Genomic DNA, 57671 nt, shown 5'->3' on the forward strand with positions numbered 1-57671 from the left:
ACAGATGCTGAAACCGGCTACGACCAAGTTCTTGATTATAAAGGACGAGTTGCTTGGTTCCCCAAAAATCAACTCAGCAAAACACCCAGTGTAAAAGCACGTATTCCCTTACTTGAAAAGGAAAATCAAGCATTACGTGAAAAATTGACCAGCATTGATAGTAACTGGAATAATCAAACCAGTGAAATGCAAAGCAAAGTGGCAGCCAGTGATCAAACTATTGCTAATCTAATCGCAGAAAACGAAAAACTGAAAAATGAGTTAATCCGCTCAGAAAAAAAATTAGAGATTGCACAAATAAATCTTGATAATAATCGCCGCGAGCTCATTTTACAGTGGTTTATGTATGGCGGTGGCGTTGCCGGTGCAGGTTTAATTTTTGGTTTATTATTACCTCATCTCATCCCACGACGTAAAAAACGTAATGAACGCTGGATGAATTAAAAAAATACCATGCAGATTTATCTTGTTGGTGGCGCGGTAAGAGATCAGCTACTAGGGTTGCCTGTTTCTGATCGTGACTGGGTAGTGGTCGGAGCTACCCCAGATGATTTAATCAAATTAGGTTTCCAGCAAGTAGGTAAGGATTTTCCCGTTTTTCTCCATCCAAAAACACGTGAAGAGTATGCCCTGGCTCGTACAGAACGCAAAACGGGTGTTGGCTATACCGGTTTTTCTTGCTATGCCGCACCTGATGTCACGATAGAAGAGGATCTGTTACGTCGAGATTTGACCATCAATGCGATTGCGCAAACTGAAGATGGGCAACTGATTGATCCATACCATGGTGAACGGGATATAAAAAATCGCCTATTACGCCACGTTTCCGCTGCTTTTGCCGAAGATCCTCTGCGAATACTCAGAGTGGCACGTTTTGCTGCTCGGCTAGCTAACCAAAAATTTACTATTGCCAATGAAACACAATCGTTGATGAAAAAAATGGTTTTTAATCATGAGCTTAGTACAATTAGCGCAGAAAGAGTGTGGGGAGAAACGGAAAAAGCACTACAATCATTATCGCCTGAAATCTATTTTCGTGTCTTATATGATTGTAGCGCGCTAGCTATTCTTTTTCCTGCAATTAATCAATTATTTGGCACACCGGCAGCGGCAAAATCACATCCCGAAATAGATACCGGAATACATACGCTTTTAACCTTAAAGGTAGCGGCCTCATTAACTGACAATGTCGAAACTCGCTTCGCTGCTCTCTGCCATGACTTTGGTAAAGCGCTGACCCCATCTGAACAATGTCACACTCATGACGATTATGTTAGCAAAGGTATTTCGCTAATTGAGGCTATGTGCAATCGACTACGTATTCCTAATAGAATGAAAGAATTAGCTAAATTAGTGGCTCGTTTTCATCAACAAATCCACCAAATTCATCAGTTAACACCAGAAACTGTTATTAATCTATTTAATCAATTAGATAGTTGGCGCAAGCCGGAGCGTATCAATCAATTAGTCATCGCCTGTGAAGCAGATGCCCGCGGCAGGATAGGGCGAGAGCATATCACTTATCCACAAGCTAAATTTGTTATTGAAGCGTTTAAGACTGTACAACAAGTATCAAGCAAAGATCTTATTGTGCAGGGTATAACGGGGATCGCGATCAGGGATGAGCTTAACCGAAAACGTATCCAAACATTAACTTACTGGTGGCAGCAACAAACCATTCTACCGATTTAAGCTAACCTAAACAGATTTTGTCCGCTCTATAATCACACCAACCTGCTTAGCCTGCGCCACCGCACCTGGCTTACAAACTTTAACGCGGACCCAACAACTATTGAACTGATTTAAAATAATATCAGCAATCTCCTGCGCAACCCGTTCTATCAATGCAAATTTTTGTGTTTCTATATGTTTAATTACCAATTGGCTAACCTGCGCATAATCTAAACAACTTTCCACTTGATCACTTTTGGCTGCGCGCTGATTATCCCATCCCATCTCAATATCGAGCAACAATTTCTGTTGGATCGTTTGTTCCCAATCATAAGCACCAATGGTTGTGAATACTGATAACTGTTCAATAAATATAATGTCCATTTAACCTTCTCTCATTTTTTAATTGCGATAAATAATCGCTTTCCAGATACTTCTCTATTATCATTGACAAAAATGGCCCAATGATCACACATTTTAGTAAAATTTGCGGCAATAATAGGAGATTAACGACTATCATGCTGACAGATTTTGCCAAAAAAACCAAAAAGTTGAAAAATAATTCACTATAACTAAAAAATAAATTTAGCAAAGATATTCCTTAGTTTTACTAACAACTATACTGTATATTTCATTAATGATCTGATATCCCTATGATCTTTAAAACACGGTCTGCAAATAATACTTCGATAAAATACATGTATTATTAATGCGTTAAGTTAAAAAGGTCTTGATTATTTGGAGTAATGATATGAGTGCAATCGCACTTGGCATGATTATCTTCGCTTATCTCTGTGGTTCAATCTCCAGCGCCGTCTTGATCTGCCGATTGATAGGTATTCCTGATCCCAGAGGCCATGGTTCCGAGAATCCTGGAGCAACCAACGTGTTACGCATTGGTGGAAAAGCGGCTGCTTTAGCTGTGCTCATTTGCGACATCCTAAAAGGGATGATCCCAGTATGGCTAGCCTATTATTTAAATATTCCTCCTTTTTACCTTGGAATTATTGCCATTGCCGCCTGTTTGGGCCATATTTACCCCATTTTCTTTGGTTTTAAAGGTGGAAAAGGCGTTGCTACTGCTTTTGGCTCAATTGTTGCCATTGGCTGGGGGTTATCTGGCGTTGTCGCAGGTACCTGGCTACTGACTGTACTACTCAGTGGATATTCATCATTAGGAGCTATTGTAACTGCTCTATTAGCTCCCTTGTATGTTTGGTGGTTTAAACCGGAATTCACCTTCCCGGTTGCGATGCTTTCATGTCTCATACTCTTTAGCCATCATGATAACATTCAGCGTCTGTGTAGAGGCCAAGAAAGCCTTATATGGCAAAAAATGAAGAAAAAAAGCGAAAAAACAAATAAAGAACTGATTCAAGCCACTAAAAAGCAAGAAAAAAATGATTAACTACTGATTACTGTGTTAATTTTTAGACTTTAAGTTGATTTATGCACAGTTGTTGTTGCTAACGGTGATAAATCTGCTAGTGGCCAACGTGCTTTCACGGTGATATCCAGGCTATTACTTACGCCATTTTTTAAACGGATCATGCCGGCCAGTGCTATCATTGCGCCATTATCAGTACAAAATTCTGGTCGAGCATAAAAAACCTGGCCGCCAATTTTTGTTATCGATTCTGCCATTTTTAGCCGTAAGGTACGATTTGCACTTACACCACCTGCCATAACCAAACGCTTAGAACCCGTTTGTTCTAAAGCACGTTTACATTTGATCACTAATGTATCCACAACAGCATCTTCAAATGCCCGAGCAATATCAGCAGCGGTTTGTTGATCCATACTATTATTACGAATGGTATTGGCAGCAAAAGTTTTTAACCCTGAGAAACTAAAATCCAGTCCCGGACGGTCTGTCATCGGACGAGGAAATACAAAACGGCCAGCCTGTCCTTGCCCTGCCATCAATGAGAGTGCTGGCCCGCCCGGATAATCCAAACCTAATAATTTTGCTGTCTTATCAAAAGCTTCACCCGCAGCATCATCAATTGATTCGCCTAATAACTGATATTGACCAATCGCTATTACATTAATTAACTGAGTATGCCCACCAGAGACCAATAATGCTACAAAAGGGAATTCAGGACTATTTTCTTCCAGCATTGGCGCCAGTAGATGCCCTTCCATGTGATGAATAGGAATAGCCGGCACTTGCCCAGCAAATGCTAATGAACGCCCGATTGTTGCTCCCACCAATAAAGCACCGATCAAACCAGGACCCGCGGTATAAGCAACCGCATCAATATCACCAGCAGTTGAATCCGCTTGTTGTAGTGCCGCTTTAATTAAAGGAATTGTTTTACGAATATGATCGCGAGAAGCTAATTCAGGCACCACTCCGCCATAATCGGCATGTAATTTTACCTGGCTATATAATTGATTGGCTAATAAACCTAATTGATCATCATAAATCGCGATACCCGTTTCATCGCAAGATGTTTCTATACCTAAAACACGCATATATTACTCACCACCTTAGCTAATAACGCAAGTTTATCACTATTTATGTAAAAAAGGTGCAACTTCTCAGCAAATAAATAACTGTCTATCTGGATTAAATCAGTTATAATTAATATAAATAATTTGTAGGGCTTATTCATTATCATCTAGACTATTCCAACTATTTTGTTATTAAAAATAAATAATTGGGTGATTTTGTGCGTTTCGTTTTTATACAGCACTTTACAAAGCCCTACACATTGAAGTAAAATTCCGCACCATTTTAAAGACAGCTGGCTATGATATTGCTAGCAAAAACCGATTTTTTTGAGGTGAAAGGCACATGCCAGTAATTAAAGTACGTGAAAACGAGACATTTGACGTAGCACTACGTCGTTTTAAGCGTTCTTGCGAAAAAGCAGGAATATTAGCTGAAGTGCGCCGTCGTGAGTTCTATGAGAAACCAACGACTGTACGTAAACGTGAAAAAGCATCAGCAGTAAAGCGCCACGCTAAAAAATTGGCTCGCGAGAACGCACGTCGTACTCGTTTGTACTAATTGCTACGGTTCAACAATCGTAACAATTCGACAGCAGTGATTAAGTGATTACAAGAAGGCCGTGCTTTCTAACAGGAAGCACGGCTTGTTATCTTTCATCAATGAAGAGTTTATGGCTGGACGAATCCCGCGTACATTTATCAATGATTTATTGGCCAGAACCGATATCGTTGATCTTATTGATACTAAAGTGCCGCTAAAAAAGCAAGGCAAAAACCATCACGCGTGTTGTCCATTTCATAATGAAAAAACGCCCTCATTTACAGTTAATGGCGATAAACAATTTTATCACTGTTTTGGCTGTGGCGCTCATGGTAATGCCATTGATTTTTTGATGAACTATGACAAGCTTGATTTTGTCGAAACGATTGAAGAACTGGCTACCATGCACGGACTGGAAATTCCTTATGAAAACGGCAACAGTTCAAACCAAATAGAGCGGCATCAGCGACAAAATCTTTATCAATTAATGGATGAAATTAATCAATTTTATCAATATTTATTGAATAAATTAGACTCGCAGAGTGCAAAACAATATTTAATACAGCGCGGCTTAAGTGATGAAGTTATTTATCGCTTTTCTATCGGTTTTGTCCCAAGCGGCTGGGACAACCTACTCAAGCATTTCGCTAAACACGCTGATAGCCATAAACAGCTAGATGCTGCTGGTATGTTAGTTACCAATAATAATGGCCGCACTTACGATCGCTTTCGTGAACGTATAATGTTTCCAATCCGGGATCGTAGAGGACGTGTCGTGGCATTTGGTGGCCGTGTTTTAGATGACACATTACCAAAATATCTCAATTCACCAGAAACTGAGATTTTTCATAAAAGCCGTCAATTATACGGCTTATATGAAGCAACACAAAATAATCTGGCACTTTCTAAACTATTAGTTGTCGAAGGTTATATGGATGTTGTCGCTCTGGCGCAATTTGGTATTAATTATGCCGTAGCGTCATTAGGTACTTCAACCACGGCAGAGCATATCCAGTTACTTTTTCGGACAACAGATACGGTTATTTGTTGTTATGATGGGGATAAAGCTGGTCGCGAAGCCGCATGGCGAACGCTTGAAACGGCACTTCCCTATTTGAGTGATGGCCGCCAACTACAATTTATGTTTTTACCTAATGGCGAGGATCCTGATTCACTAATACGCAAAGAAGGTAAAACAAATTTTGAACAACGGATGGATACATCCCACTCTTTGTCTACATTTTTGTTTGATACATTGGTTGCACAAGTTGATTTAAGCAGTCATGAAGGTAAAGCAAAATTCAATCGTCTTGCTATCCCTTTAATTAAAAAAGTGCCTGGTGATACTTTACAGTTATATTTGGCACAAGAATTAGGTAATTTTATTGGTATTCCTGATACTTCGCGTATTTTTTCCATGATCGAAAAAGGATCGGCGGAAAAAACAAATTATCAGACACCAAAAATTAAACCGACAACAATGCGAATATTGATCGCATTATTGGTACAAAATCCAAATTTTGTCAGCCTAATTCCTACTCTTGATGGAATTAAGCACTCACAATTACCAGGATTAGCGCTGTTTTTAGAGTTAGTTGAACTTTGTCAATCTCATCCTGGCATAAATACTGGTCAATTATTGGAATGCTATCGTAATAATAAATTTGTTAAACAACTTGAAAAACTGGCAACTTGGAATGATATAGAGATAGAAGAGATAGCGGAAAAAATGTTCAAGGATGCGTTGGAGCATTTATTTATTACCGCGCTTGATGAAAGGTTCGCATTTCTGATGGCAAAAGAGCGAACAGAAGGCTTAACAAGTGAAGAACGTGAAGAAGTTCGTTTAATTACTGTTGCAAGAATCAAGCAGTAATCTTGAAAAAGTAAAAAACATCCGGCTTAAGTGCCGTATAACGTAGGGCAAGCGCCTGTAAGTTGCCATGATGTAAAGGGCATGGCACATAAAATACTTAAATTCCCTTTAATTTTATTGTTGGCTGACTTGTTTTCGCCGACCAACAACAACCTAAATTATGAAGTGTAGATACCGTATTATGGAGCAAAACCCGCAGTCACAGCTGAAGCTACTAGTTACCAAAGGTAAAGAGCAAGGCTACCTGACCTATGCTGAGGTCAACGACCATCTGCCGGAAGATATCGTCGATTCAGATCAGATAGAAGATATCATCCAAATGATTAATGATATGGGCATTCAAGTGATGGAAGAAGCGCCTGATGCCGACGATCTTATTCTGGCAGAAACCGCCACTGATACTGACGATGATGCTGTTGAGGCTGCTGCCCAGGTATTATCCAGTGTTGAAAGTGAAATAGGCCGCACAACAGATCCTGTGCGGATGTATATGCGTGAAATGGGCACCGTAGAACTACTGACCCGTGAAGGTGAAATTGATATCGCTAAACGCATCGAAGATGGCATTAATCAGGTTCAGTTTTCTGTTGCTGAATATCCTGAGGCTATCGCTTATCTATTAGACCAATACGAACTTGTTGAAAAAGGTGAAATCCGCCTATCTGATATTATTACCGGCTTCGTTGATCCAAACGCCGAAGAGGATTTAGCACCGACAGCAACACATATCGGTTCAGTGTTACCGGCAGAAGCCTTAAATGATGACGAAGATGAAGATAAAGACGAAGACGACGATAGTGACGACAGTGATGAAAACAATGTCGATCCAGAACTCGCTCGACAGAAATTTTCAGAAATTCGTGAGCAATATGAACGTACTTCCATTGAAATCCAAAAAAGTGGCCGTAACCATGCTAATTCAGTAGCAGAAATAGAGCTGTTGTCTGAGATTTTCAAACAGTTCCGTTTAGTACCAAAACAGTTTGATTATTTAGTGAACAATATGCGTGATATGATGGAACGTGTTCGTTCTCAAGAACGTCTCATCATGAAACTCTGTATTGAACAATGCAAGATGCCGAAGAAAAACTTCATTACCCTATTCTCAGGTAATGAAACCAATGGTAATTGGTTAGCTGCGGCAAAAGCAATGAATAAACCCTGGTCTGAAAAATTAGTTGAAGTCGAAGAAGATATACAACGCTCGTTGCAAAAACTACAACAAATTGAAGAAGAGACTGGTTTAACCATTGAACAGGTTAAAGATATTAACCGCCGAATGTCTATTGGTGAAGCAAAAGCGCGTCGAGCGAAAAAAGAGATGGTTGAAGCTAACTTACGGTTAGTTATCTCTATTGCTAAAAAATATACCAATCGTGGCCTTCAATTCCTTGATCTGATCCAGGAAGGTAACATTGGTCTAATGAAAGCGGTTGATAAATTTGAATACCGTCGTGGCTATAAGTTTTCAACTTATGCAACCTGGTGGATCCGACAGGCGATCACCCGTTCAATTGCTGATCAGGCGCGCACAATCCGTATTCCAGTGCACATGATCGAAACGATCAACAAATTGAACCGCATTTCTCGCCACATGTTACAGGAAATGGGTCGTGAACCCTCGCCTGAAGAATTGGCAGAACGCATGTTAATGCCTGAGGATAAAATCCGTAAAGTACTAAAAATTGCTAAAGAACCTATCTCGATGGAAACACCTATTGGCGATGATGAAGATTCACATCTTGGTGATTTCATTGAAGATACTACTCTAGAGTTACCGTTAGACTCTGCTACCTCGGAAAGTCTAAGATCAGCTACCCACGAAGTTCTAGCTGGCTTAACGACCCGTGAAGCAAAAGTTCTGCGCATGCGCTTTGGTATTGATATGAATACGGATCACACGCTAGAGGAAGTGGGTAAACAGTTTGATGTTACTCGCGAGCGAATCCGACAAATAGAAGCAAAAGCATTACGTAAACTGCGCCATCCAAGTCGTTCAGAAGTGTTACGTAGTTTCCTGGATGAATAACGCTTATTTATCTTTAGCGTAATAAAAAGCACCTCTAGATAGGTGCTTTTTTATTGATAGTTATGTTAACTCAGCAGATCATGAATAAAAGTTTTAGCTACTGTAATTAGATAACATGTTAAAAACGCTAACAAAATGTTGCCTAAACACCCTCGATTCAATTTCCAATCTGATATTTAGTTATCCATCAATATTAATTATTGCCAGTTATAGAGCAGAAATGGTTGTTGTAATTGCACTGATGTCGTCGATAATTGTCGCCACCGCTAGCTGCTGGCCGTTATTGATAAATCAGTTGCCTACAAAGACAAGCAAAATCTGTGGCTTTAGAATAGCAAAAACCACTCATAGAAGAGTGGTATCAATTGGCTGCTATTATAGCTAAAATTTGGTGGCCCCTGCTGGATTTGAACCAGCGACCAAGCGATTATGAGTCGCCTGCTCTAACCACTGAGCCAAGGGGCCTAAGTGGGGTTCATTATACTTGCTGTTTTAGTGCTGGTCTAGTCTTTATAAATCATATGCTTGTTTTATAAACAAAATCAGTGAAATTAATGATTTTGCTGTGTGTAATTTATTTATTAACTATTTCAGTTTAAGTTCATGGCCAATAACTGAACAAAAATAACTTATTGATAAATTTGCATTCAAAAGTTAACAGACAAGTTATGGATGAAATATAAACTAACTCATTATTGATGGGCTTTGTTGAATAAATCAGAATTAGCCGACAGGATGGCTCCCTCTGCTACAGCTGTTATCCGATCCTGACGCTGTGTGGCATACCCAACAACGTCATACGGTTCAGCGCTTTGACCATCGCCATTACTTCACCTACCTGAGCCTCATAGTCACGCAGCCTCAGATGGCCACCCAGCAAAGTTTTTATGCGGAACATCGCTGTTTCTGCCACTGAACGCCGGTGATAACCCACTTTCTTTTTCCACATATCATTACTCCTGCTCAGACGCTGATTCGCCACCGCATGGTTACGTTCATGGTACTTGTCCTGCCAGTATTTCGCTCTGCTTCGCGGCGGGATAAGGGGCCTGATTTTCTTTCTTAGCAACGCGTCGTGGCAGTAACAGGCGTCATAAGCACCGTCTGCTGACACTTCCCTGATTTTCCGGTGGGTTTGGTTAATCAGGCCCGGCAGTGCCTGCGCATCTGTCGTTCCGCTGAGCGATAAGTTGGCACAGATAATCTCATGAGTCACACTGTCTGCTGCCAGATGAAGCTTGCGCCACACTCTTCGTCTGTCAGCCCCATGCTGCCTGACTTTCCTTTCACCTTCGCCAAAGACCTTCAGACCGGTACTGTCGATGACCAGATGCGAGATTTCACCACGCGTTGGCGTTTTTATGCTGATGTTGACGCTCTTTGCTCGTCTGCTGACCAGCGAGTAGTCCGGACAGCACAGCGGCAAAGACATGAGTTTAAAAATCGAATCAACGAAGCCCTGTAATGCCAGGAGCGACAGGTTAAACACACGCTTCATCATCAGGACAGTGGTAACAGCCATATCGCTGTAGTAAAGCGGCCGGCCACGACCTTCAGGCGAAGAACTGTCAGTCCATCCAGCGATGGCCGACTCATCAAGCCAGACCGTCAGGGAACCGCGTTGTCTGAGTGCCTTGTTGTACGCGGGCCAGTTGGTAATTTTAAACTTTTGCTTTGCCATGGGGACCTGATGTTGAAACGAATTTAGCGATCAGCTCCGCCAATCACCTAAAAGTTCGATTTATTCAACAAAGCCTTTATTTATATAATAACATTTAATGTTTTTTAGCATATTATTAATTAGGTGTTATTCACTTCATGAGTTGTTATTAATGTGATGATTAATTAATAAAATATGGATATTATTTTTTTTGCTGACTAGTTAAGTCGTTTTTGCTTAGCTAAACCAATTTTTTAATTCATTGAGTAAAAAAAGAAGCCATCATTGACCCGCATACGGTTATTTTGTATAGTTTTTAACTATAGTGGTTTATAGAAAACAATAAGTTATATAAGAAAATTGTTGTTTTAAGATAATAAAAATGCCAGTTTGTGCTAGTTTTTTGTAAAAATGTAAAGTTGAGTGTTTTTTTCATATCTGCACAACAAAGGGCTTGACAAGTAGTTAAAAAACATTATTTATATTACTAATTTAATGTTAATCATTGTTAATTAATAAAGGAAAGCAATTTTTATGATGCGAATAGCCTTGTTTTTACTTACAAACTTGGCAGTAATGTTTGTATTTGGAATTATTTTGAGTTTGACCGGCATCCAGGGACAAAGCGTTCCATGGCTAATGATTATGGCTGGTCTTTTTGGTTTTGGTGGCTCATTTATCTCATTATTGATGTCAAAATGGATGGCATTACGTTCTGTTGGTGGGCAGGTGATTGAAAGTCCGACAACAGAAACGGAACATTGGTTGTTAAATACCGTCAAGCGTCAGGCTGATCAAGCTGGCATAAAAATGCCAGAAGTTGCTATTTATCATGCACCCGATATTAACGCTTTTGCCACCGGGGCTCGTCGTGATGCGTCATTGGTTGCTGTTAGTACAGGTTTGTTAGAAAGTATGGGACCTGATGAAGCCGAAGCGGTTATCGCCCATGAGATCAGCCATATAGCAAATGGTGATATGGTAACAATGACTTTATTACAAGGAGTAGTGAATACTTTTGTCATTTTTATTTCACGCATCATTGCTCAGCTGGCGTCTGGATTTTTATCAAATAGTAATAATGACAATGAAAGTAGCCAGGGTAATCCAATGATTTACTTTGCGGTATCAATGGTGTTAGAAATTTTATTTGGTATTTTGGCCAGTATTATTACTATGTGGTTCTCGCGTTATCGTGAATTCCGTGCAGATGCAGGTTCGGCGCATTTAGTGGGTAGAGAAAAAATGATTGCTGCATTACAGCGTTTGAAAACAAGTTATGAACCTCAGGAAGCTGGCAGTATGATGGCTTTTTGCATCAACGGACGTTCTAAATCTTTTAGTGAGTTGTTTTTATCCCATCCTCCTCTTGATAAGCGCATTGAAGCTTTACGTATGGGCACTTATCTTAATCGGTAAAACAATAATCAATCCCACCTGATGATGTGGGATTTTTTATTAACTTCGATAGGCTGTTTTGATTTGTTTGATTATTCGTTGAAAAACTTCTGCTTGTTTAGGATCTTGCATAGCAAGAATTTCTTTTTCCATATTGAGTATAGCTCTTCCCGCATCGGCTTGATTTAGCGCTTTTAATATATAGGTTATAAAAGTATTCAAGCAACTAATTTCAGTAGCAATGGTTTCCGTATCCGGTCTACTCGAGCAATCATTTGTCATTTTTTTGCCTCAATGAATTAAAAAATAAAGCAATAATTAATTTGGCGTATTTTACACAGTTGTGTAATTTTACATACCTCTTTATACAACTTTTTTAATTTAAATAATGTATTTAATATTATATTAACTATTTGATTTTAGTTTCTATAATATCTTGTGATTGCAATTATGTCGGACCTTTAAATGGCGAAGAATGGTAATCGAAAACAGGGTTGCTGTTAGGTGCAGCGATTGTTGCCATTTAGGTAAAAATATTTAATTTATCCATGTAAAGATATTCACAATTATTTTATCACTTTTATCTTATACTTTAAAAGTTGGAATAAAAATTTTCAGATGGATGTGGTATGTATAAAGTTATTTTAGTAGCTGTTGATATTGCTCAAGAAGAACTAACGAGTAAAGGGCTTTGTTGAATAAATCGAACTTTTAGGTGATTGGCGGAGCTGATCGCTAAATTCGTTTCAACATCAGGTCCCCATGGCAAAGCAAAAGTTTAAAATTACCAACTGGCCCGCGTACAACAAGGCACTCAGACAACGCGGTTCCCTGACGGTCTGGCTTGATGAGTCGGCCATCGCTGGATGGACTGACAGTTCTTCGCCTGAAGGTCGTGGCCGGCCGCTTTACTACAGCGATATGGCTGTTACCACTGTCCTGATGATGAAGCGTGTGTTTAACCTGTCGCTCCGGGCATTACAGGGCTTCGTTGATTCGATTTTTAAACTCATGTCTTTGCCGCTGTGCTGTCCGGACTACTCGCTGGTCAGCAGACGAGCAAAGAGCGTCAACATCAGCATAAAAACGCCAACGCGTGGTGAAATCTCGCATCTGGTCATCGACAGTACCGGTCTGAAGGTCTTTGGCGAAGGTGAATGGAAAGTCAGGCAGCATGGGGCTGACAGACGAAGAGTGTGGCGCAAGCTTCATCTGGCAGCAGACAGTGTGAATCATGAGATTATCTGTGCCGACTTATCGCTCAGCGGAACGACAGATGCGCAGGCACTGCCGGGCCTGATTAACCAAACCCACCGGAAAATCAGGGAAGTGTCAGCAGACGGTGCTTATTACGCCTGTTACTGCCACGATGCGTTGCTAAGAAAGAAAATCAGGCCCCTTATCCCGCCGCGAAGCGGAGCGAAATACTGGCCGGACAAGTACCATGAACGTAACCATGCGGTGGCGAATCAGCGTCTGAGCAGGAGTAATGATATGTGGAAAAAGAAAGTGGGTTATCACCGGCGTTCAGTGGCAGAAACAGCGATGTTCCGCATAAAAACTTTGCTGGGTGGCCATCTGAGGCTGCGTGACTATGAGGCTCAGGTAGGTGAAGCAATGGCGATGGTCAAAGCGCTGAACCGTATGACGTTGTTGGGTATGCCACACAGCGTCAGGATCGGATAACAGCTGTAGCAGAGGGAGCCATCCTGGCGGCTAATTCTGATTTATTCAACAAAGCCCGAGTAAAGCTATACGACAGGCTGTAAAGTTTGCTAAAGTTTCAAGAGCTAAACTAAATTTTATTCATGTATTGCCTATCTCATCTGCAATCATAAATGCTTATGCTTTGGGATATATGGAAATAAAAGATCGTGCCACCCTAAAAGCAGAGGATGATATGCAAAACCTACTTGAACCGATCGATCTACCCGCTGATCGCCTGGTGGCTATACTATTGCTTTTGGTTCTCCGCGTGATGAAATTGTCAGTCGAGCGGAAGAAATTAACGCTGATATCATCATTCTTGGTTCAAGAAGTCCCAATATCACAACTCATCTGTTAGGTTCGACAGCAGCGGGTGTTGTACGTTATGCAAAAACCTATGTACTGGTGGGGAGATAACAATCAATCATCAAAATTACAAGTTAATTATTTATTATTTTAACAGCTAATTTGATCAATTTTATGGCTTTAGTGTGAAGTATTTTATATTAATGATAAAGGAAACTAAGATTTAGTGCTTATCGTTTGAAGGAGTAAATATGTATAAAATAATTCTCGTTCCAATTGATATCTCAGAAAAAGAACTAATAAAAAAAGCACTCAAACATGCGCTTTATATTGCTAGATTATCTGATGCTAAATTGCATTTCTTGCATGTTGCCCCTGATATGTCTCGTTATTCAATGAGTTATAGTTATCATTATGATTTATTAGCTAATTTTGCCAAGAAAACGATCGAAAGTTCAGAAAAACAATTAAAACAAATAGTTAAGCATATTGACTACCATAAAGAAAAAATTTCTTACTCGGTGGAGATGGGGTCACCTAGAGATAAAGTTTTATCAGAAGCAGAAAAAATAGGTGCTGATTTGATAGTAGTTGGCTCCCGTCGACCAAATATTGCCACGCATTTGCTAGGTTCGAATGCTTCGGCTATTGTTTCTAATGCCACGATTTCGATATTGATAGTTCGGTAGCTAATATTATTATAATGCAAAAAATTAGTTAATTTACCTGCTTTTTAGTTAAGTTAATTATAGTAAATGAAAAAAATCGTAGTGATTATTCGTTGTTGTAAATTAGATTATTTGTGAAGAGTATTGCTAATTTTGATCTAAAAAGAGCGCTATTAATTATGTTGTCTGCTATTGAGCAATAACTTAATTGTTATTATTACTATTAATAAAATTATGCAGGTTTATAGGCTACAACATGGAATATATTGAATCTAATTATCATACTGCAACAAAAAGGCAGAGAAAAATGACTCGCCTTTGTATTCAATGCGCTCAGCTCCTTTTTCAACATGGCGCTGAAAGTATGTTAGTGGAACAATTATCAACCCGATTAGGTATTGCCTTAGGCGTGGATCAAGTTGATAGCGCAATATCTTCTAATGCGATTGTTTTAACAACTGTAATTAACGGTCTCTGTATGACGTCCACTCGTAAAAATATTGATCATGGTATAAATATGCATGTGGTAACTAAGGTTCAGCATACGGTGATATTGGCTGAATATAAATTGTTAGATTGCGATAAGGTTCAGCAGCGTCTGGCTGAAATAAAACCACTACGTTATCCTCGTTGGTTACTAGTGCTTATGATCGGATTATCCTGTGGCTGTTTTTGTAAGCTGAATGGGGGTGGCTGGGATGGCTGCTTTGTCACTTTTATTGCCAGCGGTTGTGCAATGTACATTCGACAAATTCTTACAGCCCAATATATGAATCCATTGATTAATTTTTGTATTACCGCCTTTGTGGCTACTACAGTATCTGGTTTTGTATTAAATATTCCTTATTTTTCCAATGCATCGACGATTTCAATGGCAGCCAGTGTTTTACTGTTAGTTCCTGGATTTCCATTAATTAATTCTGTGGCAGATATGTTTAAAGGTCATATTAATACTGGATTAGCGCGTTGGGCAATGGCGAGTTTGCTGACATTAGCGACTTGTATCGGTATAACCATGGCTATGGCGGTTTGGGGATTAAGAAATTGGGCATAATATTTTTACTCACCTTAATTGAAAAAATGTTATTAGCTGCCATACCTGCAGCCGGTTTTGCTATGGTCTTTAATGTGCCAGTACGGGCGTTAAAATATTGTGCTTTGCTGGGAGCTATAGGTTATGGTTTTCGTATGATACTGATGGAAATGAGCTTTAGTATTGAATGGACAAGTTTTTGCGCGGCAATTTTAATTGGCATTATTGGTATTCAATGGTCACGCTGGTGGTTGGCACATCCCAAAGTGTTTACTGTTGCTGCGATTATTCCTATGTTTCCAGGTATAAGTGCTTATATAGCGATGATATCGTTAGTAAAAATTGCTCATTTGGGCTATAACGCTGAGTTACTTGAGACATTAGTAACACATTTCTTTAAAACCTTATTTATTGTCGGTGCTTTATCGGTTGGTTTATCTATTCCTGGACTATGGTTATATCGTAAGCGTCCACGAGTTTAATCTGGTATTGAATTTAAGGTAATATCAAATTGTTGCTCACCTGATATTATAATTTGAATATTAAGTTCTTCTTGGCTTTGTTGAATAAATCGAACTTTTAGGTGATTGGCGGAGCTGATCGCTAAATTCGTTTCAACATCAGGTCCGCATGGCAAAGCAAAAGTTTAAAATTACCAACTGGCCCGCGTACAACAAGGCACTCAGACAACGCGGTTCCCTGACGGTCTGGCTTGATGAGTCGGCCATCGCTGGATGGACTGACAGTTCTTCGCCTGAAGGTCGTGGCCGGCCGCTTTACTACAGCGATATGGCTGTTACCACTGTCCTGATGATGAAGCGTGTGTTTAACCTGTCGCTCCGGGCATTACAGGGCTTCGTTGATTCGATTTTTAAACTCATGTCTTTGCCGCTGTGCTGTCCGGACTACTCGCTGGTCAGCAGACGAGCAAAGAGCGTCAACATCAGCATAAAAACGCCAACGCGTGGTGAAATCTCGCATCTGGTCATCGACAGTACCGGTCTGAAGGTCTTTGGCGAAGGTGAAAGGAAAGTCAGGCAGCATGGGGCTGACAGACGAAGAGTGTGGCGCAAGCTTCATCTGGCAGCAGACAGTGTGACTCATGAGATTATCTGTGCCGACTTATCGCTCAGCGGAACGACAGATGCGCAGTCACTGCCGGGCCTGATTAACCAAACCCACCGGAAAATCAGGGCTTATCCCGCCGCGAAGCGGAGCGAAATACTGGCCGGACAAGTACCATGAACGTAACCATGCGGTGGCGAATCAGCGTCTGAGCAGGAGTAATGATATGTGGAAAAAGAAAGTGGGTTATCAACGGCGTTCAGTGGCAGAAACAGCGATGTTCCGCATAAAAACTTTGCTGGGTGGCCATCTGAGGCTGCGTGACTATGAGGCTCAGGTAGGTGAAGCAATGGCGATGGTCAAAGCGCTGAACCGTATGACGTTGTTGGGTATGCCACACAGCGTCAGGATCGGATAACAGCTGTAGCAGAGGGAGCCATCCTGTCGGCTAATTCTGATTTATTCAACAAAGCCGTTCTTCTTCTGAATATTTAGTAATAATGACCTTAACATCATTTTCTTGAGCATGTTTTTTTGTCACATCAATTAATTCTTCTTTTAAATGTTTTATTAATGTATTCATTTTATTTCCTAAATGAAAATTAAATTTTATTTTTAAATAACCTATTTTAAATAGTTAGTTATATTTTTATACAAAAAAAAGATAAGGTTTTTATAGATATTCATCATATAAAATAAGAAAATAAAATTAAATTTTTTCATACAGTTGTCGATAATAATGAAAACATTATATGACTAAAATAGTCGATTTATCTATTAATTTTAACCAGGATGTTAATTTTGAAATTAATACATTTTTTAACGGTAATAATTACCGTGATGGTAGTTTTTTGTGCGCCATTTAATTTATTAGCAACACCGATTAGTTTTGATGAAGCAAAAAAAATTGCCCGTAATGAAATTTATTTTGATCAAACTAGCGGAAATCAAGGAACGCTCTATTGTGGATGTCAATGGCAATGGATGGGTAAAAGTGGTGGTAGGGTAGATTTAACTAGCTGTGGTTATCAAGTAAGAAAACAAATAAATAGAGCACAGCGAATAGAGTGGGAACATATTGTGCCGGCATGGGTATTTGGTCATCAGCGCCAATGTTGGCAAAAAGGGGGACGAAAGAATTGCGTCAAGACAGATCCTGTTTTTCGCGCCATCGAAGCCGATCTGTATAACATTGCGCCTTCTATTGGTGAAGTAAATGGTGATAGAAGCAATTTTAATTATGGTCAACTAGCCTCGTCAGTTTTATCGCCTTATGTCCAATGCCAAAGCCGGGTGGATTTTAAAAATCGTATTTTTGAGCCTAGAAATGAAGTAAAAGGCCAGGTTGCTCGTGTAATGTTCTATATGTATGACCGATATAATCTTACTATGTCAAAGCAACAACAACAGCTATTAATGGCCTGGGATCGACAATTTCCGGTTAATCGTTGGGAAAAGTTGCAAAATGAGCGAATTGGCAAAATTACCGGGCACTATAACCCGTTTGTAACCGGTGAATTAACCTGGCAATTAGGTCATAGAAATCAGGCGGCCGGTTTGTCAGTTGCAACTGCTGAAATAGAAAAAAAAGCAATTAAAACAAGAAGTAATATTTCTGCTATGGCGCGCAATTATCTTACCGCCGCGATTAAAGGTAATCAAATTAGCCAAATATACCACTTTTCTCATTGTCAGGGATATAAGGTTTTATCAGCCAAAAATAGTATTGTTTTTGAAAATGAGCAGGCCGCTATTGCTGCGGGTTATCGATTAGCCAAAAATTGCCCGCGACAATAAAAAAACACCTATTATCAAACAAATAGCATATTATCAAGTTGTTCACATTAACTGCGGTTATTAATAAATTATCAGGTGACTTAAAGTAATTGTTTGCGTAATAAAGTTGACAGGCAAGCAATAATCGACAATATTTTTTGTATCAGAGATGTTAAAATATTTTTATAGTCAATTAATGGATATAAAATAATATTAAGCTCTTGAGGATGTTTTATAGTCGTAGTTCTGTGTTTGATGATGTTCAGCATAGGGGATATAGATGATAAAATGTTTAAAGTATACTCTTCATTCATTAACCGGTTATAAGTTATCCATTACATGCAAGATGGTGAAATTTGTAACCGGGTTTTTCATGCAAATCATAAAATTGGAGACAATCGTCTGTTTTAAATAGCTTTTTTGTGTAGATATTCAAATATTATTACCATCGACATATAGACTATCAAAAGGTAAAACTATGAGTAGACAGAAAGCTGCAACAAGAGCACGCCGAGAATTAAGAAGATCTTTAAGAAAAGAGAGTCGCTCGTCTCTTTTAAAAGAGATCAACAATGTGGAATCTTTTGCTGATTTTACAGTATTGAAACCATTGGTATGGCATGTGAAACTCGTGATCGTTCCCCCATTATTCCTCGCAGTGAAGCACAAAGAAAATATATTGAAGCTATTAAGTGGCAAAAATTGATTTTGGCAAATGGTGAAGCAGGATGCGGTAAAACATTTATTAGTTCTGCAATGGCTGCTGATGATCTCATTAATAAAGAAATCAATAAAATTATTGTAACTCGTCCGGTTTTGCAAGCAGAGGAGGATTTAGGTTTCTTACCGGGTGATATGGCAGAGAAATTCGCACCTTTCTTTCGGCCGGTATATGATATTTTAGCCAAAAGATTGAGACACTCTTTTCTACAATACTGTCTACGGCCAGAAATAGGCAAAGTAGAAATTGCACCTTTTGCTTACATGCCTGGCTGAAACAATTGTTAGTAAACCCAAGTGCAAAAGGCCGGCAATAGTTGACGAGTTTTTTGTAATAGTTCTATTTATTCAATAAAGTCACTCAATTTCTGCGAGTTTGATGTATAAAACTTACGGTAAGAAATGACAAACAAACTGGCAGAACAGCGATTGTCGATCGTTATTATCATTGACAAGAATATTTTATTTAATCTATGACATCATTTTATGACGCTAAAATGCGAGCGAGGGAAAAGGAATGCAACCCACACGATTTCGTAATGTTATTGTTTTTGGTGACAGCTTGTCTGACACAGGTATTATGGCCAGTTCCTTTATTGGCAAGCTAGCGAGCGCATTCCGTGCCATGACGGTGAATCCGACAGGTCGTTACAGTGATTGCCGTAACTGGACAGATGCAGCGACAGGTGGAGGATCACTTGTAATGGCTAATGATATCACTTCGAAAAAGTTAACTAGCAAGCATCAATCATTTTCTCAAGAATCCGGGTGGGGACACGGTTCTGACCTGTGGTTTAGATATGCCAATTACGCCGTTGGTGGTGCTACGGGGGGAATACCCTACGGTACTGTACACAAATGTTCACTTACGACTATGAAAAATGAGGTGAAGGCTTTCGAGAAAGATTTCTCATTACAAGGTATAAATAATGAAAACTTTCTTTTTATTGTTTGGTTTGGCGCTAACGACCTTTACACGGCAGGTTTTCCTGCCACCGAGATGCACAAAGTGGCAATTAAAATTGCTCATAAGCGTAGAGAAGAATTAGTTAAAATTGTTGGTTCAAGTAATGCACACTTTATTTATATAAATATGGGACTTCCATTATCGGCTGCGAGTTATCAGGCGATGGTTAGTTCTGCCAAAGCGAAATATCAAACGTCTATCAACGAGAAGAAAGCTAAACGTATTTATGATGAAGTTAGGAGACAAATTAATAACTTTGCAAGTGGGGCAATGTTATTTAACCACACACTAAGAGAGATTACTGAAACCAGAATCGATGTCAAACCTGTATGAAAAGTTACATTTATCAGAAGGGTTGCAAGAAGTTGGAACCAGCAATCAATTTATCGATAGCTGTAATTACGATATTATTATGGGTCATAACAGTAGAGTGTCTACTTCAGATAAAGCTAATCCGACAGATCGTGTCTATCGCGTGGTATGTCAAAAAATTTGTGAGTCACTGTGGGAAAGAGGTTACACTTTTGGCACGCTTCCGGTAACCAAGGGTTCTGATCAGACTTACTTTTGTACTCGGCTTTGATTGAGCTAGCATCAAAAAATTAAGCCATAACCAATAGAAAAGCCCACGCAATTTGCGTGGGCTTTTAGTGTTTTTGCGGTCTTTATAGATTGTGTTGAGATGTCATAAAGCCGGCCAGAATGGATCAAACATTAAACAAAAAGTTCATTACATCGCCATCTTGCACAATATAATCTTTCCCCTCGGCGCGCATTTTGCCGGCTTCTTTGGCGCCTTGCTCGCCGTTATAGTGAATAAAATCGGCAAATGAAATTGTCTGGGCGCGGATAAAACCTTTTTCAAAATCGGTATGAATTTTACCGGCAGCTTGTGGTGCGGTGGCACCAACAGGGATGGTCCAGGCTCGAACTTCTTTGACCCCGGCAGTGAAGTAAGTTTGTAAATTAAGTAACTTATAACCGGCTCGGATCACACGATTTAGTCCCGGTTCTTCAATACCTAACTCAGCCATAAATTCGTCGCGTTCATCTTCATCCAGTTCGGCTATATCGGCTTCAACGGCCGCACATACTGGCACCACCACCGAGCCCTCTTTTTCAGCAATGGCCAGCACTGCATCTAGGGGGCGATTGTTGTTAAAACCATCTTCACTCACATTAGCAATATACATAGTTGGTTTGAGGGTTAAAAAGCTGAGATAGCGGATGGCGGCTTTTTCTTCTTTACTTAACGCTAGAGTTCGTAGCATCTCGGCGTTTTCAAGATGCGGTAAACATTTTGTCAAAATGTCTAATTCAATTTTTGCTTCTTTGTCGCCACCTTTAGCTTTTTTCTGAATGCGATGAATAGCGCGCTCACAGGTATCTAAGTCAGCTAATGCCAATTCAGTATTAATTGTATCAATATCTGCTAGTGGATCAACCTGGCCGGCAACATGGATGATGTTATCATTGTCGAAACAGCGAACAACATGGCCGATCGCTTCAGTTTCACGGATGTTAGTTAAAAATTGATTGCCTAAACCTTCGTCTTTAGATGCGCCTTTTACCAGTCCGGCAATGTCGACAAACTCCATTGTTGTCGGTAGTACTAGCTGTGGTTTGACAATTTGCGCCAATTGATCAAGACGAGGATCGGGCATCGGTACTACACCGGTATTAGGCTCAATAGTACAAAAAGGAAAGTTTGCTGCCTCGATGCCGGCTTTGGTCAGCGCATTAAAAAGCGTTGATTTTCCTACATTGGGCAGACCAACGATACCGCATTTAAATCCCATAAATATGTTACCTTAGTTTTTATCTGTTCAATCGCGTATCGCTAATTGATAAATATGAATGAATTTATCGATGATTATACACGTAACAGTTAGCTTGCCGAAGATATGAGGTAATAGTATTAACTCTATGCCTTAAAAGCGTGCAACTGATTTACTGCTTTATTAACGCCTTCATTAAGCAGGCTCGGTGTACAACGTATTGCTTCATCAATGGTATCATCGATTAATTTTTGTTCCCGGAGGGTGGGTTTATTCAACACAAAGCCGACAACTTTATTTTTATCACCGGGATGACCAATACCAATGCGTAAACGATAAAAATTAGGGTTGTTACCTAGTTTATTTTGAATATCTTTAAGACCATTATGTCCGCCATTGCTGCCGCCTAATTTTATTTTGGCAGTGCCTGGCATTAAATCTAATTCGTCATGGGCGACAAGAATTTCAGCTGGCTTGATACGATAAAAACTGGCTAATGCTAACACTGATTTTCCACTAAGATTCATATATGTTGTCGGTATCAGTAAGCGAACATCATTATTTGCCAAGTTGATCCTGGCGGTATGACAAAAAAATTTACTTTCTTCTTTTAGTAATTGATTATGTTGTTTGGCTAATAATTCGACATACCAGGCGCCTGCATTATGCCGAGTTAACGCGTATTCAGAACCTGGGTTAGCCAGACCGACGATCAGTTTTATGTTACTCACCATATTCTTTCACTATTGAGCGGTTTTAATTAAAGAACATAGCTTACCTTTTCTGACAACCGACTACAAAAAGTTAAATTTGATGACAGTAGAATAGGTTGATCAGGTTAGCTGCATAATGGCTACTATTGTTTCAATAAAAATAGTTTGATGTATAGATTTGTGAATAAAATATTATCTAATGTGATCATTTCCTCAATCTGAGTCGGAAAACTATTACTATAATATAGCAAAGGAGTAGGTATTTTTATTATTCAATATTGTACATAGTGATAAGTATTTTGGAGGGTATGATATGAAAAGAAAACAGTCTTTTTGATTAGGTAATTGCTTGATGGTAACTGGCATGGCAATTATGGTGATCAGTATTGCATATAATATTTTCAATCATGTTTTTCAATTAACTCTACCCGAATATTTAGCAGAAATATCACTGATTAGTCTTTTTATTGGTGCTTTGATTTGGTTAGCTGGTGCCAGAGTGAGTGGTCATGAGGGCATTGCTGATCGTTATTGGTGGCTGCGAAATTTTGACGAGCGCCATCGTCGATAATCTATCTTAAAGTAAAGAAAAACCCCGTGATAAATATCAAAGGGTTTTCGGTAGTACTAAGTTAATAAATGCTGCAGCAAAAAATTTAACTGAGCGTAATTTATTATTTAGTGTTCAAACATCGCTGAGATTGACTCTTCGTTGCTGATCCTGCGAATGGCTTCAGCCAACATGCCTGATAGCGTTAATGAGCGAACCTTATTGAGCTGTTTGATTTCAGCTGATAAGGGAATAGTGTCACAAACAACCACCTCATCAATGACTGAATCTTTAATATTAGCGACGGCATTACCGGAAAATATGGGATGGGTAGCATATGCAAAGACCCGTTTAGCGCCTCGTTCCTTAAGTGCTTCAGCGGCTTTACACAAGGTACCACCGGTATCTATCATATCATCAACCAGTACACAGTCTCGATTGGCAACATCACCAATGATATGCATAACTTGGGAAACGTTTGCGCGTGGCCGACGTTTATCAATAATGGCCATATCGGTATCATTTAATAATTTGGCAATGGCGCGGGCGCGTACTACTCCGCCTATATCTGGTGAAACGACGATCGGATGGTCTAGATTTTGTTGTAGCATATCTTCTAACAAAATCGGACTACCAAAAACGTTATCTACCGGCACATCAAAAAACCCCTGGATTTGCTCGGCATGCAGATCGACAGTTAAGACCCGGTCAACACCGACACTGGAAAGAAAATCGGCCACTACTTTAGCGGTAATAGGCACACGTGCTGAACGTACACGGCGATCTTGACGTGCATAACCAAAATAGGGAATGACAGCGGTGATCCGACCAGCAGATGCACGGTGTAGTGCATCAACCATGACAACAAGCTCCATTAAATTGTCGTTTGTTGGGGCACACGTTGATTGTATGATGAAAATATCACCACCACGGACATTTTCATTAATTTGTACACTAACCTCACCATCACTAAAACGACCAACCGCAGCGTCGCCAAGGCTCATATACAGTCGGTTGGCAACACGTTGAGCAAGTTCCGGTGTAGCATTACCAGCAAAAAGCTTCATATCAGGCACGTAAAAAACCTCAGGCTTGCGTCTATAAAGATATTATCGACCAAAAAATATTATTATTGATGCTCTCGATATCTGGAAATCCCAGCGCGGAATGTATGCAAAGGAGACTGCTTAACGCCTTGCGCAACGAAACCCTGCACCCACTCTGGGGCTTTATTTAACACCTTACGGGCAGCAGCTTCAGTTTCGAATTCAGCAAAAACGCAAGCACCTGTGCCGGTAAGGCGTGATGATGTATATTCTAGCAGCCATGAAATAAGCTCTTCAACCTCAGGGAAACGTTTTCTTGCGATTGGTTCACAATCATTTGCGTATGGCCCTTGTAACAATGCGCTTAATGAGCGTTTTGCTGAATTACGTTTTAATTCCGGATCAGCAAAAATTTGTTGGGTAGCAATATTTATTCCAGGGTGGGCCACTAAATACCATTTTTCTGCAGGACTGGCTGGCAAAAGTTGATCACCGATGCCTTGCGCGAAAGCGGCATGACCTATTACGAATACCGTAACATCGGCGCCGAGCTGACGGCCAAGCTCGGCTAGGGTATTATCATCAATACGAGTTTGCCAATGGTGATTTAAGGCAATCAATGTGGTTGCTGCATTAGAAGAGCCACCGCCTAAACCACCACCGGTGGGTAATCTTTTCTTAACATAAATATCGGCACCTTGATGACTATCAGCGCGATCTACTGCAATGCAATAGCGTTGTAATAAGCGCGCTGCTTTAACAATAAGGTTATTTTCTGCTGACAGATTAGTAAAGGGTGTAAGCAGCCTAATTTGATTATCTTCACGTGGTTTGATGGTAATTTCATCACCATAGTTAAGAAATTGGAACAGAGTCTGAAGTTGATGGTAACCATCAGCTCGCCGGCCGGTAATATAGAGAAATAAGTTAAGTTTTGCTGGAGAGGGCCAGGTTAATGTCATTAGTTTAGCGTCCAACTGTCCATTTTTAACTTAATACGTTGTTTACCTTGTGTTAATTCAATCCGGCTAGGTAGTTTAGGCTGACTATCCTGATGATAAGCAAGGTAGTTCAAATGCCAGGTTTCGCCATTTTGCCTATATTCGATGGTTTTTAACAGCCCATTTTCGTCTAGTGTGAATGATGTGGCATTAGTGGGTAAACCGATTAACCAATAGGGCAGGTTTTCAATCGTAATTTCCATACCTGTTAATTGATAAATCATCTGTGCTGGATGATGGTTGACATATTTTTTACCTTCTCTATCCATTAGCTGGGTAACGCCAGGGGTTACATTGAGCTCTAATTCTGTTGTTCCTAATGGATTGGTCAGTAACAGGCGGTAATTAGACAGCGTATATTGTTGCCAAAAGAATTTGGCATAGGTTTTATTATCTGGGACAATATAGGCAAAAGCACCACGGGTTTGAAATTTTGTCAACTTGGCCAGTTGCTGCTGGTGGTTTATCCATAATGGATTGGTTATTGAGCCGTTTTTTTCAGTTGTTAATTGTTGATTGAATGTACAGGCGGTCAAAAAAACAGCAATTAGTGGGATAAATTTGTAATAATAGTGACGTAAACTGGCAAACTGCTTGGCAATGAGTATCATTAAATATTTCCTATTCACACAAGTGGTATTAATTTGTTGATATCGATCAGAAAATTATTAAGGTAAATGTAACTACAATTGGGAAAAAATGCCCGAATTATTCATTTGCTTAGTTTAACATCTTTAATTGCCTAGTTGCATAAAGTAGAATACTACCTCAAAATTTCCTTGTTAAAGTTATTGGTTTTATTTTTGTGTGCTTAACAGATGTTTAGAAACCATTTAGTTACTTGATTTAGTGAATATGACATTACTTGCACTCGGTATAAACCATAAAACCGCGCCTATAACGTTACGTGAACGGTTAATTTTTGGGCCGGAAAGAATTGAACACGCACTGGATAATTTACTTCAGCAGCCACTTGTTCATAGTGGCGTTGTGCTCTCTACATGTAACCGTACTGAGCTTTATCTATGCGTTGATTCACAAGAATCCCTACAAGATCAATTCATTGATTGGTTATGTAACTATCATCGTTTAAATTTAAATGATATTAAAACAAGTATTTATTGGCACCAAGATAATGCTGCTGTTAGCCACTTAATGCGTGTTGCCAGTGGATTAGATTCATTAGTCTTAGGTGAGCCGCAAATTTTAGGTCAAGTTAAACAAGCATTTTCTAAATCTCAGCACTATACAAAGTTATCTAGTGAGTTGGAGCGTTTATTTAAACGCTCATTTTCAGTTGCTAAACGTATTCGTACGGAAACCGAAATTGGTGCTAATGCGGTTTCGGTTGCTTTTGTCGCTTGTACGCTAGCTCGTCAGATTTTTGAATCACTGTCTGAATTGCATATTTTACTGGTAGGTGCCGGCGAGACTATCGAACTGGCTGCGCGCTATCTGCGTGAACATCATGCTAAGCATTTGATGATCGCTAACCGAACTCGAGAACGCGCTGCACGTTTTGCTAATCAAGTGGGTGCGGAAGTTATCACTTTAGCTGAAATTGATACCCGTTTAGCCGCCGCGGATATTGTGATTAGTTCTACTGCTAGGCCTTTACCGATCATTGGTAAAGGGATGGTTGAAAGGGCAATGAAAGTCCGCCGTAATAAGCCGATGTTGCTGATTGATATTGCTGTTCCGCGAGATATTGAACCTAATGTTGACAGATTAAATAATATTTATCTCTATAGCGTTGATGATTTGCATGCGATTGTGCAACACAATGTCGAACAACGGAAAATGGAGGCAGTTCAGGCTGAGCTTATTGTTGAGCAAGAAAGTGCTTATTTTATGGATTGGTTGCGTTCTCAGTCATCAGTCAATACAATTCGTGATTATCGTGGTCAGGCAGAGCAAATTAGGGCTGAAATGGCAGAAAAAGCACTTGCTTCACTGCGAAATGGTGCAGATAGCGAGCAAGTGATCAATCAATTGACCTATCAGTTAATGAATCGCCTGATCCACACACCAACCAAATCACTCCAGCAAGCAGCGACAGATGGTGATATTCACCGTCTTAATATTTTAAAAGATAGCTTAGGAGTGGAGCAAAATTAAACTACCTTTAGGAAGGTCTCACATAACGAATGAAGTCTTCAATAATTGCTAAGTTAGAAGCATTGCAGGAACGCTACGAAGAAATTCAAGCACACCTGGTTGATGCTGAAGTGATCGCAGATCAAGAGCGTTTCCGGGCGTTGTCTAAGGAGTATGCGCAGTTAACAGATGTAACCAAATGCTTTCAGTTATGGCGCACTGTTCAGCAAGATATTGAGACGGCTGAAATATTATTGCATGATCCTGAAATGCGCGAGATGGCTCAGGACGAATTAAAAGAAGCGAAAAAGCGTAATGAGGAATTTGAACAACAATTACAGATTTTATTGTTACCAAAAGATCCCGATGATGAAAAAAATTGCTTTTTAGAAATTCGGGCCGGTACCGGTGGTGATGAGGCGGCAATATTTGCCGGTGATCTTTTTAGAATGTATAGCCGCTATGCTGAATCCCGTCGCTGGAGAATTGAAGTTATGAATGCCAGTGAAGGAGAACACGGTGGTTACAAAGAAATTATCGCCAAAGTTTCTGGTGATAGTGTGTATGGCCGTCTAAAGTTTGAGTCAGGGGGACATCGTGTCCAGCGCGTACCGGAGACTGAATCTCAAGGGCGTATTCATACATCTGCTTGTACAGTAGCCATTCTGGCTGAAATTCCAGCAACAGAGCTACCGGATATCAACCCTAGTGACTTAAGAATTGATACTTTTCGTTCATCAGGCGCTGGCGGACAGCATGTTAATACCACTGACTCCGCGATCCGTATTACCCATATTCCAACTGGAATTGTGGTCGAGTGTCAGGATGAACGTTCTCAGCATAAAAATAAAGCCAAAGCGCTGTCAGTTTTAGCTGCCCGTATTCGTGCATCGGAAGTGCAAAAACGCCGTGAAGCAGAAGCGTCTGAGCGCCGTAATTTACTCGGCTCAGGTGATCGTTCCGATAGGATCAGAACTTATAATTTTCCCCAAGGCCGCATTACTGATAATCGTATCAATTTAACTCTCTATCGTTTAGATGAAGTGATAGAGGGAAAATTAGATATGTTAATTCAACAGATTATTAACGAATATCAAGCAGATCAACTCTCTGCTTTATCAGAGCAGGATTAATGAATTATCAGCATTGGTTATCCTATGCGGCTAATAAACTTTGCCATAGTGATAGCGCTAAACGTGATGCTGAAATTTTGTTGCAATATATAACCGGCAAAACACGGACTTTCCTTATTGCATTTGGCGAAACAGAATTAACCGTTAAGCAACAACAACAGCTTGAACATCTATTAGCTCGTCGGGCTAAGTGTGAGCCTATCGCCTATTTAGTAGAAGAAAAAGAGTTTTGGTCGTTACCAATGAAAGTTTCACCTGTTACGTTAATACCTCGTGCGGATACAGAGTGCTTAGTTGAGCGAGCATTACAATTATTACCAGAAAAGCAAGCATTAAAAATATTAGATTTGGGGACGGGTACCGGTGCGGTGGCGTTAGCTTTAGCATCAGAATGTCCACAAGCGCAGATAGTTGGTATCGATATTAGTGATGCGGCAATTACGCTAGCCCAACTTAATGCAAATAATTTGGTAATTAATAATGTCCAATTTTGCAAAAGTAATTGGTTTAGTTCACTACCTATTCAGCAATTTGATATGATTGTCAGTAATCCACCTTATATTGATGAATGTGATCCACATTTACAACAAGGTGATGTGCGTTTTGAACCTAAAACAGCATTAATATCGGTTAATCATGGGTTGGCTGATATTCAATTGATAATTGAACAATCGCGTAACTATTTAGCTAATAAGGGATGGCTTTTACTCGAACACGGGTGGTTGCAGGGAAGGCAAGTAAGGCAGTTATTTTCCTGTCATCATTATCAACAGGTAGTAACTTTTCAGGATTATGGTGGTAATGATCGTATTACAGTAGGTCAATGGAAATGTGATGAAAACCATAGCTGATTTTGAATTTAATAAAGCACCACTGAGCGAAGGTATTATACTTGTTTCACGGATTATTCGGCCAGATTTTCCTGTTGAACAAGTCAATGCACAACTTAGGCTTCTGGTTTCCGAAGCAAGACAAACAATACAAGCTGGTGATGATATAGAAACGGAAGTATCTATATTACTAAAGTTGTTTTATCGAGACTGGCTTTTTAGCTGTGTAACGGGGGTTTATTCGCTTTCTGAGGCCCTTTGGCTGGATAAAGTGCTAATAGCAAGACAGGGGGCACCTGTTTCATTGGGGACAATTTTTTTGCATGTTGCCACTGAATTGCAGTTGCCGGTGATACCGATTATTTTTCTGACTCAGCTTATTCTATGTGTTCGCCGAGAAGATGGTACTTATTGGTATATTAACCCGATAAATGGTGAAACGCTCACCGAGCAGATGCTTGATTTATGGGTCAAGGGAACAATTAGCCCTTTTGCTCATTTGACGCGAAAAGACATAGAAGAAACTGCGCATAGAATTATCATACGAAAAATGTTTGATACAATAAAAGCAGCGTTGATGGAAGAAAAAAAAATGGAACAAGCGCTAAGAGTTTGTGAAACATTATTAATTTTTGATCCGAAAGATCCTTATGAAATACGTGATAGAGGACTTATTTTTGCTCATCTTGAATGTAATCATGTTGCCATTTCTGATTTAAATTATTTTGTTGAGCAATGTCCAGAAGATCCTGTTTCTGAAATGATAAAAATGCAAATCTATTCAATAGAAGGGCAGCAGATTATATTGCATTGATCATTAAAAATCGTCACTAATTTGCTGTCATAGAAAGGGTAAAAGCATGCAATATAAAGTAGTCGCCATTGATGATATCAAAGTGGCAAATAATCTACAATTTGTATTATTCGGTGGTATGAATGTGCTTGAATCGCGCGATTTGGCAATGAAGATTTGCGAACATTATGTCACCGTAACGGACAAGCTTAACATTCCTTATGTTTTTAAGGCTTCCTTCGACAAAGCGAACCGTTCTTCGATTCATTCTTATCGCGGCCCTGGGCTTGAAGAAGGAATGAAAATTTTTCAAGAAATCAAACAAACATTTGGCGTTAAAGTAATTACGGATGTTCATGAGCCAGCGCAAGCGACACCGGTTGCTGAGGTGGTTGACGTTATTCAACTACCGGCTTTTTTAGCCCGGCAAACTGACCTGGTTAAAGCGATGGCCAAAACCGGTGCAGTCATTAATGTTAAAAAACCCCAATTTGTAAGCCCTGGACAAATGGGAAATATTGTTGAGAAATTTAAAGAAGCAGGTAATGAAAAAGTTATTCTCTGTGATCGTGGGGTAAACTTTGGTTATGATAATTTGGTTGTCGATATGTTAGGCTTCAATGTCATGATGAATGTATCAAAGGGTTCTCCGGTTATTTTTGACGTTACTCATGCATTGCAATGTCGTGATCCTTTTGGTTCTGCTTCCGGCGGTCGCCGTGCACAGGTTGCTGAGTTGGCGAGAGCGGGTATGGCAGTCGGTTTAGCGGGATTATTTCTGGAAGCACATCCTGATCCGGCTAACGCAAAATGTGATGGGCCATCAGCACTGCCATTAGCAAAATTAGCGCCATTTCTTGAACAGGTTAAAGCTATCGATGATTTGGTGAAAAGCTTTGCCCAATTAGATACCGCTAATGAATTGTTATTTTATGCAGTTAAATGATGTTGTTACTATGTTTGGCGCTGATCTTCAGCGCCGCTATGGTGAAAACATTCATAAGATCAGTTTGCACGGTGGTTTTAATTGCCCTAATCGTGATGGCTCCTTAGGACGTGGCGGCTGTACCTTTTGCAATGTTGCTTCTTTTTCCGATGAGCAGCAACAGCCATTTTCCATCCAGCAACAGATAGCGCAAAAAGTAAAAACAATCCATCTTGCTCAACGTTATCTGGCTTATTTTCAAGCTTATACCAATACTTATGTTGAAGTTTCAATTTTAAAGGCGTTATATCAACAGGCATTAAATCAGGCTAATATTGTTGGACTTTGTGTCGGTACGCGACCAGATTGTGTTTCGCAACCAGTATTGGATTTATTAGTAGAATATCAGCAGCAAGGATATGAAATCTGGTTGGAACTAGGTTTACAAACATCCCATAATAAAACCCTAAAAAAGATCAATCGAGGCCATAATTTTGCCAGTTATCAAAAAATTGCTCAGATTGCCGGCAAAAAGGGATTAAATGTTTGTGTTCACCTAATTGTTGGCCTACCAGGTGAAACAGCTAGCGAAAATCTGCAAACAATATCTCGTGTTATTGATACTGGTGTTGATGGTATTAAATTGCATCCATTACATATTGTTGATGGTAGTATAATGGCGAAGGCTTGGTGTGCTGGGCGTTTGTTATCACTTGAGTTAACTGAGTACGTGGAAATGGCCGGAGAAATGATCCGTCACACACCAAAAAATATTATTTATCATCGTATTTGTGCCAATGCGCGTCGGCCGACTGTACTCGCGCCAGATTGGTGTGCAAATCGTTGGTTAGGCATGAATGCGTTATATCAATATCTCTGTCAGTATGGCGGCCAGGGCTCTGCAATTTAAGTTTGTGGAGGGAACTAAAATAGGTTGTTGGCAGATATTTTATATGGCGGAGAGGGAGGGATTCGAACCCTCGATACGTTTTCACGTATACACACTTTCCAGGCGTGCTCCTTCAGCCACTCGGACACCTCACCGGTTATCATTTTAATATAGTAGGATACTAGAATGATGGGGCGCTACTATAGGAAAAAGCAGACTAACCGTCAATAATATATTGCAACTTTTGTCTTTTTTTGCAGTTAATAAGATAAATAAAGAACAATTTGTTGAAAATATATTCGATATTACCGCCAAGGTTTTATTGTCCTTACTAACAAGTAAAATTATTACATGCATAGCATAAGTTGGAAAAAATAATGAATGAATTTTCCGTGATTTGCCGAATACTAGGAACATTGTTTAATCGTTCCCCAGAGGATCCTATTACTAAACCTTTATTTGAATTGATTAGTCAAAATCAATTGAAATTATCTTGGCCTTTAGAACAAGATGAATTATTAACGCAACTAGCCGTTAGTAGCCAGGATTTAGCGTTAGTAATTAAAGATTTTAAGCAATTGTTTCTTGATCCTACCTCAGCTATTGCTAACGGCATTAGTCAATATAGTGAAATATCAGCAACGGCAGTTAATGAATTTTTAGTGGCAAATGGAATACCATTATCAGCGGAAAAAGCTGATCGTTTTGCAGCTTTATTATTGGCAGCATCTTGGTTGGAGGATAATGCAGCGCAGGATCCGCTATTAACACAAATTCAATTATTTGATCAGTTTATTTTACCTGAGAGTGAATCATTTTTTAGCCAAGTGGAAACCCATGCAGTAAGTGATTTTTATCTTACTCTCGTTATGATAACGCATGAAGCTTTAGTTGCATTGAGAGAGGAGCTGGCTGACGTTTAGTGACGCTGTAACTTATTCTTTAAATCTAACAGGCGAGTACATAGCGCCTGTTATTTCCTATTGACTACTAAGTTATTTATTCTACTAATGGAATAACTAACTTACCAGGTTTGACTTCAAGTCCTTTAGCGATTTTCTTGGCCAATGCTTCTGCTTTACTTTTTTCTGGTTGCAATAAATAGACAGGATTTTTTTCAAAATAGGCTGTTAAGGAGTTATTAACAATCGGCAGTATTGTGGTAATTGTACTGGCCATTTTTTCCGGTGTAATTTTTTGATCAGAGATTGTCAATTCTTTTAAATAGATAGCACCGGTAGCTACGTCAAAATAGGGCAGTGAAGTGATAGCTAAAGAGACTTCTGCATGTGTTGAACCTAATAGTGTTTCAAGCTTAATTTTAGCTACTCCCGTTAAGGTAATTTTATTCGGTTCAGTCCGACCAATTTGAGTAGCAAGATTGGCTAGATCGATACTAGCATCAGCAAGTCCGGCAATACCTATTTTTTTACTATAGTGGGTATGTTTGCTGAGATAGTTATTAATGGTATCTTCACTAATACTGACTTCGGTTAATTTATCGCATCCGGCTATCACTCCAGATAGTAACAATAGTGCTCCGACAAAAAAGTGCTTCATGTTTTGTTTTTCTCCTGTAATTTTGGTAGCAAGATTGTACACAACTATTTATCGTTATAAATGATAGTTTTTTTCTGCTGATGAAATTGTTGGTGCAAAGCCCATAAGGATAATAATCCTATTATGGTTAACAGATGCCAAGGTAGTGCCGGTACACCCCACCAATGTCCGATATCATATAGCCAGCCACCACCGATAAAGCCTATTGCACCACCTAAAGCATGGCCTAATCGGCTAAAACCCATATAACTACCACGAGCATGAGGATCTGCCAGTGATGCGCTCAATGTTTCACGTGCTGGTTCAGCAGTGATGGTACCTAAATAAAACAGACTAATCAGGGTAAAAAGTAGCGTCAGTGAATGGGTAAAACCAATAGGAAGCATGGCCAGGCTCATCAGAAGTAAACCGGTCATTAACCGTTGTTCGAGGCGAAAATCCTTTTCACTTCAACGGGCGATGGGATAAAGTAAAGTTAAAGAGATAATGGCTTCAATGGCATACATCCATTTAATAGCCGTTGGTGAGCCGGCTATCTCATTAACGACAATCGGAAACATTAACATAACTTGTACGTATAAAATGAAATAGCCAGTCAGAGTAAGCACATATTTTAAAAAACGTTGATCGCTAAAAACTTTACCCATCCCGGTACGAATATATATCCGGCTAGCCGAGATACGGTAAGCAGGCAACAGCCAGGCGTTTGAAATGGCTGCGATAATGAAAATTATCGTACCTGCCCAACAAACAAACTGAAAATCATACAGTAAAAGCCAGCCAACGAGCAGGGCTCCGAGAACAGCGCCGGCACTATCTTGCGTTAATAATAATGAATAAAAACGACCTCGTTCATGTGGTTTGGTCAGTTTAATGACTAAGGCGGTACTAGGAGGATCAAATAAAGTCCCGCCTAGGGCTGACAGAACGCAAGATAGCCAAAAAATCCATGGAACGGTAGGGTAGCCATGGCCATTAAAGCGAAACCGATAGCACGTAATAACATGCCTAGCACTATCATTGGCTTAGCGCCGAAACGATCGGCTATAGCACCGCCAAAAATGCCTAAACCTTGTTGAAATAATTGTCTAAGGGCAAGGGCAAAACCAACCACCAAGCCAGGCCAACCTAATTGCTCAACAAAGTGGATCGATATCAGTGGAAAGACGACAAAAAAACCCAACACGACTAACATATTATCGAGTAAAAGAAAATATTTACCGAGGTTTCGCGCTTGCGTTACCGGAGACATTGAACACCATTTGGCATCATACAGGGATATTTTGTAAATATAATACTAGTAAATTAGATATACTTACTATTGTAAAAACAAAATATATTTATATTCAGCACCCAAATATTCTGGAGTTGGCCGCGATGTTTGGATATCGAACCAGAAAGCCTGAATGTTATTCTGTTACTGAACGTTTGCTCCTACTGTTAGCTTGTGAAACCGATGCTTATCGTCTGGCTGATTATTATTGCCGGAATGAAAATTTTTTAAAGCCATGAGAGCCTATTCGTGATAGCAGTTATTATCAGCCTGCTGCCTGGAGTAAACGTTTGTATATTATGGCAGAAATGCATCGTCGTAAAAGTGCTTTTCATTTTATATTATTAGATAAACGGCAAACTGAAGTTATTGGTGTAATTAATTTCAGTAATATTATTATAGGGGCTTTTAAAGCTTGTTATCTGGGTTATTCAATCAGTGAAATGTGGCAAGGAAAGGGCTTGATGTATGAAGCATTAATGCCAACGATTAATGTTATGCAAGAACAGCAGCAGATGCATAGAATTATGGCAAATTATATGCCGCATAATCATCGCAGTGGTAATTTACTGAAAAAGATAGGTTTTAAGCCAGAGGGATATGCAAAAGCTTATTTACAAATTAATGGTGAATGGCAGGATCATATTTTAATGTCACTCATTACAAAAAATAATCAGAGTTGAATTATTTTATATAAAAACAGAATACTAAGTGGACAAAAATCAACAAATTTAGACTTACTTTTAATATATTAAATTTTACTTGTTAATCATAATTTGCTTACTATTTTTTATCTTTAAAGAAGGCATTAATATGATCGGGGGCTTTGTTGAATAAATCAGAATTAGCCGACAGGATGGCTCCCTCTGCTACACCTGTTATCCGATCCTGACGCTGTGTGGCATACCCAACAACGTCATACGGTTCAGCGCTTTGACCATCACCATTGCTTCACCTACCTGAACCTCATAGTCACGCAGCCTCAGATGGCCACCCAGCAAAGTTTTTATGCGGAACATCGCTGTTTCTGCCACTGAACGCCGGTGATAACCCACTTTCTTTTTCCACATATCATTACTCCTGCTCAGACGATGATTCGCCACCGCATGGTTACGTTCATGGTACTTGTCCGGCCAGTATTTCGCTCCGCTTCGCGGCGGGATAAGGGGCCTGATTTTCTTTCTTAGCAACGCATCGTGGCAGTAACAGGCGTCATAAGCACCGTCTGCTGACACTTCCCTGATTTTCCGGTGGGTTTGGTTAATCAGGCCCGGCAGTGCCTGCGCATCTGTCGTTCCGCTGAGCGATAAGTCGGCACAGATAATCTCATGATTCACACTGTCTGCTGCCAGATGAAGCTTGCGCCACACTCTTCGTCTGTCAGCCCCATGCTGCCTGACTTTCCATTCACCTTCGCCAAAGACCTTCAGACCGGTACTGTCGATGACCAGATGCGAGATTTCACCACGCGGTGGCGTTTTTATGCTGATGTTGACGCTCTTTGCTCGTCTGCTGACCAGCGAGTAGTCCGGACAGCACAGCGGCTAAGACATGAGTTTAAAAATCGAATCAACGAAGCCCTGTAATGCCAGGAGCGACAGGTTAAACACACGCTTCATCATCAGGACAGTGGTAACAGCCATATCGCTGTAGTAAAGCGGCCGGCCACGACCTTCAGGCGAAGAACTGTCAGTCCATCCAGCGATGGCCGACTTATCAAGCCAGACCGTCAGGGAACCACGTTGTCTGAGTGCCTTGTTGTACGCGGGCCAGTTGGTAATTTTAAACTTTTGCTTTGCCATGGGGACCTGATGTTGAAACGAATTTAGCGATCAGCTACGCCAATCACCTAAAAGTTCGATTTATTCAACAAAGCCATGATCGGGACAAGTCACGAATCATCAACCGTTTGTGGGCTTTGTTGAATAAATCAGAATTAGCCGCCAGGATGGCTCCCTCTGCTACAGCTGTTATCCGATCCTGACGCTGTGTGGCATACCCAACAACGTCATACGGTTCAGCGCTTTGACCATCGCCATTGCTTCACCTACCTGAGCCTCATAGTCACGCAGCCTCAGATGGCCACCCAGCAAAGTTTTTATGCGGAACATCGCTGTTTCTGCCACTGAACGCCGGTGATAACCCACTTTCTTTTTCCACATATCATTACTCCTGCTCAGACGCTGATTCGCCACCGCATGGTTACGTTCATGGTACTTGTCCGGCCAGTATTTCGCTCCGCTTCGCGGCGGGATAAGGGGCCTGATTTTCTTTCTTAGCAACGCATCGTGGCAGTAACAGGCGTCATAAGCACCGTCTGCTGACACTTCCCTGATTTTCCGGTGGGTTTGGTTAATCAGGCCCGGCAGTGCCTGCGCATCTGTCGTTCCGCTGAGCGATAAGTCGGCACAGATAATCTCATGAGTCACACTGTCTGCTGCCAGATGAAGCTTGCGCCACACTCTTCGTCTGTCAGCCCCATGCTGCCTGACTTTCCATTCACCTTCGCCAAAGACCTTCAGACCGGTACTGTCGATGACCAGATGCGAGATTTCACCACGCGTTGGCGTTTTTATGCTGATGTTGACGCTCTTTGCTCGTCTGCTGACCAGCGAGTAGTCCGGACAGCACAGCGGCAAAGACATGAGTTTAAAAATCGAATCAACGAAGCCCTGTAATGCCCGGAGCGACAGGTTAAACACACGCTTCATCATCAGGACAGTGGTAACAGCCATATCGCTGTAGTAAAGCGGCCGGCCACGACCTTCAGGCGAAGAACTGTCAGTCCATCCAGCGATGGCCGACTCATCAAGCCAGACCGTCAGGGAACCGCGTTGTCTGAGTGCCTTGTTGTACGCGGGCCAGTTGGTAATTTTAAACTTTTGCTTTGCCATGGGGACCTGATGTTGAAACGAATTTAGCGATCAGCTCCGCCAATCACCTAAAAGTTCGATTTATTCAACAAAGCCCCGTTTGTGACTAAAATTGGTCGTATTGAAGATTTGTTTTACTGCCATTTAGATATACATACGAACAATGTTCTGGCAAATGTTAAACAATAAGGTAAAAGCTCGATTAAATGATATTATTGTAAAAAACAACGAAATGTTTGGTTTTAATTATTACCAGCAAAATCCATATGAAGAAAAAATATTGCTGGAAAGTAGAAAAGGTTATTGTGGTGAATGTTGCGATGAAGTATTAAAACATATTAATAATAATTATTATGAAAAAGTTAACCCAACAAAAGAACACTTTTTTGTTTTAAGTAAGGATCAAGCTGAAATTATTGAACTATCTTATAAGCAAATGTTTTTTAACGCAAATGCATTAGAAATGGAGTTTGATAGAATCAATGACATTCTAAAAATATTTCCTGATGTCTTTGTTGTAATAAAAATGATTTTAATAATATGATAATGCTAATTTGTGATATTTTAAACATTAGTAAACCACAGCCCCTTCAATACTGTAATATATCAGATACAACGCGCCAATCGGATGATAAATACATGTTTCGACGAGAATCAATCTCAAAGCCCGAAAGCATAATTTACCAGACTCACTTTGTTTAACGGGTAATTAAAACATCGTTGGAAAAGCTGAGCTACATCGCTTTGCTTTGGCAAAAATAGTTATTCTAATTCATGGTCATGCTCACAGGTCGCTGATACACTTTATCAATCTATTATGGCCATCATTAATAAAAATATTGCATGAATTTACTAAAATCGTTAGCAGCGATAAGCTCTATGACTATGTTTTCCCGCATCTTAGGATTTATTCGTGATGCGATTATCGCTCGTTTTTTTGGTGCTGGAGCGGCGACAGACGCTTTTTTTGTTGCTTTTCGATTACCAAATCTTTTGCGCCGAATTTTTGCCGAAGGCGCATTTTCCCAAGCATTTGTCCCTATCTTAGCAGAATATAAAAACCAGCAAGGTGATGAGGCTACTCGCACTTTTATTGCGTATGTTTCCGGTTTATTAACATTAATTTTGGCCATCGTTACATTGGCAGGAATATTAGCGGCACCATGGATTATTTATATTACGGCCCCCGGTTTTACTGATACAGCGGATAAATTTGATTTAACCGTTCGTTTATTGAGAATCACTTTTCCTTATATTTTATTGATCTCTTTAGTATCGTTGGCTGGTGCTATTTTAAATACTTGGAACCGTTTTTCTGTTCCTGCTTTTGCGCCTACTTTACTTAATATCAGTATGATTATATCAGTACTGTTTTTGGCGCCATATTGTGAACCACCTATTATAGCGTTAGGGTGGGGAATTTTTGCCGGTGGTATTTTACAGTTGCTGTATCAATTACCTTATTTACAAAAAATTGGCATGTTAGTTTTACCGCGTATCTCTTTTCGCAATAGCGGTGTGTGGCGAGTATTGAAGTTAATGGGGCCGGCAATTATTGGTGTTTCTGTAAGCCAGATTTCATTAATTATTAATACTATTTTTGCCTCATTTTTACAATCATGCTCTGTCTCGTGGATGTATTATGCTGACCGATTGATGGAGCTCCCTACCGGTGTTTTAGGAGTAGCACTTGGTACTATTTTATTACCTTCGATGGCGAAGAGTTTTTCAACCGGTGATCATAAAGAATATCAGCGCCTAATGGACTGGGGGTTACGGCTTTGCTTTTTATTAGCGCTACCATGTGCGATTGCGCTGGCTATTCTAGCCGAACCGTTGACAGTATCGCTTTTTCAGTATGGCAATTTTACCGCCTACGATGCGGTAATGACTCAACGGGCATTAATTGCTTACTGTGTCGGCTTAATGGGGTTAATTGTAGTTAAGGTATTAGCGCCAGGGTTCTATTCGAGACAGGATATTAAAACACCGGTTAAAATCGCGATTATTACCTTAATTTTGACACAATTAATGAACCTTGTCTTTATTGGTTCGCTCAAACATGCAGGATTGGCCTTATCAATTGGCTTAGCGGCATGCTTTAATGCTTTGATGCTGTATTGGCAGTTACGTCGCCAGGCAATTTTTTCTCCCTTAGCTGGTTGGGGAAAATTTTTGCTCAAGTTAATCGCCGCTTTAATTGTTATGGTAGCGGTATTGTTGTTGCTATTAAATTTTATGACGCCATGGGAGCAGGGAAATATGCTGATGAGGATCACGCGGTTGTTACTGGTGGTTTTTGCCGGTGCAATGAGTTACTTTGCTGCGTTGTTTATTTTTGGTTTTCGTTTACGAGATTTTTCACAGCGGGCTATTTAATACAAATAAATCTGGTTAAGTGATCATTTGTTGGATGAAAAAGCGTAACCGCGCTTTTTCATTACCAATCGAAGCAGGCTGGCTGACTTTACAATTTGAAAACGGTATTGTGAATAAACAGAATTGGTGCGTCCGAGTGGACTCGAACCACCGACCCCCACCATGTCAAGGTGGTGCTCTAACCAACTGCGCTACGGACGCAATAAAAATTGCTATGGCGATAATGTGGAAAAGAATATTAACGGGCAGTTGCCATTCTGGCAAGGGAAAAAATGCAATTTTACGTCTAACTGCTCGTATTTAATGCTATTTAGCATAAAAGCGCAATTTTTCATTTTTTATACCTTATACCCGTTTGACAACATAGCTATCGAGAGGAATGTCGTAATACAAATTCGTTTGGCTGACGTTGAAGCCATAATATGCGAGAAAGTATCATGATAGCTGATGCCGTTAAGCCAATAATAAAACCGATCCAAAAACCTTTTGGTCCCAGATGCGGCACAATAAAGTCAGTTAAACCAAGTAGATAACCTGTTGGTAGGCCGAGCAGCCAGTAAGCAATGAAAGTGATAAAGAAAATTGAACGGGTATCTTTATAACCGCGTAATATACCGGCGCCAATGACTTGAATAGCATCGGAAATCTGATAGATAGCAGCGAATAACATCAATTGTGAAGCCAATAGGACGACTTCCGGATTGCGATTATACATTAATGCGATCTGCTCTCTAAGTGACACTGTCACAATTGCGGTGCAGCAAGCTATCGTTAAACCTACCATAATGCTGGCATAGGCGGATATTTTTGCCTTTTCCGTTGAAGCGCTACCTAAATTATAACCGACCCGGATCGTTGCTGCGATACCAAGAGAAATAGGAAACATAAACATTAACGAACTAAAATTTAAAGCTACCTGGTGTCCTGCGACAGCGATAATACCTAATGGCGCGACCAGTAAGGCGACAATAGCAAACAGAGTGACTTCGAAGAAATAGGCTAGACCAATAGGTAAACCTAACGCGAACAGGCGCTTTAATAAAGAGAAGTCAGGTAATGCAAACTGTTTATTATCACGGATATCACGTTGTGAAGGAGTATGGCGTATATACCAGCGCATCAAAAGAAACATAGCCCAATATACCGAGGCAGTGGCTACCCCACAGCCGACGCCACCAAGAGCTGGTGCCCCAAAATGGCCATAGATAAAAAGATAGTTGATAGGTATGTTAATAAATAAACCAAGGAAACCAATAAACATGCCGGGTTTTGTTTTAGATAACCCATCGCACTGACTACGTAAAACTTGATAAAAAAGATAACCTGGTGCTCCCCACAGAATAGCACGCAGAAACCGCACCGCTTTATTTGCCAGTTCAGGATCAATATTAGGCATATTATTTATAATATGGTGAGCATTATAAATAACAGCCATGACCAAAAGTGATAAAAAGAAAGCTAGCCATAAGCCTTGTTGTATATGATTGCCGATAACTTGGCGTCGGCCTGAACCATTTAATTGCGCTACCACTGGTGTTAAAGCCATTAATAAGCCGTGGCCAAACAAAATAGCAGGTAACCAGATAGACGTTCCTACCGCAACGGCTGACATATCTATTTCACTGACTTTTCCAGCCATTACTGTATCGACAAAACCCATTGCGGTTTGTGAGAATTGAGCAAGAATAATTGGAATACCTAATGCTAATAGGCTGTGTGCCTCTTTAAAATATTTATTCACCCACCATATACCTTATTGAAAATGAATAGAAAACGAAAAGAATTGAACCCTTAAAAATTTGCTTATTGTATCGATTTGGTGAAGTTATAGCTATAAATAGATAGAAAGCTGCCATATTTATTGTTTCTAGAGTGCTTATCTAGCATAATTAGCGTAGAATGAGTTTTAATCTTTTATTAAAATTTGGAACTCAATATATGTATACAGGCATTGTGAAAGGAAAAGGAACACTAGTTGCGGTGGAAGATAGCGTTAATTTTCGTACTTATACTGTACAATTTCCCACTGAATTACTCGCAGATTTAGAAACAGGTGCTTCTGTTGCTAATAATGGATGCTGTTTAACTGTTACCCATATTGATGGCGATAAGGTGAGTTTTGATTTAATGAAGGAGACTTTGCGACTGACAAACTTAGGCAGTTTAAAATTAGGCGATATGATTAATTTAGAAAGATCAGCAAAATATGGTGATGAAATTGGTGGCCATGTTATGTCGGGTCACATCATTACTACTGCCGAAGTAGCCAAAATTTTTAAAGCTGAAAATAATCTCCAAATTTGGTTTTATGTGCATGATAAACAATTAATGAAATATATTTTGCATAAGGGCTTTATCGGCGTTGATGGAATTAGCTTAACTGTAGGAGATGTGGTCAATAATCGTTTTTGTGTCCATCTGATCCCGGAAACCATTGCGCGCACCACAATTGCAGAAAAGCGTCTTGGAGAAAAGGTTAATATTGAAATTGATGCCCATACCCAAGCGGTAGTTGATACTGTTGAGCGACTGATGGCCCAAAAAATATAATCATAGAGCGTATTTTAAATAGTCGTCACGCTATTTTAATTAGGTTAAGTAATAGCTAAAACAAGAAAAAGGATTTGATAAACAATCGACCAAGGTTTCTTCTTATTAGAAAAGCGTTAATGTCAAAAGTGGTTTCCTATGTCTAATTTACTTATCTGTAACTAAGTGATATCTGCAAATAAGCTCTTCGATAAACATCAAATCACTTCACTCAAAATGGCTCGCCAATACAAATTGGCTAATTGTTTTATCTTTCCTTTCCTGGCTCAGGCTATTGCTCATTCAAAAGCGTCTTTATAGAAGAAGTATGACTGAGCTATTGAATGAAATTGTCAAATAACTGCTATTTCATTTTCTCCATAACCAATTGATAGTGATTGTAAATTCCCTCATTAAGCAAGCTAATGCAAAAAAAACAATAGAATTTATCATTGAGATAGAAAACCATAAGCAACGCTAATGACAATAGTGTGACAAAAAGAAAAACAATAATTCAAAAAGGTAACGTGAACGCATTCAGCAACGGATACTAAAGTGGTGTGGTTTTATCATAATTTTGAGTTATAGCGTGAATATTTTAATCTATACAAATTATTTGAGGTTATAATGAAGATAAAAATTGTCCTTGATTTGGTAGAATTTATCGAGTTTTTAGGCGTTGATTTAGCATTTAGTAAAGAAATAGCTAAGCAGATAACTGGTGATAGCTCTCGCTATGTGGTCGTAATTATGGGGACGCGTCTCGGAGAATTCAGCTCATTTTATTTACAAAAAAATTTTAGCAATATAGATTTATTTTATATTGGTCTGGAGGCAGATAAAGTAAGAAATAACCTTCCTTCTAATGCGATTGTTTTTAAAAGTGACATTCAATGCTTTACTGAAACTTTGCTTAGTGCACTTCAGAATAAGGTGATTCATAAACCAGCTGTTCAATACCCAGCGCTGATGGTTGAATTTGTTGATTATATTATTAAAGATAATAATGATTCTGATAAAGTTATCCATCCATTAGCGGTTATGAATATTATTCAGCATGTCTCAATTAATAAGAATAACTGTTACATAGCTGCTGACGCTGGAAACTCATTTTGTTGGGCAAGTAACTACCTGACATTTTCCCAATCTGGGCGTTATCGGCTAGGAACTGCATTTGCGGCTATGGGGCATTATGCCTGTGGATTAGTTGGTATTGCAGCTGGTTTTAAAGAGTGTGCGATTGGGATTATTGGTGATGGTGCTATGTTAATGACAAATGAAGTCAGCACAGCAGTGCACTATCATCTTCCTGCCATGTGGTTGGTGATGAATGACAGCAGCTATAATATGTGCCGTCAAGGGCTGGAAATGTTAAATAGCGACCCGCTCGATTGTGATAGACCAGTGACTGATTTTGCCTTGTTTGGTCGTGCGTTAGGGGCAGATGGCTATCAGGCCAATAATTCTCGACAATTAGAGGATGCTATTGTTGAGGCGATCAAAAATAGAAACCCAGCAGTAATTGATGTCAGAATTGATAAAAATGCGGTTCCCCCGCTTAAAGATAGGCATGAAACGATTAAAGGATTTATAAATGATTAATAATATTTCGTTAATTTCCTGTGCTGGCGCATTACCAAATCAGCAGCTAAGCATATTGAGAGAAAATAATAAAAAGACAATACTTTCAACAAATGACAATTATTTACCAGGTAAACGTAGTTTATGGCGACTGGATGAGAAGGGCGCGGTAACTAAATGAATGGTAAATTGCTTATCTAAAGCTCTAGACCAGGTGAATATGAATATCAATCAGCTCGATTGTATTATTATTAATCTGGTTTGGCCTGGGAACATCCTGTATGAAGAAGTTATTGCTATTGTTCAGCAGTTAAATATTGTTTGTCCGGTTATTCCTGTCAATTTGGGCACGTCTGGTGGAATGACTGCACTTGAGTTAGGTTGGAGCCAGTTTTCTAATGCAAAGTATAGGCAAGTAGCAGTACTCGCTTCCTGTAATTATGCTCATAGGTTTTCTGCTGAAGACCCAGTAAGTTCTTTATTAAGCGATGGTGCTGCCTGCGCTATCCTTGGTTACGATTCAGGTATTTCCCTTGTCCATAGTAAGACAATTCAAACCTATGATTATGATCCATTAATATTTATTGATAATCATTTCGAATCTATCAAGGGATCTGGCAGATCTATATTTTCTAAACTGCCTAAAACAATTTTTAATAGCTGCTATCAATTGTGTCGCGATGTTGGTAAAGATATTAGTGATATTCGATATTTTCACATTTATGATCCAACGTCTTGGGTCGCTGAGGTAGCAGCAAAAGTACTTCATGTAAGTGAAGATAAAATTTTAACCCTATTTGATAAATATGGTGGTTTGGGGCCTGCGCAAAATTTTTTCGCACTGATAGAATTGAATACGAGTTCAGATCTTTTTCCTGAGGATTTGATTATTCTGTTCGGATTTGGGCCCTCATCCACATCAACTTCTTTCCTATTGAGTTGGAGGTAAATTCCTACCGCTATTGATTTTATCTCAGTTTAAAATAACAGCTTAATATTTTGTTTTATACCTTAAGATGGATGATATTGTAATTTTAAGCCGACCAATCTTCGTTGAAATGGGAAAGTTGGACTTTCCCATTTGATCAATGAATAAAATTTTACTCATGACTAGAATATACGCTGTCAGTTGACGTCAGAGATTCTCACATGGGTTTGTTTAAAAAATTTTCTTACTGTTCGAAGGCTCCCGACTTGGTATTAATTGAAGCTTTTCTATTTTGCAGCCAGTAACCAATTAACAGAGGAATAATAGTGGCAACTATAACACCGCTTGTTGCTAATAAAGGATTGTCAATGAGGCTAGATACTGCCAGACTTGCGGCAAAACATAAACCAAGCTGGAGAGTATTTTGTAAAGCGGCGGCTTTACCACTGTCTTTATGAAAGACACTTAATGCATTTGATACCACAATAGGATAGCAAGCTCCGTTCATCGCCGCCATACAACAGAAAGGCAGTAATAGAGCAAATAAATTAGGTTGTGAATAGATAGCAAGGATAAAAATGACAAATACACTTATTCCATAACCGATAAGAATAATTGGTAGCAAGATTTGGTTTTTTATTTTGGCTATTAAATAACGCCCACGATAGCTAAGGCAAAAAATATCATTTGCCAGTTGTTACCAGTTAGAAGCCAGGCACCTAACAGGGGAGCTAATGCCGGCGACAGTGCAACTAAAGGCATGATGGTAGCAAAGACCCGTTTAGCATATTGACCGCTAAAACGATCGATGACCAAAGCTTGCCAAATTAATGCGGTTGAGCAAACTCCAACACCTTGAATAAATCGCACAATAAGTAATTGTGTGCCGTTAGTGATCCACAGTGTTGCCAAACAACTAATAATAAATAGAGACAAGCCAATTAATAAAACCGGTTTTCTACCAATACGGTCGGAAAGCGGCCCCCAACTAAGTTGCGCAAAGGCAAAGCCACATAAAAATAGGCTAAGACTTGCACTAATGGTATTTGCTGAGGTGTTGAGTTGCTGTTGCATTATACGAAAAGCCGGTAAGTACATATCAATGGCCAAAAAGCCGAGCATACTTAAACCAGCAAGAAAAGCATAAAGCCAAAATTGGCTTGATTGGTGTTATTTTTATTCATATGGTATCAATAAATTAAATAATATTTAACATCGCTATTTATTGTATAAGAGATGAATTTTTGTTGTGAAGCGTTATTATTTGCATATTGTTATCAAATATTTTGATAGGTGAAGGGCTATGTGGTCAGAGTATTCCCTGGAAGTAATTGATGCCGTTGAGAGAACGGGCAGTTTTAGTGCAGCGGCCACCAAGTTACATAGAGTTCCCTCTGCGGTCAGTTATACCGTAAAGCAACTGGAGTTGTGGTTTGCGGTTCCTTTATTTGAACGGCGTTATCGTGATGTTGTACTTACTGATGCTGGTAAATTCTTCGTTAAAAATGAGCGTAATATTATTAAAACAATGCGTGAAACTCGTCATCAGTGTCAACAAATTGCAAATGGCTGGCATGGACAATTTAGTATTGCCATTGATCGGGTAGTTAAACCAGATAGGATATTGCAATTAATATTAGATTTTTATCGCCATTTTTCTGATATCGAACTTTTTATTCAGCAGGAAGTTTATAATGGTGTATGGGAGGCATTAGTCGATGGCCGAGTGGATATAGCAATTGGTGCAACCCGTGCGTCACCGATTGGCGATAGATATAGTTTCCGTGATATGGGATTTATGCCCTGGTCATGTGTTGTCAGTATCAATCATCCTTTAGCACACATAAGCGGGCTAATTAGCGATCAACAATTACGTCTCTATCCCAGTTTATGCTTAGAATATACTTCTCGCTACTTACCAAAACGAGATACTTGGGCATTAGATAACCAAAAAAGGCTTATTGTGCCAGATTGGGAAAGTGGTTTAGCATGCTTAAAAAATGGATTATGTTTAGGATTTGCGCCTAAACATCGGGTAGAGCAACTTTGCCTCAAAAATGAATTAAAGACATTGCAGATTAAGCAACCCTTACCTGATAGTTCGTGCTGTATCATATGGAATGAAGAAAAACGTTCCCCGACATTGAGTTGGCTACTGGATTATTTAGGTAATAGCGAAACACTCAATGCTGAATGGTTAACTGATTGATAGCGTTTAAATCCGGGGATCATCTTCGGTAGTCAATAAATGGACCATCGACAACTGAACGACGTTCAATAAGCTCTGGGTGTATTTCAATCGTTTGCGCATCTTGGCGTTTATTAATAATGCGATCAAGCAGCATGGTAAAGGCCATTTGACCTAGACGTTCTTTGGGCTGATGAATGGTAGTTAATGCTGGGGTAAAAAAACGCGCATTACGCACATTGTCGTAGCCAATAATAGATATATCTTGTGGCACTCGAATTCCTAATTCATTTGCAGCGCTGATAGCCCCCATCGCCATAATATCACCGCCACAGAACATGGCAGTCGGTTTTTGTTGGTGACTTAATATTTGTTTCATCGCCTCGTAGCCGGAAGCTGGTTCGAAATCATCCTCGACAATCCATTCGTTATGTGGTTGGATGTTAGCTTCCTGCATGGCATTGAGAAAACCTTGCCGCCGGCCATTGCAGGTATTGCGTTTTAATGGTCCAGAGATAATACCTAAATCACGATGACCTCGTTCGATAAGATAACGCCCGGCAAGATAGCCACCATAAACTGCATTATCAATGATGACATCGGTAAAATCACCATGGGCTTGCCCCCAATCCATCACCACCATTGGAATATTGCGGTATTTCTCTAACATCTGGAGTAGTTGGTTGGGGTATTCTGAGCACATGACAAGTAAACCATCAACCCGTTTTTGCGCTAACATTTGTAAATAGGCTTGTTGCTTATTTAGGTTGTTGTGCGAATTGCATAGGATCAATGTATATCCTTGGCTAAAACAGTTGTTTTCTACTGATTCAATGACTTCTGCAAAGTAAGGGGCTTCATTAGATGTGGCTAATAAGCCAATGGATTTAGTATGATTAACTTTCAAACTACGAGCAACTGCACTGGGAGAGTAATTAAGTGTTTTAATGGCTGCCCTGACGATCGTTTTTGTCTCTTCGGCGACAAAACGGGTATTGTTAATTACATGTGATACGGTGGTAGTTGAGACACCCGCAAGCTTTGCCACATCCTTAATTGTTGCCATGATTATAAAGACTCCTGAGTTATTCCCAATTCCTTTACTATTGTTTAAAAATTACTGTTATTGATCTATAAAAATAGATAATTAAGTTATCAGTAAACTGATCATTTTGTCTTATTTGCAGTAAAAACAAAAGTATTAATCAATCTTTACTAGATGATATAATAGAAAATAGCTTTTATTGTTGTATGATATTATGACATTTAATGATTTTTCATTAATTAATTTATGACTAAGACAGTGAGAATAGTGAGGTGAGGTTATGGATACCGATTTTAAATATGGTTTATGTACTGCGATAGTTGCATTATTAATGATCGTATCGTTTGTTTCTTTTATTTTATGAGCATCATATTGGATGATCTGTCTGCATTTTATCGCTACAATATTTTGTCTTAAGCTGCATCATGGACAGCAGGCTGCACTACTGGCAGCCTATAGTCTAATAAGGGATTACATTTTTTCTACTGTTGCAATCCCTAATGTGTCTAAACCAATTTTTAAGGTTTTTTGCGTCAGTAATGCTAGTTTTAATCGACTTTCTTTTGATGCGTTATTTTCTGCACCTAAAATTGGGCAATGTTCATAAAAACTAGAAAATAAACCTGCCAGATCATATAAGTAAGCACACATAATATGGGGTAAACCGTCGCGAGCAACGGTTAGTATTGTTTCTTCAAATTGTAATAAACGAGTCGCTAAGGCTTGTTCATACTGATTTGCTAAAATCACCGGCTCGCTTAGTGCTGTTGGATTAATATTAGCCCGTTTAAAAATGGAGGCCGCACGGGTATAAGCATATTGCATATAAGGCGCGGTATTACCTTCAAACGCTAACATATTGTCCCAGTCAAAAATATAATCAGTGGTACGATTTTTCGATAGATCGGCATATTTTACTGCACCAATACCCACCGCCTGACTAATTAATTGTAACTCGTTTTCTGGCATAGTTGGATTTTTTTGCCGGATAAGATCACTGGCACGCTCAATTGCCTCATCAAGTAAATCGGCGAGCCGGATCGTTCCGCCGGTTCGAGTTTTAAACGGTTTACCATCTTTACCTAGCATCATACCGAACATATGATGCTCTAATGACATTGTATCGGGAATATAGCCGGCTTTACGCACAATAGCCCAAGCTTGCATCAGATGTTGATGTTGTCGTGAATCTATATAATATAACACCCGATCAGCGTGTAACATTTCATGACGATATTTAGCGCAGGCAATATCTGTTGTCGTATAAAGATAACCACCATCTTTTTTCTGGATGATAACCCCCATGGCATCACCGTCTTTATTCTTAAATTCATCCAGATAGACAACCATAGCGCCATCACTTTTAACGGCTAACTTTTTAGCTGTTAAATCAGCGACAATATCAGGCAGCATATTATTATATAAGCTTTCACCCATCACATCGTCTTCTGTCAGTGTGACATTTAAACGATGATAGGTGTGTTGATTTTGCGCCATGGTAATATCGACCAATTTGCGCCACATTTTCCGACAATATTCATCACCAGATTGTAGTTTAACCACATAATTACGTGCAAGTTCAGCAAAATTTTCATCTTCATCATAATGTTTTTTAGCTTCACGATAGAAAGTCTCAAGATCAGCTAAAGCCATATCGGTAGCATTTTCTTGTTGAACTTTTTCCAAGTACGCAATTAGCATACCGAACTGGGTACCCCAATCGCCGATATGGTTAGCACGTATTACTTTATGACCTAAAAACTCTAATATACGAGCAACAGCATCGCCAATGATAGTAGAACGTAAATGACCAACATGCATCTGCTTTGCTACATTGGGAGCGGAATAGTCAATAATGACGGTTTGTGGCGTAACGGTGCTAATTGCCAATTTTTCATGTTGCAAGGTAAGTTCAATTTGTTCGGCTATCCATTGCTTATCAAGAAAAATATTAATAAAACCGGGTCCTGCTATTTCAACTTTACTGGCAATATTTTCCAGATTTAGTAGCGGCAGCATTTTTTCAGCTAATTGACGTGGAGGAATGCCGATTTTTTTAGCTGCAGACATGACACCATTAGCTTGGTAATCACCGAATTGGGCTTTTGTTGAAGGGCGGATATGAGCCTCACTACCTTTAGGAGCCCTTGCGGCAATTAATGCATTACTAATTTTTTCTGAAAGAAGATCATGAATATTCACCTGATTACCTTAATGATGAAGATAGCTGTCGTATTCAACTTAGTCAGATACAGCTATGAAGATCGTGATAAAAATAGCTGTCTTTATACCATAATTAGCTATTCACATGCTACTATCAACTATTTGATCGATAACTCTATTGTAAAAATAATATCAGATAGGATCGCTTTTTATCATCTTGCTAAATGACAATAGAGGATTTTTGATTTATCTAACTTTAAAAAATTACACGGCTGCTAAAATTGCAATTTTGATTAGAAATATTAATTTAAAAAAAGGCTATGTTAAGTCTCTTTATTTTCCAGATTAAAATTTATCTTCATGAAAAGTTAAAAATATATTGAAAATTTATTATCAAAAGTTAATGGTCTTTTATAATAAAATATTATCCTTTTCCATTAAAATTAATTACTTGTCTCAATTACTGTTTGAAAAACTGGTATTTTATTTGCAGAATAGTATGCTTATTAATTGATAATTAAAAATAGAAATAACAATAATTAATCAGAGGTGGCAGTATTATGATAACCCTGGAAATTTGCTGCTATGAAGCTGAATGTGCGCTAATTGCGGAAAAATGTGGCGCAGATCGTATTGAACTTTGTTCCAGTCCAGCTGAAGGTGGATTAATGCCTAGTTATGGTTGTTTAAAACAGACTAAAGATACGATAAAGATCCCCGTTCATCCAATTGTACGTCCTAGATGAGGGGATTTTTGTTACAGCGATAGTGAGTTTGAAACTATTAAACATGATGTTAAATTTATCAGGCAGTTAGGTTTTCCTGGTGTGGTATATGGCATATTGAATCGAGAAGGGCATATTGATATACCGCGTATGCGTATTTTAAAAGCATTATCTAGTAAAACTCCAAATGGGCCGATAATCATGGCGGGTGCTGGGGTGAAATTGTCAAATTTGCAGAAATTTATTGATGCAGGTTTACCGGAAGTACATACATCTGCTGGGAGAGTAATGCCATCGACTATGAACTACCGCAAAGCAGGGGTAACGATGAGATCCAATATGGATATGGATGAATTTACTCATTATTGTGTAGATAGTGATGTGGTGGAAGCAATGAAAAATTTATTAGCGATTGCTAATAATGACTGATTATAAGTTTAGTGCAATGACGGTATTCAAGACCGTCAAGTTTACCTTTTTTTGGCAACTAAAGTTGCGCGTAGAGGAGCCGGATAACCTTCAACTGTCAAATGTATGTTATTTGGGTCAAAAAAATTTGCTAATGATTCGGTTTCCATCCAGGCTGTTTTTCGCTGTTCTTGTACGGTTGTTACTGTTTGATCAACAATATGCACATCGCAAAAGCCACACTTTTCTAGCCAGATTTTAATCATTTTGGCTGAGGGAATAAAATAAACATTACGCATTTGAGCATAACGTTCTTCAGGTATTAAGCATTGGTTTTCATCACCTTCAATAACTAAACTTTCCAGTACTAGCTCACCACCGGAAACTAATTGATTTTTTAGCTGATAGAGATGATCTAACGGTGAACGCCGATGATAAAGTACACCCATTGAAAATACAGTATCAAAGGCAGCTAGAGTCGGTAGTTGTTCGATACCTAGAGGCAATAGATGTGCTTGTTGATTATTGCCAATTAATTTACGTATGGCTTCAAACTGACATAAAAATAGTTGGGTAGGATCAATACCGATGACAGTTTTTGCGCCTTCACCAACCATTCTCCACATGTGATAGCCATTACCGCAGCCGACATCAAGTACCTGTTTATCTGTTAATGGTGAAAGATGAGGCAGTATACGTTGCCATTTCCAGTCCGAACGCCATTCGCAATCAATATTAATATCGTAAAGGGAAAATGGGCCTTTACGCCAGGGCATTAGGCTTTTTAGCAGTAAAGTGATCCGTTGCTTATCTTTTAAACAAAGTGGTAACTTATTTTTGGCTATTACTGCTGTTTTTAGATCTAAGTGAGCGGGTGTCATAGCGGGCAGATTTTGCACTATTTTTTGCCAACAATTAAATTGCCCATGTTGAGTGGTTTTTTTCCATTGTTCAATTTGGCATGGCAGCGTTTCTAACCAATGGCTAAGTGATCCTACGGCGATTTGTTGATAAAAATGGCCAAAATCTATCATCAAACTTGTTCCTTGATAGCGAGTAGTGAACCGAAATTAAAACATTGAAACCATAAGTCACAATGATTAAACCCAGCTGCGAGCAAACGTGATTTATGTTTGCTAATCGAGTCAGTTAACATGCTATTTTCTAGCATATTGCGTTTTTGACTTATCTCTAATTCACTATAGCCATTGGCACGCTTGAAATCATAATGCATATTAAACAGTAAATTGCCAATTTTCTCGTCGCTAAAATTAAATTTTTCTGATAACACTAAGACACCACCAGGATTTAGTCCTTGGTAGATCCGGTTAATTAATTGTTGTCGAACGTTTGGCGCAATAAATTGTAAGGTAAAATTTAATACCACCATTGAGGCATTTTGTATGTTGATATCGAGAATATCGCCTTTAATGATTTCAACCGGCGTATTCGCTTTGTAAGCATCAACATTTCGTTGGCAACGCTCAATCATGGCCGCTGAATTATCAATAGCAATTATTTTACAATTTTTAGCCTCAATATTACGACGAATTGATAATGTCGCTGCGCCTAAAGAACAGCCCAGATCATAAATAGTGCTATTGGGTGTGACGAAACGTGTCGCGAGCATACCAATCATAGTAATAATATTTGAATAGCCAGGAACAGAACGTTTGATCATATCAGGAAAGACTTCGGCAACTTTTTCATCAAATTGCCAATTACCTAAATTGGCAATAGGAGTGGCAAATAAGGTGTCTTTCTGTTGATCTAAAATTTGGCTGGACATAACCTGTGAATTAATTAAATAGCAAACGGTGATTCATTCTAACAGATTTTATGTTAGGACATAAATTAAAACTCATTAACATGGCAAAGCGTAGAATGATGACCATGTTAATGAAATAAACCTTGTATTAAAGATCAAACGAAAAAATTTGTATCCAAGGCAAATAATAAATGTTAACCAGGATCATCAAAATCATAGAACTATAAGTCGTTATTTGGCCAAAATGGCGCCAAGTTCGTTCTCTATGTTTTAGGCCAAAGTAATGAAAAATTCTGGCGATGATAAAAATTAACCCACAAAGATGAATAGCCCAAACGGGTGCACCATTCATCTCCATCATCAATAATAACAGCATAGAGATAGGAATATACTCAATCGCATTACTCTGAACGCGTAATGCTGTTTGTAATTCACAAAAACCACCATCACCGTAAGTAACTTGATACTGAGTTCTGAGTTTAATGACTTCCAAAGATAACTTAAACAATATTAAAGCACTAAATACAATGTACAGAGAACTAACCATTTTTTTCCCCAATTTTATTAGGCAAAACAGTGAAATAATGATACATCTCAAAACTTCAACAGTTACCATACATATAGTATTTAAATCAATAAAAAGCTTTCAGATTGCGAATACGTTAAAAGTTATCTGGCCAATATGATAAGGCGTACTTATTTCCCAGTAGAAATTTCTTTATAATAGCGATATTTTTTGATTATATTTAAATTAATAGCACTAAAACGGCTAGTGCAAGCGACTCTGTATGATGAGTAAAAGGATATCGTATGCGGACAAATTATTGTGGGCAATTAGGTGTTGCTCACGTCGGACAAAAAGTGACTCTCTGTGGCTGGGTTAACCGCCAGCGTAATTTAGGGAAATTAATTTTTGTCGATATGAGAGATCGCGAAGGTTTAGTTCAAGTTGTTTTTGTGCAGGAAAATCATGCCGAACTTTTTCCCCAAGCGTCACAGTTACGCAACGAATTTTGTATCCAGATCACAGGTATGGTACGAGAACGTGAACAAATCAATAAAGAGATACCGACCGGTGAGATTGAAATTGTTGCACAAGCATTGACGATTATTAATCGTTCTGAACCATTACCGATAGATAGCAATCAACAAAATGCCGAAGAAATAAGATTAAAATATCGTTATCTTGATTTAAGGCGGCCGGAAATGGCAACGCGCTTAAGAGAGCGAGCCAACATTACTAGTTTTGTGCGTCTTTTTATGGATGCAGAAGGTTTTGTTGATATTGAAACGCCCATTTTGACCAAAGCAACACCAGAAGGTGCGCGTGATTATCTTGTTCCAAGTCGCGTTCATAAAGGTGAGTTTTATGCTCTGCCGCAATCACCACAACTTTTTAAACAATTATTGATGATGTCGGGCTTTGATCGCTATTATCAGATAGTAAAATGTTTCCGTGATGAAGATTTACGAGCTGATCGCCAGCCTGAATTTACTCAGATCGACGTAGAAACCTCTTTTATGACTGCTGAGCAAGTTCGTGAAGTGATGGAGCGTTTGATCCGTCAATTGTGGCAGGAAAATAAAGGTATTGAGTTAGGCACTTTTCCGGTAATGACTTTTGCTGAGGCCATGCAACGTTATGGTTCAGATAAACCAGACTTACGAAATCCATTAGAATTGGTTGATATTGCTGCTTTGGTCAATGCCGTTGAATTTACAGTTTTTGCTGAAGCTGCCAATGATCAAAAAGGTCGTGTGGCTGCACTTTGTGTTCCAGGCGGGGCCACATTAACGCGTAAACAACTTGATGGTTATACTGAATTTGTTGCTATTTACGGCGCCAAAGGATTAGCTTGGATGAAGGTTAATTCGCTGACTGAAGGCCAGGTAGATATTCAAAGCCCGATAGCTAAGTTTTTACCACCATCGGTGATTGATAATTTGTTAGCACGTACCCAAGCTAAAGCGGGTGATATTTTGTTATTTGGTGCTGGTAAACAAAATGTTATCAATGATGCAATGGGAGCGTTACGGTTGAAAGTAGGGCGTGATTTAGCACTCACACAAAATAATACCTGGAAACCGTTATGGATTGTTGATTTTCCAATGTTTGAAGAGGATGAAAATGGTGAGCTTCATGCTATGCATCATCCTTTTACTGCACCGAAAGATTTTACCCCGGAGCAACTACAAGCCAATCCTCTAGCGGCCGTCGCTAATGCCTATGATATGGTCATTAATGGTTATGAAGTTGGTGGCGGTTCAGTGCGTATCCACCATAATAAGATGCAACAAGCTGTTTTTGAAATTCTTAATATTAGCCAATTAGATCAGCAAGATAAATTTGGCTTCTTGCTTGAGGCATTACAATATGGAACACCTCCACATGCCGGTTTAGCATTTGGTTTAGATAGACTTGTTATGTTATTAACGGGAACAGAAAATATTCGCGATGTGATTGCGTTTCCAAAAACAACCGCAGCAGCTTGTTTGATGACCAATGCACCCAGTGTGGCCAATCCGGCCGCATTAGCGGAATTAGCGATAAATGTTGCTCCAAAAACTAAATAGATACTATGCAATATAAACGGCCGGAATCAGTATTAGTTGTAGTTTATGTGCAATCGAGTCGCCAAGTATTGATGCTACAGCGGCGTGATGATCCTGATTTTTGGCAATCAGTTACCGGTAGTCTTGAGGATAACGAAACACCAAGAGAGACGGCATTGCGTGAAGTTAAAGAAGAGATAGGCATTGATATTATCGAACAGCATTTGACGTTAGTTGATCTGCAACACAGTCTCTATTTTGATATTTTTTTAAAATTTCGCCACCGCTATGCTCCGGGTATAACTCAATGCAAAGAGCATTGGTTTTCTTTGGCCTTACCGCAAGAGCAGGATTTTTTATTGAAAGAACATTTGGCTTTTCGTTGGTTACCTGCTGTTCAGGCAGCAGCATTGACCAAGTCATGGAGTAACCGTCAGGCGATTGAACAATTTGTTCTAAAATGATTTTTATTGACGTATTTTGGGAGATATTTCATGGCAGGTCATAGTAAATGGGCCAATACTAAACATCGAAAAGCGGCGCAAGATGCTAAACGTGGTAAAATTTTTACTAAAATTATTCGTGAACTGGTAACAGCGGCTCGTTTAGGTGGCGGTGACGCTGCATCAAACCCACGATTGCGTGCGGCTATTGATAAGGCATTATCTAATAATATGACGCGAGATACGTTAAATCGAGCAATCGCACGTGGTGTAGGTAGTGATGACAATGATAATCTAGAAACGATAATTTATGAAGGCTATGGCCCAGGCGGTACGGCTGTTATGGTTGAATGCTTAAGTGATAATCGTAATCGTACAGTTTCTGATGTCCGCCACGCCTTTACTAAGTGCGGTGGTAATTTAGGTACCGATGGTTCGGTTGCTTATTTATTTACTAAACGTGGCGTGATCTCATATGCACCAGGCATTGATGAAGATAATTTAATGGAAGCGGTATTAGAAGCGGGTGCAGATGATGTCGAATCTTATGATGATGGTGCCATCGATGTTTATACTACGCTGGAAAGCTTTGGTGATGTAAAAGATGCTTTAGATGCGGCCGGTTTTAAGGCTGAAGCCGCCGAGGTGACAATGATCCCGTCAACCAAAGCAAATTTAGATGCTGACACTGCACCTAAACTTTTACGTTTAATCGATATGCTGGAAGATTCTGATGATGTACAAGAAGTATATCATAATGGGGAAATTTCAGATGAAGTTGCGGCTCAGCTATAATTAAATCAACTTTTTATATTAAGAGATAGCATGCTGATTATCAGTATGCTTTTTCTTTGCATGTTTAACCTACTCAGTGAGTCAAGAATATGGCAATTATTCTTGGGATTGATCCTGGTTCGCGTATTACCGGTTATGGTGTTATTCGTCAACAAGTTCGACAGTTGATCTATATAGGTAGTGGCTGTATACGTACTCAGGCAGACGATCTGCCAACACGCTTACAACGTATTTATGCAGGTGTCACTGAAATCATTACCCAATATCGACCGGACAGTTTTGCTATCGAACAGGTGTTTATGGCAAAAAATGCCGATTCTGCTCTAAAATTAGGTCAAGCGAGAGGCGTGGCGATTTTAGCTGCAGTTAATAATCAATTACCAGTTTTTGAATATGCGGCGCGACAAGTAAAACAATCCGTTGTTGGCACGGGAGCGGCGGAAAAAAAACAAGTTCAGCATATGGTCTGCTCAATATTGAAATTGTTATCGCATCCTCAAGCTGATGCTGCTGATGCTTTAGCTATTGCGATCACGCATTGTCATTTTAATCAAAATTTGGCTCGAATAGGTGAGCCAGAACTATCATTGGCTAAAAGACGATTGCGTTAATAACTGGATATAAATCCAGTATTTTTTATAATATAAGCATTAGCAGAATAACCTAAAAGAGGAAATCGATGTGATTGGTCGCTTGCGAGGCACTATTTTGGAAAAACAGCCGCCTATTGTTTTACTCGAACTAAATGGTGTAGGTTATGAAGTTTATATGCCAATGACCTGTTTTTATGAATTACCAGAAATTGGTCAGGAAGTGATCTTATGGACTCAA

The 57671-nt window shown here is 39.4% G+C and carries 56 protein-coding genes, 3 tRNA genes and 7 pseudogenes (2 of these 66 running past the window's edge); 40 read left to right on the forward strand and 26 right to left on the reverse strand.

The annotated features are described in order from the left end of the window. Window positions 1-444, forward strand: partial view of a TIGR04211 family SH3 domain-containing protein gene (locus tag E3U36_RS03120; RefSeq protein WP_180817065.1) — the 3' portion only. It extends 180 nt beyond the left edge of the window; 444 of the gene's 624 nt are visible here — the last part of the coding sequence; its start codon lies beyond the left edge, outside the window; the stop codon is at window positions 442-444. 9 nt (window positions 445-453) lie between these two features. Next, window positions 454-1692: a multifunctional CCA addition/repair protein gene (locus E3U36_RS03125; RefSeq protein ID WP_180817066.1), complete on the forward strand. Its 1239-nt coding sequence runs from the start codon at window positions 454-456 to the stop codon at window positions 1690-1692. A 6-nt stretch (window positions 1693-1698) separates the two neighbouring features. On the opposite strand, the gene folB is transcribed toward E3U36_RS03125, so the two are convergent. Then, window positions 1699-2055 carry a bifunctional dihydroneopterin aldolase/7,8-dihydroneopterin epimerase gene (gene folB / locus E3U36_RS03130; RefSeq protein ID WP_180817067.1) on the reverse strand — a complete coding sequence of 119 codons (357 nt, stop codon included), beginning with the start codon at window positions 2053-2055 and terminating at the stop codon, window positions 1699-1701. 367 nt (window positions 2056-2422) lie between these two features. Here folB and plsY point away from each other — a divergent pair, with 367 nt between their 5' ends. After that, a complete protein-coding gene (plsY, locus tag E3U36_RS03135) occupies window positions 2423-3079 on the forward strand; it encodes a glycerol-3-phosphate 1-O-acyltransferase PlsY (RefSeq protein ID WP_180817068.1) in 657 nt (218 codons plus the stop codon). A gap of 29 nt (window positions 3080-3108) precedes the next feature. On the opposite strand, the gene tsaD is transcribed toward plsY, so the two are convergent. Next, a complete protein-coding gene (gene tsaD / locus E3U36_RS03140; protein ID WP_180817069.1) occupies window positions 3109-4149 on the reverse strand; it encodes a tRNA (adenosine(37)-N6)-threonylcarbamoyltransferase complex transferase subunit TsaD in 1041 nt (346 codons plus the stop codon). Between the two features lie 322 nt (window positions 4150-4471). Between tsaD and rpsU the strand changes: the two genes are divergently transcribed. From rpsU to rpoD, 3 genes are all read left to right on the forward strand, one after another. Continuing rightward, a complete protein-coding gene (gene rpsU, locus E3U36_RS03145; protein ID WP_180817070.1) occupies window positions 4472-4687 on the forward strand; it encodes a 30S ribosomal protein S21 in 216 nt (71 codons plus the stop codon). A 112-nt stretch (window positions 4688-4799) separates the two neighbouring features. Further along, window positions 4800-6545, forward strand: a complete 1746-nt coding sequence (gene dnaG, locus E3U36_RS03150; protein ID WP_180817512.1) for a DNA primase — start codon at window positions 4800-4802, stop codon at window positions 6543-6545. Window positions 6546-6726: 181 nt separating this feature from the next. Continuing rightward, entirely contained in the window at window positions 6727-8574 is a 1848-nt protein-coding gene (gene rpoD / locus E3U36_RS03155; RefSeq protein WP_180817071.1) for an RNA polymerase sigma factor RpoD, read from the forward strand. Window positions 8575-8963: 389 nt separating this feature from the next. On the opposite strand, the gene E3U36_RS03160 is transcribed toward rpoD, so the two are convergent. Beyond that, window positions 8964-9039: transfer RNA gene (locus tag E3U36_RS03160), tRNA-Ile, on the reverse strand. A 292-nt stretch (window positions 9040-9331) separates the two neighbouring features. Next, the gene (locus E3U36_RS03165; RefSeq protein WP_180817072.1) at window positions 9332-10255 is read right to left on the reverse strand and encodes an IS5 family transposase; all 924 of its coding nucleotides are present in this window, start codon (window positions 10253-10255) and stop codon (window positions 9332-9334) included. Window positions 10256-10768: 513 nt separating this feature from the next. Here E3U36_RS03165 and htpX point away from each other — a divergent pair. Then, entirely contained in the window at window positions 10769-11653 is an 885-nt protein-coding gene (htpX, locus tag E3U36_RS03170) for a protease HtpX (RefSeq protein WP_180817073.1), read from the forward strand. 39 nt (window positions 11654-11692) lie between these two features. Here the strand turns inward: htpX and E3U36_RS03175 are convergent, their stop codons facing one another. After that, window positions 11693-11914, reverse strand: a complete 222-nt coding sequence (locus tag E3U36_RS03175) for a DUF2594 family protein (RefSeq protein ID WP_180817074.1) — start codon at window positions 11912-11914, stop codon at window positions 11693-11695. A 480-nt stretch (window positions 11915-12394) separates the two neighbouring features. Between E3U36_RS03175 and E3U36_RS03180 the strand changes: the two genes are divergently transcribed. From E3U36_RS03180 to E3U36_RS03200, 5 genes and pseudogenes are all read left to right on the forward strand, one after another. Continuing rightward, window positions 12395-13318, forward strand: coding sequence for an IS5 family transposase (locus E3U36_RS03180; protein WP_180817075.1), 924 nt, complete (start codon window positions 12395-12397; stop codon window positions 13316-13318). A gap of 43 nt (window positions 13319-13361) precedes the next feature. Then, a pseudogene (locus E3U36_RS03185) lies at window positions 13362-13756 on the forward strand (universal stress protein). A gap of 140 nt (window positions 13757-13896) precedes the next feature. Continuing rightward, window positions 13897-14334 (forward strand): universal stress protein, encoded by a 438-nt coding sequence (locus tag E3U36_RS03190; RefSeq protein ID WP_180817076.1) that lies wholly within the window; start codon window positions 13897-13899, stop codon window positions 14332-14334. A 235-nt stretch (window positions 14335-14569) separates the two neighbouring features. Then, window positions 14570-15367, forward strand: a complete 798-nt coding sequence (locus E3U36_RS03195) for a threonine/serine exporter family protein (protein ID WP_180817077.1) — start codon at window positions 14570-14572, stop codon at window positions 15365-15367. Then, on the forward strand, window positions 15358-15828 hold the full coding sequence (locus tag E3U36_RS03200; protein ID WP_180817078.1) for a threonine/serine exporter: 471 nt from the start codon (window positions 15358-15360) through the stop codon (window positions 15826-15828). The genes E3U36_RS03195 and E3U36_RS03200 overlap by 10 nt, the downstream gene beginning before the upstream one ends. Here the strand turns inward: E3U36_RS03200 and E3U36_RS03205 are convergent. Beyond that, on the reverse strand, window positions 15825-15983 hold the full coding sequence (locus E3U36_RS03205) for a hypothetical protein (protein ID WP_180817079.1): 159 nt from the start codon (window positions 15981-15983) through the stop codon (window positions 15825-15827). The genes E3U36_RS03200 and E3U36_RS03205 overlap by 4 nt on opposite strands. On the opposite strand from E3U36_RS03205, the pseudogene E3U36_RS03210 reads away from it, so the two are divergent. The 4 genes and pseudogenes from E3U36_RS03210 (at window position 15977) to E3U36_RS03230 (ending at window position 20207) form a co-directional block, all read left to right on the forward strand. Further along, window positions 15977-16829 (forward strand): annotated as a pseudogene (locus E3U36_RS03210) (IS5 family transposase). The gene E3U36_RS03205 and the pseudogene E3U36_RS03210 overlap by 7 nt on opposite strands. 380 nt (window positions 16830-17209) lie before the next feature. Beyond that, window positions 17210-18208 carry an endonuclease gene (locus E3U36_RS03215; protein WP_238337538.1) on the forward strand — a complete coding sequence of 333 codons (999 nt, stop codon included), beginning with the start codon at window positions 17210-17212 and terminating at the stop codon, window positions 18206-18208. A 457-nt stretch (window positions 18209-18665) separates the two neighbouring features. Continuing rightward, window positions 18666-19180, forward strand: a pseudogene (locus E3U36_RS03225) (PhoH family protein); the annotation flags it as partial. Between the two features lie 244 nt (window positions 19181-19424). Continuing rightward, window positions 19425-20207 carry an SGNH/GDSL hydrolase family protein gene (locus E3U36_RS03230; protein ID WP_238337499.1) on the forward strand — a complete coding sequence of 261 codons (783 nt, stop codon included), beginning with the start codon at window positions 19425-19427 and terminating at the stop codon, window positions 20205-20207. A 374-nt stretch (window positions 20208-20581) separates the two neighbouring features. Here the strand turns inward: E3U36_RS03230 and ychF are convergent, their stop codons facing one another. Together ychF and pth are read right to left on the reverse strand one after the other, a co-directional pair. Further along, window positions 20582-21673 (reverse strand): redox-regulated ATPase YchF, encoded by a 1092-nt coding sequence (ychF, locus tag E3U36_RS03235; RefSeq protein ID WP_180817083.1) that lies wholly within the window; start codon window positions 21671-21673, stop codon window positions 20582-20584. Window positions 21674-21798: 125 nt separating this feature from the next. After that, a complete protein-coding gene (gene pth / locus E3U36_RS03240) occupies window positions 21799-22383 on the reverse strand; it encodes an aminoacyl-tRNA hydrolase (RefSeq protein WP_180817513.1) in 585 nt (194 codons plus the stop codon). Between the two features lie 331 nt (window positions 22384-22714). Here pth and ychH point away from each other — a divergent pair, with 331 nt between their 5' ends. Continuing rightward, entirely contained in the window at window positions 22715-22936 is a 222-nt protein-coding gene (gene ychH / locus E3U36_RS03245; protein WP_304488604.1) for a stress-induced protein YchH, read from the forward strand. A 107-nt stretch (window positions 22937-23043) separates the two neighbouring features. On the opposite strand, the gene prs is transcribed toward ychH, so the two are convergent. From prs to lolB, 3 genes are read right to left on the reverse strand one after another with little or no spacing between them, the layout of a single operon-like run. Next, entirely contained in the window at window positions 23044-23991 is a 948-nt protein-coding gene (gene prs, locus E3U36_RS03250) for a ribose-phosphate diphosphokinase (RefSeq protein ID WP_180817084.1), read from the reverse strand. A 53-nt stretch (window positions 23992-24044) separates the two neighbouring features. Next, window positions 24045-24923, reverse strand: coding sequence for a 4-(cytidine 5'-diphospho)-2-C-methyl-D-erythritol kinase (gene ispE, locus E3U36_RS03255; protein ID WP_180817085.1), 879 nt, complete (start codon window positions 24921-24923; stop codon window positions 24045-24047). Then, window positions 24923-25573 (reverse strand): lipoprotein insertase outer membrane protein LolB, encoded by a 651-nt coding sequence (gene lolB / locus E3U36_RS03260; RefSeq protein WP_180817086.1) that lies wholly within the window; start codon window positions 25571-25573, stop codon window positions 24923-24925. Before lolB ends, ispE begins: the two co-directional genes overlap by 1 nt. A 244-nt stretch (window positions 25574-25817) precedes the next feature. On the opposite strand from lolB, the gene hemA reads away from it, so the two are divergent. From hemA to mnmL, 6 genes are read left to right on the forward strand one after another with little or no spacing between them, the layout of a single operon-like run. After that, on the forward strand, window positions 25818-27080 hold the full coding sequence (gene hemA / locus E3U36_RS03265) for a glutamyl-tRNA reductase (protein ID WP_180817087.1): 1263 nt from the start codon (window positions 25818-25820) through the stop codon (window positions 27078-27080). Between the two features lie 29 nt (window positions 27081-27109). Beyond that, window positions 27110-28192, forward strand: coding sequence for a peptide chain release factor 1 (prfA, locus tag E3U36_RS03270; RefSeq protein ID WP_180817088.1), 1083 nt, complete (start codon window positions 27110-27112; stop codon window positions 28190-28192). Next, window positions 28192-29043, forward strand: coding sequence for a peptide chain release factor N(5)-glutamine methyltransferase (gene prmC / locus E3U36_RS03275; RefSeq protein ID WP_180817089.1), 852 nt, complete (start codon window positions 28192-28194; stop codon window positions 29041-29043). Before prfA ends, prmC begins: the two co-directional genes overlap by 1 nt. After that, window positions 29027-29836 carry an invasion regulator SirB1 gene (gene sirB1 / locus E3U36_RS03280; RefSeq protein ID WP_180817090.1) on the forward strand — a complete coding sequence of 270 codons (810 nt, stop codon included), beginning with the start codon at window positions 29027-29029 and terminating at the stop codon, window positions 29834-29836. The genes prmC and sirB1 overlap by 17 nt, the downstream gene beginning before the upstream one ends. A gap of 46 nt (window positions 29837-29882) precedes the next feature. Beyond that, window positions 29883-30761 (forward strand): 3-deoxy-8-phosphooctulonate synthase, encoded by an 879-nt coding sequence (gene kdsA, locus E3U36_RS03285; protein ID WP_180817091.1) that lies wholly within the window; start codon window positions 29883-29885, stop codon window positions 30759-30761. Then, window positions 30748-31650: a tRNA modification radical SAM protein MnmL/YtqA gene (mnmL, locus tag E3U36_RS03290; RefSeq protein WP_180817092.1), complete on the forward strand. Its 903-nt coding sequence runs from the start codon at window positions 30748-30750 to the stop codon at window positions 31648-31650. The genes kdsA and mnmL overlap by 14 nt, the downstream gene beginning before the upstream one ends. 44 nt (window positions 31651-31694) lie before the next feature. Here the strand turns inward: mnmL and E3U36_RS03295 are convergent. Further along, a tRNA-Ser gene (locus E3U36_RS03295) sits at window positions 31695-31784 on the reverse strand. A 210-nt stretch (window positions 31785-31994) separates the two neighbouring features. On the opposite strand from E3U36_RS03295, the gene E3U36_RS03300 reads away from it, so the two are divergent. Further along, window positions 31995-32552: a TorD/DmsD family molecular chaperone gene (locus tag E3U36_RS03300; protein ID WP_369412951.1), complete on the forward strand. Its 558-nt coding sequence runs from the start codon at window positions 31995-31997 to the stop codon at window positions 32550-32552. 76 nt (window positions 32553-32628) lie between these two features. On the opposite strand, the gene E3U36_RS03305 is transcribed toward E3U36_RS03300, so the two are convergent. The 3 genes and pseudogenes from E3U36_RS03305 to E3U36_RS03310 all read right to left on the reverse strand — a co-directional run bounded on the left by E3U36_RS03305 (window position 32629) and on the right by E3U36_RS03310 (window position 34441). Then, window positions 32629-33189 carry a lipoprotein gene (locus tag E3U36_RS03305; RefSeq protein WP_180817094.1) on the reverse strand — a complete coding sequence of 187 codons (561 nt, stop codon included), beginning with the start codon at window positions 33187-33189 and terminating at the stop codon, window positions 32629-32631. Window positions 33190-33233: 44 nt separating this feature from the next. Next, window positions 33234-33605, reverse strand: coding sequence for an MFS transporter (locus tag E3U36_RS13155; RefSeq protein ID WP_369412952.1), 372 nt, complete (start codon window positions 33603-33605; stop codon window positions 33234-33236). A 33-nt stretch (window positions 33606-33638) separates the two neighbouring features. Continuing rightward, window positions 33639-34441: pseudogene (locus tag E3U36_RS03310) on the reverse strand (MFS transporter). Between the two features lie 125 nt (window positions 34442-34566). On the opposite strand from E3U36_RS03310, the pseudogene rimJ reads away from it, so the two are divergent. Beyond that, a pseudogene (rimJ, locus tag E3U36_RS03315) lies at window positions 34567-35145 on the forward strand (ribosomal protein S5-alanine N-acetyltransferase). Window positions 35146-35340: 195 nt separating this feature from the next. Here the strand turns inward: rimJ and E3U36_RS03320 are convergent. Continuing rightward, window positions 35341-36264: pseudogene (locus E3U36_RS03320) on the reverse strand (IS5 family transposase). Here E3U36_RS03320 and E3U36_RS03325 point away from each other — a divergent pair. Then, window positions 36258-36446 (forward strand): hypothetical protein, encoded by a 189-nt coding sequence (locus tag E3U36_RS03325; protein ID WP_180817095.1) that lies wholly within the window; start codon window positions 36258-36260, stop codon window positions 36444-36446. The pseudogene E3U36_RS03320 and the gene E3U36_RS03325 sit on opposite strands and share 7 nt — an antisense overlap. Here E3U36_RS03325 and E3U36_RS03330 read toward each other — a convergent pair. Further along, the gene (locus E3U36_RS03330) at window positions 36433-37356 is read right to left on the reverse strand and encodes an IS5 family transposase (protein WP_180816040.1); all 924 of its coding nucleotides are present in this window, start codon (window positions 37354-37356) and stop codon (window positions 36433-36435) included. The genes E3U36_RS03325 and E3U36_RS03330 overlap by 14 nt on opposite strands. A gap of 154 nt (window positions 37357-37510) precedes the next feature. Between E3U36_RS03330 and E3U36_RS03335 the strand changes: the two genes are divergently transcribed. Together E3U36_RS03335 and murJ are read left to right on the forward strand one after the other, a co-directional pair. Further along, window positions 37511-37879: a hypothetical protein gene (locus E3U36_RS03335; protein WP_180817096.1), complete on the forward strand. Its 369-nt coding sequence runs from the start codon at window positions 37511-37513 to the stop codon at window positions 37877-37879. A 299-nt stretch (window positions 37880-38178) separates the two neighbouring features. Further along, window positions 38179-39714 carry a murein biosynthesis integral membrane protein MurJ gene (gene murJ, locus E3U36_RS03340; protein ID WP_180817097.1) on the forward strand — a complete coding sequence of 512 codons (1536 nt, stop codon included), beginning with the start codon at window positions 38179-38181 and terminating at the stop codon, window positions 39712-39714. Window positions 39715-39838: 124 nt separating this feature from the next. On the opposite strand, the gene E3U36_RS03345 is transcribed toward murJ, so the two are convergent. Further along, window positions 39839-39915, reverse strand: a tRNA-Val gene (locus tag E3U36_RS03345). A 166-nt stretch (window positions 39916-40081) separates the two neighbouring features. Next, a complete protein-coding gene (locus E3U36_RS03350; protein ID WP_180817098.1) occupies window positions 40082-41455 on the reverse strand; it encodes an MATE family efflux transporter in 1374 nt (457 codons plus the stop codon). Between the two features lie 197 nt (window positions 41456-41652). On the opposite strand from E3U36_RS03350, the gene E3U36_RS03355 reads away from it, so the two are divergent. The 4 genes from E3U36_RS03355 (at window position 41653) to E3U36_RS03370 (ending at window position 44773) form a co-directional block, all read left to right on the forward strand. Further along, a complete protein-coding gene (locus tag E3U36_RS03355; RefSeq protein ID WP_180817514.1) occupies window positions 41653-42264 on the forward strand; it encodes a riboflavin synthase subunit alpha in 612 nt (203 codons plus the stop codon). Window positions 42265-42870: 606 nt separating this feature from the next. Beyond that, window positions 42871-43845, forward strand: a complete 975-nt coding sequence (locus tag E3U36_RS03360) for a thiamine pyrophosphate-dependent enzyme (protein ID WP_180817099.1) — start codon at window positions 42871-42873, stop codon at window positions 43843-43845. Further along, the gene (locus tag E3U36_RS03365; RefSeq protein ID WP_180817100.1) at window positions 43838-44005 is read left to right on the forward strand and encodes a hypothetical protein; all 168 of its coding nucleotides are present in this window, start codon (window positions 43838-43840) and stop codon (window positions 44003-44005) included. Before E3U36_RS03360 ends, E3U36_RS03365 begins: the two co-directional genes overlap by 8 nt. Next, window positions 44006-44773, forward strand: coding sequence for a 3-oxoacyl-[acyl-carrier-protein] synthase III C-terminal domain-containing protein (locus tag E3U36_RS03370; RefSeq protein WP_238337500.1), 768 nt, complete (start codon window positions 44006-44008; stop codon window positions 44771-44773). Window positions 44774-44996: 223 nt separating this feature from the next. Here E3U36_RS03370 and E3U36_RS13375 read toward each other — a convergent pair whose 3' ends face one another. Beyond that, on the reverse strand, window positions 44997-45377 hold the full coding sequence (locus E3U36_RS13375; protein ID WP_439647274.1) for a hypothetical protein: 381 nt from the start codon (window positions 45375-45377) through the stop codon (window positions 44997-44999). A 23-nt stretch (window positions 45378-45400) separates the two neighbouring features. Then, window positions 45401-45826 carry an MFS transporter gene (locus E3U36_RS13380; protein ID WP_439647275.1) on the reverse strand — a complete coding sequence of 142 codons (426 nt, stop codon included), beginning with the start codon at window positions 45824-45826 and terminating at the stop codon, window positions 45401-45403. A 229-nt stretch (window positions 45827-46055) separates the two neighbouring features. On the opposite strand from E3U36_RS13380, the gene punR reads away from it, so the two are divergent. Continuing rightward, entirely contained in the window at window positions 46056-46961 is a 906-nt protein-coding gene (gene punR / locus E3U36_RS03380) for a DNA-binding transcriptional activator PunR (RefSeq protein WP_180817102.1), read from the forward strand. Between the two features lie 19 nt (window positions 46962-46980). On the opposite strand, the gene purR is transcribed toward punR, so the two are convergent. After that, on the reverse strand, window positions 46981-48006 hold the full coding sequence (gene purR, locus E3U36_RS03385) for an HTH-type transcriptional repressor PurR (RefSeq protein WP_180817103.1): 1026 nt from the start codon (window positions 48004-48006) through the stop codon (window positions 46981-46983). A 259-nt stretch (window positions 48007-48265) separates the two neighbouring features. Between purR and cydH the strand changes: the two genes are divergently transcribed. Then, on the forward strand, window positions 48266-48349 hold the full coding sequence (cydH, locus tag E3U36_RS13520) for a cytochrome bd-I oxidase subunit CydH (RefSeq protein ID WP_488656434.1): 84 nt from the start codon (window positions 48266-48268) through the stop codon (window positions 48347-48349). Window positions 48350-48456: 107 nt separating this feature from the next. Here the strand turns inward: cydH and argS are convergent, their stop codons facing one another. Next, window positions 48457-50187: an arginine--tRNA ligase gene (argS, locus tag E3U36_RS03390; protein WP_180817104.1), complete on the reverse strand. Its 1731-nt coding sequence runs from the start codon at window positions 50185-50187 to the stop codon at window positions 48457-48459. A gap of 521 nt (window positions 50188-50708) precedes the next feature. On the opposite strand from argS, the pseudogene E3U36_RS03395 reads away from it, so the two are divergent. Continuing rightward, window positions 50709-51302: pseudogene (locus E3U36_RS03395) on the forward strand (copper homeostasis protein CutC). Window positions 51303-51343: 41 nt separating this feature from the next. Here E3U36_RS03395 and cmoB read toward each other — a convergent pair. The 3 genes from cmoB to E3U36_RS03410 all read right to left on the reverse strand — a co-directional run bounded on the left by cmoB (window position 51344) and on the right by E3U36_RS03410 (window position 53596). Further along, the gene (gene cmoB, locus E3U36_RS03400; protein WP_180817515.1) at window positions 51344-52315 is read right to left on the reverse strand and encodes a tRNA 5-methoxyuridine(34)/uridine 5-oxyacetic acid(34) synthase CmoB; all 972 of its coding nucleotides are present in this window, start codon (window positions 52313-52315) and stop codon (window positions 51344-51346) included. Then, entirely contained in the window at window positions 52315-53070 is a 756-nt protein-coding gene (cmoA, locus tag E3U36_RS03405) for a carboxy-S-adenosyl-L-methionine synthase CmoA (protein ID WP_180817105.1), read from the reverse strand. The genes cmoB and cmoA overlap by 1 nt, the downstream gene beginning before the upstream one ends. A gap of 127 nt (window positions 53071-53197) precedes the next feature. Then, on the reverse strand, window positions 53198-53596 hold the full coding sequence (locus E3U36_RS03410; RefSeq protein WP_032115907.1) for an MAPEG family protein: 399 nt from the start codon (window positions 53594-53596) through the stop codon (window positions 53198-53200). 263 nt (window positions 53597-53859) lie between these two features. On the opposite strand from E3U36_RS03410, the gene aspS reads away from it, so the two are divergent. The 5 genes from aspS to ruvA form a co-directional block, all read left to right on the forward strand. Continuing rightward, window positions 53860-55623 carry an aspartate--tRNA ligase gene (aspS, locus tag E3U36_RS03415; protein WP_180817106.1) on the forward strand — a complete coding sequence of 588 codons (1764 nt, stop codon included), beginning with the start codon at window positions 53860-53862 and terminating at the stop codon, window positions 55621-55623. A gap of 5 nt (window positions 55624-55628) precedes the next feature. Beyond that, entirely contained in the window at window positions 55629-56066 is a 438-nt protein-coding gene (gene nudB / locus E3U36_RS03420) for a dihydroneopterin triphosphate diphosphatase (protein WP_180817107.1), read from the forward strand. A 30-nt stretch (window positions 56067-56096) separates the two neighbouring features. Continuing rightward, complete coding sequence (locus E3U36_RS03425) at window positions 56097-56840, forward strand: YebC/PmpR family DNA-binding transcriptional regulator (protein ID WP_180817108.1); 744 nt, start codon at window positions 56097-56099, stop codon at window positions 56838-56840. Window positions 56841-56929: 89 nt separating this feature from the next. After that, a complete protein-coding gene (gene ruvC, locus E3U36_RS03430; protein WP_180817109.1) occupies window positions 56930-57451 on the forward strand; it encodes a crossover junction endodeoxyribonuclease RuvC in 522 nt (173 codons plus the stop codon). A 70-nt stretch (window positions 57452-57521) separates the two neighbouring features. Then, on the forward strand, window positions 57522-57671 hold the 5' end (the start) of the coding sequence (gene ruvA, locus E3U36_RS03435) for a Holliday junction branch migration protein RuvA (RefSeq protein WP_180817110.1). Its footprint extends 465 nt past the window's final position; 150 of the gene's 615 nt are visible here — the first part of the coding sequence; it begins with the start codon at window positions 57522-57524; its stop codon lies off the right edge, out of view.

The sequence above is a fragment of the Arsenophonus endosymbiont of Aphis craccivora genome (assembly GCF_013460135.1).
Lineage (GTDB): Bacteria > Pseudomonadota > Gammaproteobacteria > Enterobacterales > Enterobacteriaceae > Arsenophonus > Arsenophonus nilaparvatae.

Excerpts from the sequence above, each read along its gene's own strand:
- punR (WP_180817102.1), top strand. The coding sequence starts at position 46,056 with ATGTGGTCAGAGTATTCCCTGGAAGTAATTGATGCCGTTGAGAGAACG.
- E3U36_RS03230 (WP_238337499.1), top strand. The coding sequence starts at position 19,425 with ATGCAACCCACACGATTTCGTAATGTTATTGTTTTTGGTGACAGCTTG.
- tsaD (WP_180817069.1), bottom strand. The coding sequence starts at position 4,149 with ATGCGTGTTTTAGGTATAGAAACATCTTGCGATGAAACGGGTATCGCG.
- E3U36_RS03335 (WP_180817096.1), top strand. The coding sequence starts at position 37,511 with ATGTTAAACAATAAGGTAAAAGCTCGATTAAATGATATTATTGTAAAA.
- E3U36_RS03195 (WP_180817077.1), top strand. The coding sequence starts at position 14,570 with ATGGAATATATTGAATCTAATTATCATACTGCAACAAAAAGGCAGAGA.
- ispE (WP_180817085.1), bottom strand. The coding sequence starts at position 24,923 with ATGACATTAACCTGGCCCTCTCCAGCAAAACTTAACTTATTTCTCTAT.
- rpoD (WP_180817071.1), top strand. The coding sequence starts at position 6,727 with ATGGAGCAAAACCCGCAGTCACAGCTGAAGCTACTAGTTACCAAAGGT.
- rpsU (WP_180817070.1), top strand. The coding sequence starts at position 4,472 with ATGCCAGTAATTAAAGTACGTGAAAACGAGACATTTGACGTAGCACTA.
- E3U36_RS03125 (WP_180817066.1), top strand. The coding sequence starts at position 454 with ATGCAGATTTATCTTGTTGGTGGCGCGGTAAGAGATCAGCTACTAGGG.
- E3U36_RS13380 (WP_439647275.1), bottom strand. The coding sequence starts at position 45,826 with ATGCAACAGCAACTCAACACCTCAGCAAATACCATTAGTGCAAGTCTT.
- mnmL (WP_180817092.1), top strand. The coding sequence starts at position 30,748 with ATGCAGTTAAATGATGTTGTTACTATGTTTGGCGCTGATCTTCAGCGC.
- E3U36_RS13155 (WP_369412952.1), bottom strand. The coding sequence starts at position 33,605 with ATGACCGGTTTACTTCTGATGAGCCTGGCCATGCTTCCTATTGGTTTT.
- E3U36_RS03175 (WP_180817074.1), bottom strand. The coding sequence starts at position 11,914 with ATGACAAATGATTGCTCGAGTAGACCGGATACGGAAACCATTGCTACT.
- E3U36_RS03180 (WP_180817075.1), top strand. The coding sequence starts at position 12,395 with ATGGCAAAGCAAAAGTTTAAAATTACCAACTGGCCCGCGTACAACAAG.
- cmoB (WP_180817515.1), bottom strand. The coding sequence starts at position 52,315 with ATGATAGATTTTGGCCATTTTTATCAACAAATCGCCGTAGGATCACTT.
- E3U36_RS03330 (WP_180816040.1), bottom strand. The coding sequence starts at position 37,356 with ATGGCAAAGCAAAAGTTTAAAATTACCAACTGGCCCGCGTACAACAAG.
- sirB1 (WP_180817090.1), top strand. The coding sequence starts at position 29,027 with ATGAAAACCATAGCTGATTTTGAATTTAATAAAGCACCACTGAGCGAA.
- aspS (WP_180817106.1), top strand. The coding sequence starts at position 53,860 with ATGCGGACAAATTATTGTGGGCAATTAGGTGTTGCTCACGTCGGACAA.
- E3U36_RS03190 (WP_180817076.1), top strand. The coding sequence starts at position 13,897 with ATGTATAAAATAATTCTCGTTCCAATTGATATCTCAGAAAAAGAACTA.
- dnaG (WP_180817512.1), top strand. The coding sequence starts at position 4,800 with ATGGCTGGACGAATCCCGCGTACATTTATCAATGATTTATTGGCCAGA.
- E3U36_RS03365 (WP_180817100.1), top strand. The coding sequence starts at position 43,838 with ATGATTAATAATATTTCGTTAATTTCCTGTGCTGGCGCATTACCAAAT.
- E3U36_RS03370 (WP_238337500.1), top strand. The coding sequence starts at position 44,006 with ATGGTAAATTGCTTATCTAAAGCTCTAGACCAGGTGAATATGAATATC.
- plsY (WP_180817068.1), top strand. The coding sequence starts at position 2,423 with ATGAGTGCAATCGCACTTGGCATGATTATCTTCGCTTATCTCTGTGGT.
- prmC (WP_180817089.1), top strand. The coding sequence starts at position 28,192 with ATGAATTATCAGCATTGGTTATCCTATGCGGCTAATAAACTTTGCCAT.
- lolB (WP_180817086.1), bottom strand. The coding sequence starts at position 25,573 with ATGATACTCATTGCCAAGCAGTTTGCCAGTTTACGTCACTATTATTAC.
- folB (WP_180817067.1), bottom strand. The coding sequence starts at position 2,055 with ATGGACATTATATTTATTGAACAGTTATCAGTATTCACAACCATTGGT.
- cmoA (WP_180817105.1), bottom strand. The coding sequence starts at position 53,070 with ATGTCCAGCCAAATTTTAGATCAACAGAAAGACACCTTATTTGCCACT.
- ychF (WP_180817083.1), bottom strand. The coding sequence starts at position 21,673 with ATGGGATTTAAATGCGGTATCGTTGGTCTGCCCAATGTAGGAAAATCA.
- E3U36_RS03425 (WP_180817108.1), top strand. The coding sequence starts at position 56,097 with ATGGCAGGTCATAGTAAATGGGCCAATACTAAACATCGAAAAGCGGCG.
- htpX (WP_180817073.1), top strand. The coding sequence starts at position 10,769 with ATGATGCGAATAGCCTTGTTTTTACTTACAAACTTGGCAGTAATGTTT.
- murJ (WP_180817097.1), top strand. The coding sequence starts at position 38,179 with ATGAATTTACTAAAATCGTTAGCAGCGATAAGCTCTATGACTATGTTT.
- hemA (WP_180817087.1), top strand. The coding sequence starts at position 25,818 with ATGACATTACTTGCACTCGGTATAAACCATAAAACCGCGCCTATAACG.
- E3U36_RS03305 (WP_180817094.1), bottom strand. The coding sequence starts at position 33,189 with ATGAAGCACTTTTTTGTCGGAGCACTATTGTTACTATCTGGAGTGATA.
- E3U36_RS03165 (WP_180817072.1), bottom strand. The coding sequence starts at position 10,255 with ATGGCAAAGCAAAAGTTTAAAATTACCAACTGGCCCGCGTACAACAAG.
- nudB (WP_180817107.1), top strand. The coding sequence starts at position 55,629 with ATGCAATATAAACGGCCGGAATCAGTATTAGTTGTAGTTTATGTGCAA.
- cydH (WP_488656434.1), top strand. The coding sequence starts at position 48,266 with ATGGATACCGATTTTAAATATGGTTTATGTACTGCGATAGTTGCATTA.
- E3U36_RS03355 (WP_180817514.1), top strand. The coding sequence starts at position 41,653 with ATGTATACAGGCATTGTGAAAGGAAAAGGAACACTAGTTGCGGTGGAA.
- purR (WP_180817103.1), bottom strand. The coding sequence starts at position 48,006 with ATGGCAACAATTAAGGATGTGGCAAAGCTTGCGGGTGTCTCAACTACC.
- E3U36_RS03410 (WP_032115907.1), bottom strand. The coding sequence starts at position 53,596 with ATGGTTAGTTCTCTGTACATTGTATTTAGTGCTTTAATATTGTTTAAG.
- ruvC (WP_180817109.1), top strand. The coding sequence starts at position 56,930 with ATGGCAATTATTCTTGGGATTGATCCTGGTTCGCGTATTACCGGTTAT.
- prfA (WP_180817088.1), top strand. The coding sequence starts at position 27,110 with ATGAAGTCTTCAATAATTGCTAAGTTAGAAGCATTGCAGGAACGCTAC.
- kdsA (WP_180817091.1), top strand. The coding sequence starts at position 29,883 with ATGCAATATAAAGTAGTCGCCATTGATGATATCAAAGTGGCAAATAAT.
- E3U36_RS03360 (WP_180817099.1), top strand. The coding sequence starts at position 42,871 with ATGAAGATAAAAATTGTCCTTGATTTGGTAGAATTTATCGAGTTTTTA.